The 57,671-nt window shown below is 59.7% G+C and carries 52 protein-coding genes; 3 read left to right on the plus strand and 49 right to left on the minus strand.

What is annotated here, in order from left to right; all coding sequences use genetic code 11:
- Window positions 1–133 precede the first annotated feature (133 nt).
- The 9 genes from D7D26_RS12750 to D7D26_RS03145 all read right to left on the minus strand — a co-directional run bounded on the left by D7D26_RS12750 (window position 134) and on the right by D7D26_RS03145 (window position 8,932).
- On the minus strand, window positions 134–268 hold the full coding sequence (locus D7D26_RS12750; protein ID WP_255415970.1) for a hypothetical protein: 135 nt from the start codon (window positions 266–268) through the stop codon (window positions 134–136).
- A 139-nt stretch (window positions 269–407) separates the two neighbouring features.
- Entirely contained in the window at window positions 408–752 is a 345-nt protein-coding gene (locus tag D7D26_RS03110) for a type II toxin-antitoxin system RelE/ParE family toxin (protein ID WP_078016990.1), read from the minus strand.
- The gene (locus D7D26_RS03115) at window positions 749–1,057 is read right to left on the minus strand and encodes a type II toxin-antitoxin system RelB/DinJ family antitoxin (protein WP_120371988.1); all 309 of its coding nucleotides are present in this window, start codon (window positions 1,055–1,057) and stop codon (window positions 749–751) included. Before D7D26_RS03115 ends, D7D26_RS03110 begins: the two co-directional genes overlap by 4 nt.
- 277 nt (window positions 1,058–1,334) lie before the next feature.
- A complete protein-coding gene (gene thrS, locus D7D26_RS03120; protein ID WP_199674670.1) occupies window positions 1,335–3,257 on the minus strand; it encodes a threonine--tRNA ligase in 1,923 nt (640 codons plus the stop codon).
- Window positions 3,258–3,335: 78 nt separating this feature from the next.
- The gene (dut, locus tag D7D26_RS03125) at window positions 3,336–3,773 is read right to left on the minus strand and encodes a dUTP diphosphatase (protein WP_120371989.1); all 438 of its coding nucleotides are present in this window, start codon (window positions 3,771–3,773) and stop codon (window positions 3,336–3,338) included.
- 2 nt (window positions 3,774–3,775) lie between these two features.
- On the minus strand, window positions 3,776–6,031 hold the full coding sequence (locus D7D26_RS03130; protein WP_120371990.1) for a polyribonucleotide nucleotidyltransferase: 2,256 nt from the start codon (window positions 6,029–6,031) through the stop codon (window positions 3,776–3,778).
- A gap of 197 nt (window positions 6,032–6,228) precedes the next feature.
- Window positions 6,229–6,495, minus strand: coding sequence for a 30S ribosomal protein S15 (rpsO, locus tag D7D26_RS03135; protein WP_078016986.1), 267 nt, complete (start codon window positions 6,493–6,495; stop codon window positions 6,229–6,231).
- Window positions 6,496–6,710: 215 nt separating this feature from the next.
- Entirely contained in the window at window positions 6,711–7,937 is a 1,227-nt protein-coding gene (locus D7D26_RS03140) for an aminotransferase class I/II-fold pyridoxal phosphate-dependent enzyme (RefSeq protein WP_078016798.1), read from the minus strand.
- A gap of 32 nt (window positions 7,938–7,969) precedes the next feature.
- Window positions 7,970–8,932: an L-threonine 3-dehydrogenase gene (locus D7D26_RS03145; protein ID WP_120371991.1), complete on the minus strand. Its 963-nt coding sequence runs from the start codon at window positions 8,930–8,932 to the stop codon at window positions 7,970–7,972.
- Window positions 8,933–9,133: 201 nt separating this feature from the next.
- Here D7D26_RS03145 and D7D26_RS03150 point away from each other — a divergent pair, with 201 nt between their 5' ends.
- Window positions 9,134–9,811, plus strand: coding sequence for a GntR family transcriptional regulator (locus D7D26_RS03150; protein ID WP_078016800.1), 678 nt, complete (start codon window positions 9,134–9,136; stop codon window positions 9,809–9,811).
- A gap of 52 nt (window positions 9,812–9,863) precedes the next feature.
- Here D7D26_RS03150 and D7D26_RS03155 read toward each other — a convergent pair whose 3' ends face one another.
- From D7D26_RS03155 to xseB, 6 genes are all read right to left on the minus strand, one after another.
- Complete coding sequence (locus tag D7D26_RS03155) at window positions 9,864–11,573, minus strand: AAA family ATPase (RefSeq protein WP_158606252.1); 1,710 nt, start codon at window positions 11,571–11,573, stop codon at window positions 9,864–9,866.
- Entirely contained in the window at window positions 11,566–12,441 is an 876-nt protein-coding gene (locus D7D26_RS03160) for an NAD(+)/NADH kinase (protein ID WP_078016802.1), read from the minus strand. The genes D7D26_RS03155 and D7D26_RS03160 overlap by 8 nt, the downstream gene beginning before the upstream one ends.
- 175 nt (window positions 12,442–12,616) lie before the next feature.
- Window positions 12,617–13,429, minus strand: coding sequence for a TlyA family RNA methyltransferase (locus tag D7D26_RS03165; RefSeq protein WP_120371993.1), 813 nt, complete (start codon window positions 13,427–13,429; stop codon window positions 12,617–12,619).
- Complete coding sequence (gene dxs, locus D7D26_RS03170) at window positions 13,410–15,248, minus strand: 1-deoxy-D-xylulose-5-phosphate synthase (RefSeq protein ID WP_120371994.1); 1,839 nt, start codon at window positions 15,246–15,248, stop codon at window positions 13,410–13,412. Before dxs ends, D7D26_RS03165 begins: the two co-directional genes overlap by 20 nt.
- Before the next feature lies 1 nt (window position 15,249).
- A complete protein-coding gene (locus D7D26_RS03175; RefSeq protein WP_120371995.1) occupies window positions 15,250–16,143 on the minus strand; it encodes a polyprenyl synthetase family protein in 894 nt (297 codons plus the stop codon).
- Window positions 16,133–16,357, minus strand: a complete 225-nt coding sequence (gene xseB / locus D7D26_RS03180) for an exodeoxyribonuclease VII small subunit (RefSeq protein ID WP_120372026.1) — start codon at window positions 16,355–16,357, stop codon at window positions 16,133–16,135. Before xseB ends, D7D26_RS03175 begins: the two co-directional genes overlap by 11 nt.
- 151 nt (window positions 16,358–16,508) lie before the next feature.
- On the opposite strand from xseB, the gene rpmB reads away from it, so the two are divergent.
- A complete protein-coding gene (gene rpmB, locus D7D26_RS03185; protein WP_040550057.1) occupies window positions 16,509–16,703 on the plus strand; it encodes a 50S ribosomal protein L28 in 195 nt (64 codons plus the stop codon).
- A gap of 176 nt (window positions 16,704–16,879) precedes the next feature.
- Here the strand turns inward: rpmB and D7D26_RS03190 are convergent, their stop codons facing one another.
- From D7D26_RS03190 to D7D26_RS12265, 25 genes are all read right to left on the minus strand, one after another.
- A complete protein-coding gene (locus tag D7D26_RS03190; RefSeq protein ID WP_120371996.1) occupies window positions 16,880–19,429 on the minus strand; it encodes a DNA translocase FtsK in 2,550 nt (849 codons plus the stop codon).
- 62 nt (window positions 19,430–19,491) lie between these two features.
- A complete protein-coding gene (locus D7D26_RS03195) occupies window positions 19,492–20,847 on the minus strand; it encodes a TldD/PmbA family protein (RefSeq protein ID WP_078016808.1) in 1,356 nt (451 codons plus the stop codon).
- A complete protein-coding gene (locus D7D26_RS03200) occupies window positions 20,847–21,980 on the minus strand; it encodes a GTPase (protein ID WP_120371997.1) in 1,134 nt (377 codons plus the stop codon). The genes D7D26_RS03195 and D7D26_RS03200 overlap by 1 nt, the downstream gene beginning before the upstream one ends.
- A 32-nt stretch (window positions 21,981–22,012) precedes the next feature.
- Window positions 22,013–23,005, minus strand: coding sequence for an endolytic transglycosylase MltG (gene mltG, locus D7D26_RS03205; RefSeq protein WP_120371998.1), 993 nt, complete (start codon window positions 23,003–23,005; stop codon window positions 22,013–22,015).
- Between the two features lie 14 nt (window positions 23,006–23,019).
- Window positions 23,020–24,069 carry a tRNA preQ1(34) S-adenosylmethionine ribosyltransferase-isomerase QueA gene (gene queA / locus D7D26_RS03210; protein ID WP_120371999.1) on the minus strand — a complete coding sequence of 350 codons (1,050 nt, stop codon included), beginning with the start codon at window positions 24,067–24,069 and terminating at the stop codon, window positions 23,020–23,022.
- 44 nt (window positions 24,070–24,113) lie between these two features.
- Window positions 24,114–25,583 carry a SpoIID/LytB domain-containing protein gene (locus D7D26_RS03215; protein ID WP_120372000.1) on the minus strand — a complete coding sequence of 490 codons (1,470 nt, stop codon included), beginning with the start codon at window positions 25,581–25,583 and terminating at the stop codon, window positions 24,114–24,116.
- Window positions 25,519–26,562, minus strand: a complete 1,044-nt coding sequence (gene ruvB / locus D7D26_RS03220; protein ID WP_120372001.1) for a Holliday junction branch migration DNA helicase RuvB — start codon at window positions 26,560–26,562, stop codon at window positions 25,519–25,521. The genes D7D26_RS03215 and ruvB overlap by 65 nt, the downstream gene beginning before the upstream one ends.
- 11 nt (window positions 26,563–26,573) lie before the next feature.
- Window positions 26,574–27,185, minus strand: coding sequence for a Holliday junction branch migration protein RuvA (ruvA, locus tag D7D26_RS03225; protein WP_078016814.1), 612 nt, complete (start codon window positions 27,183–27,185; stop codon window positions 26,574–26,576).
- A 6-nt stretch (window positions 27,186–27,191) separates the two neighbouring features.
- A complete protein-coding gene (gene ruvC, locus D7D26_RS03230) occupies window positions 27,192–27,710 on the minus strand; it encodes a crossover junction endodeoxyribonuclease RuvC (RefSeq protein ID WP_078016815.1) in 519 nt (172 codons plus the stop codon).
- On the minus strand, window positions 27,694–28,449 hold the full coding sequence (locus tag D7D26_RS03235; RefSeq protein ID WP_078016816.1) for a YebC/PmpR family DNA-binding transcriptional regulator: 756 nt from the start codon (window positions 28,447–28,449) through the stop codon (window positions 27,694–27,696). The genes ruvC and D7D26_RS03235 overlap by 17 nt, the downstream gene beginning before the upstream one ends.
- A gap of 60 nt (window positions 28,450–28,509) precedes the next feature.
- Entirely contained in the window at window positions 28,510–29,244 is a 735-nt protein-coding gene (gene nadE / locus D7D26_RS03240; protein ID WP_078016817.1) for an NAD(+) synthase, read from the minus strand.
- A gap of 126 nt (window positions 29,245–29,370) precedes the next feature.
- On the minus strand, window positions 29,371–30,414 hold the full coding sequence (gene ispG / locus D7D26_RS03245) for a (E)-4-hydroxy-3-methylbut-2-enyl-diphosphate synthase (protein ID WP_078016818.1): 1,044 nt from the start codon (window positions 30,412–30,414) through the stop codon (window positions 29,371–29,373).
- Between the two features lie 14 nt (window positions 30,415–30,428).
- Window positions 30,429–31,463 carry an RIP metalloprotease RseP gene (gene rseP / locus D7D26_RS03250; RefSeq protein WP_120372002.1) on the minus strand — a complete coding sequence of 345 codons (1,035 nt, stop codon included), beginning with the start codon at window positions 31,461–31,463 and terminating at the stop codon, window positions 30,429–30,431.
- Window positions 31,464–32,639 (minus strand): 1-deoxy-D-xylulose-5-phosphate reductoisomerase, encoded by a 1,176-nt coding sequence (locus D7D26_RS03255; RefSeq protein WP_120372003.1) that lies wholly within the window; start codon window positions 32,637–32,639, stop codon window positions 31,464–31,466.
- Window positions 32,640–32,649: 10 nt separating this feature from the next.
- Window positions 32,650–33,477 carry a phosphatidate cytidylyltransferase gene (locus D7D26_RS03260; protein WP_120372004.1) on the minus strand — a complete coding sequence of 276 codons (828 nt, stop codon included), beginning with the start codon at window positions 33,475–33,477 and terminating at the stop codon, window positions 32,650–32,652.
- Window positions 33,455–34,156 carry a polyprenyl diphosphate synthase gene (uppS, locus tag D7D26_RS03265; RefSeq protein ID WP_120372005.1) on the minus strand — a complete coding sequence of 234 codons (702 nt, stop codon included), beginning with the start codon at window positions 34,154–34,156 and terminating at the stop codon, window positions 33,455–33,457. The genes D7D26_RS03260 and uppS overlap by 23 nt, the downstream gene beginning before the upstream one ends.
- Before the next feature lie 3 nt (window positions 34,157–34,159).
- Window positions 34,160–34,777 (minus strand): uracil-DNA glycosylase, encoded by a 618-nt coding sequence (locus tag D7D26_RS03270; RefSeq protein ID WP_120372006.1) that lies wholly within the window; start codon window positions 34,775–34,777, stop codon window positions 34,160–34,162.
- Window positions 34,770–35,615 (minus strand): Asp23/Gls24 family envelope stress response protein, encoded by an 846-nt coding sequence (locus D7D26_RS03275; RefSeq protein ID WP_120372007.1) that lies wholly within the window; start codon window positions 35,613–35,615, stop codon window positions 34,770–34,772. The genes D7D26_RS03270 and D7D26_RS03275 overlap by 8 nt, the downstream gene beginning before the upstream one ends.
- Before the next feature lie 32 nt (window positions 35,616–35,647).
- Window positions 35,648–36,940 carry a UDP-N-acetylglucosamine 1-carboxyvinyltransferase gene (gene murA, locus D7D26_RS03280; protein WP_120372008.1) on the minus strand — a complete coding sequence of 431 codons (1,293 nt, stop codon included), beginning with the start codon at window positions 36,938–36,940 and terminating at the stop codon, window positions 35,648–35,650.
- 110 nt (window positions 36,941–37,050) lie between these two features.
- A complete protein-coding gene (locus tag D7D26_RS03285; protein ID WP_120372009.1) occupies window positions 37,051–37,917 on the minus strand; it encodes a glycosyltransferase family 4 protein in 867 nt (288 codons plus the stop codon).
- Window positions 37,917–39,014: a uracil phosphoribosyltransferase gene (upp, locus tag D7D26_RS03290; protein ID WP_120372010.1), complete on the minus strand. Its 1,098-nt coding sequence runs from the start codon at window positions 39,012–39,014 to the stop codon at window positions 37,917–37,919. The genes D7D26_RS03285 and upp overlap by 1 nt, the downstream gene beginning before the upstream one ends.
- A 140-nt stretch (window positions 39,015–39,154) precedes the next feature.
- Complete coding sequence (locus D7D26_RS03295; protein WP_120372011.1) at window positions 39,155–39,562, minus strand: biotin/lipoyl-containing protein; 408 nt, start codon at window positions 39,560–39,562, stop codon at window positions 39,155–39,157.
- A 78-nt stretch (window positions 39,563–39,640) separates the two neighbouring features.
- A complete protein-coding gene (locus D7D26_RS03300; RefSeq protein ID WP_233543445.1) occupies window positions 39,641–40,057 on the minus strand; it encodes an OadG family transporter subunit in 417 nt (138 codons plus the stop codon).
- 15 nt (window positions 40,058–40,072) lie between these two features.
- Window positions 40,073–41,632, minus strand: a complete 1,560-nt coding sequence (locus tag D7D26_RS03305; protein WP_120372012.1) for an acyl-CoA carboxylase subunit beta — start codon at window positions 41,630–41,632, stop codon at window positions 40,073–40,075.
- Window positions 41,633–41,941: 309 nt separating this feature from the next.
- On the minus strand, window positions 41,942–42,172 hold the full coding sequence (locus D7D26_RS12265) for a flagellar biosynthesis protein FliR (protein WP_154528395.1): 231 nt from the start codon (window positions 42,170–42,172) through the stop codon (window positions 41,942–41,944).
- A 577-nt stretch (window positions 42,173–42,749) separates the two neighbouring features.
- On the opposite strand from D7D26_RS12265, the gene D7D26_RS03315 reads away from it, so the two are divergent.
- The gene (locus tag D7D26_RS03315; RefSeq protein WP_158606253.1) at window positions 42,750–45,095 is read left to right on the plus strand and encodes an autotransporter family protein; all 2,346 of its coding nucleotides are present in this window, start codon (window positions 42,750–42,752) and stop codon (window positions 45,093–45,095) included.
- Between the two features lie 215 nt (window positions 45,096–45,310).
- Here D7D26_RS03315 and D7D26_RS03320 read toward each other — a convergent pair whose 3' ends face one another.
- From D7D26_RS03320 to tig, 9 genes are all read right to left on the minus strand, one after another.
- Window positions 45,311–46,258, minus strand: coding sequence for a Gfo/Idh/MocA family protein (locus tag D7D26_RS03320; protein ID WP_199674672.1), 948 nt, complete (start codon window positions 46,256–46,258; stop codon window positions 45,311–45,313).
- A 44-nt stretch (window positions 46,259–46,302) separates the two neighbouring features.
- The gene (locus D7D26_RS03325) at window positions 46,303–47,052 is read right to left on the minus strand and encodes a polyphenol oxidase family protein (RefSeq protein ID WP_120372015.1); all 750 of its coding nucleotides are present in this window, start codon (window positions 47,050–47,052) and stop codon (window positions 46,303–46,305) included.
- Complete coding sequence (locus D7D26_RS03330) at window positions 47,039–48,343, minus strand: bifunctional folylpolyglutamate synthase/dihydrofolate synthase (RefSeq protein WP_120372016.1); 1,305 nt, start codon at window positions 48,341–48,343, stop codon at window positions 47,039–47,041. The genes D7D26_RS03325 and D7D26_RS03330 overlap by 14 nt, the downstream gene beginning before the upstream one ends.
- Window positions 48,344–48,352: 9 nt before the next feature.
- On the minus strand, window positions 48,353–51,058 hold the full coding sequence (locus tag D7D26_RS03335; protein ID WP_120372017.1) for a valine--tRNA ligase: 2,706 nt from the start codon (window positions 51,056–51,058) through the stop codon (window positions 48,353–48,355).
- A gap of 31 nt (window positions 51,059–51,089) precedes the next feature.
- Window positions 51,090–51,686, minus strand: a complete 597-nt coding sequence (yihA, locus tag D7D26_RS03340) for a ribosome biogenesis GTP-binding protein YihA/YsxC (protein WP_199674674.1) — start codon at window positions 51,684–51,686, stop codon at window positions 51,090–51,092.
- Window positions 51,683–54,001: an endopeptidase La gene (gene lon / locus D7D26_RS03345; RefSeq protein ID WP_120372018.1), complete on the minus strand. Its 2,319-nt coding sequence runs from the start codon at window positions 53,999–54,001 to the stop codon at window positions 51,683–51,685. Before lon ends, yihA begins: the two co-directional genes overlap by 4 nt.
- A gap of 3 nt (window positions 54,002–54,004) precedes the next feature.
- Entirely contained in the window at window positions 54,005–55,303 is a 1,299-nt protein-coding gene (gene clpX / locus D7D26_RS03350; RefSeq protein ID WP_120372019.1) for an ATP-dependent Clp protease ATP-binding subunit ClpX, read from the minus strand.
- An 82-nt stretch (window positions 55,304–55,385) separates the two neighbouring features.
- Window positions 55,386–55,964 (minus strand): ATP-dependent Clp endopeptidase proteolytic subunit ClpP, encoded by a 579-nt coding sequence (clpP, locus tag D7D26_RS03355; protein ID WP_120372020.1) that lies wholly within the window; start codon window positions 55,962–55,964, stop codon window positions 55,386–55,388.
- Window positions 55,965–56,047: 83 nt separating this feature from the next.
- Window positions 56,048–57,400: a trigger factor gene (gene tig / locus D7D26_RS03360; RefSeq protein ID WP_120372021.1), complete on the minus strand. Its 1,353-nt coding sequence runs from the start codon at window positions 57,398–57,400 to the stop codon at window positions 56,048–56,050.
- Window positions 57,401–57,671: the final 271 nt, after the last annotated feature.

The raw sequence follows: 57,671 nt of genomic DNA on the forward strand, positions 1-57,671 counted from the left end.
GCCGTCGCCGCATACCAAACAGCGCTGGAAGGGGCGGCCTTCCAGCGCTGTCGTCTTTCGATATGAAGTGTGCCGCAGCGGGCGGCTGACGTTTTCTTTTCCATCCGCGCCGCTGCCGTTCTCCGTTTCCGCGTTACTGGCCGAGCCTGACGCGGAAGTTTTCCTTCTCGGGATTGTACTGTTCCGCCAAAACCTCCAGCGGGACGGAATGCTCCATCGTGCCGATCTGGATCGGCGATTCCTCCGGGCAGGTCTTTTTGTCCCTCAAGAGATCGTCTGGCGTTCGGTCTCTGCCGGAATGCCCGGCCTTCCTGTTTCGCTCTTTCCGAACATCACGGGAATCAGCGTAACGGTTAAAATAGTGAGCGCGTTCGATTTGAGCCGCACAGGGGATAAAGGATCCTTTATCATACCTCTGGCATATCATCTGTGAACTGTTCCAATTGTTTATCTATATCTCTGCCGCCATAGATCACACGAATGACAGTTGCCGTCATTTCTTCCGTGTCGGGGATATAGAAAACACAATAATCATCTACCGGCATTACCCTGAGATTCCTGCTTTTCCAAGGTTCTTTTGCATATTGCCTGTACTTTTCCGGAAACGTTTCAAGTTTCCCTATCGCACGTTCCAGCCGTGTAAGTTGAGAATTCGCATTCTCGGGAGCGAGCAGTTCAAAGGCGATATATTCGAATATTTCCCGCAGGTCCCGCTCTGCTTGGCAAGAAATAGCCGTCTCATATCTCGTCATAAGGCATAGCCTTTACGGATCGCTAAAAAGAACTCCTTCGCCGGCTTAGTTCTTCCAGCCTTCATGTCCGCATATCCTTTCTCAAGTTCCTCCGACAACTCCACTGCGCTCATTTCCGACAGATCAAGCGGTCTTCTGGCGGGAAGTACAACTTCAAACGGAAGCCCTCTGTGGATGATGATCTGTTTGTAAAACATATTGATGGCATTGGAAGCCGGCACGCCTAACGCAGACAAAATGCTTTCCGCCTGTTCTTTGACATCCGGTTCGATCCTTACATATAAATTAGCAGATTTCTGTGCCATGAAGATCCCTCCTTTTCGAGTCCATTGTACGCGATTGTACGTACAATCGCAAGTCATATTGCAGAAATCTTCGCTGTTTAATAAAGGAGATGTCCGTCGTCCAAACGCGGCGCGGACAAAAAAACGAAAGGCCGATCGGGGCGCGCCGTCGCCGCATACCAAACAGCGCTGGAAGGGGCGGCCTTCCAGCGCTGTCGTCTTTCGATATGAAGTGTGCCGCAGCGGGCGGCTGACGTCTTCTTTTCCATCCGCGCCGCTGCCGTTCTCCGTTTCCGCGTTACTGGCCGAGCCTGACGCGGAAGTTTTCCTTCTCCGGATCGTACTGTTCCGCCAAAAGCCCGGTGAAGGCGGCGAAATCCATGCTGCCGAGGTCGCCCTTGGCGCGGTCGCGGACGGCCACGGTGCGCGCTTCCACTTCCTTGTCGCCGATCACGAGCATATAGGGCACCTTTTCCATCTGCGCGTCGCGGATCTTGCGTCCCAGCTTTTCGTCGCGGCGGTCGATCTCGACGCGGACGTTCAGATCCTGGAGCTTCTCGGCCACCTCGCGGGCGTAGGACAGATGGTCGTCGCTCACCGCGAGCAGCTTGACCTGCACGGGGGCCAGCCAATAAGGGAACGCGCCGGCGTAGTTCTCGATGAGGATGCCCATGAAGCGCTCGATGCTGCCCAAAATCGTGCGGTGCAGCATGACGGGCCGATGTTCCTTGCCGTCGGCGCCGACGTAGGTCATATCGAACTTCTCGGGCATCGTGAAGTCGAGCTGGATGGTGCCGCACTGCCAGGTGCGGCCGATGCAGTCTTCGAGATGGAAGTCGATCTTGGGGCCGTAGAAGGCGCCGTCGCCGGGATTGAGCACGTAGGGCGTGCCGGTCTCCTCGAGCGTCTCGCGCAGGGCGTTCTCGGCGATCTCCCAGAGCTCGTCGCTGCCCATGGAGTTCTCTGGGCGGGTCGAGAGCTCGACGTGGTACTTGAAGCCGAAGACGTGCGTGTACACGTAATCTTCCAGCTTCATGATCAGCTTGACTTCGTCCTTGATCTGTTCGGGCGTGCAGAAGTGATGCGCGTCGTCCTGGGTGAAGCAGCGCACGCGCATGAGCCCGTGCAGCGCGCCGGAGAGCTCGTGCCGGTGCACGACGCCCAGCTCGCCCATGCGGATGGGCAGCTCGCGGTAACTGTGCTTGCTCGTCTTGTAGATGATGATGCCGCCGGGGCAGTTCATCGGCTTGATCGCGTGCGGGATGTCGTCGATGGTGGTGAAGTACATGTTCTCGCGGTAATGGTCCCAGTGGCCGGACTGGAGCCACAGATCGCGGTTGAGGATCTGCGGCGTGCGGGCCTCGCTGTAGCCGTTGAGGAAATGCAGACGGCGCCAGAAGGACATGAGTTTGTTCATGACGACCATGCCTTTGGGATGGAAGAACGGGAAACCGACGCCCTCGTTGTGCAGGCTGAACAGGTCGAGTTCCCTGCCCAGCTTGCGGTGGTCGCGGCGGCGCGCCTCTTCCATGCGGGCGATGTAGGCGTCGAGCTCTTCCTGCGTGTTGAAGGCGGTGCCGTAGATGCGGGTCAGCATGATGTTGTGCTCGTCGCCGCGCCAGTACGCCCCGGCCATCGACAGCAGCTTGAAGTGCTTCAGAAAGCGCGTGTTGGGCACGTGCGGGCCGCGGCACAGATCGACGTAATCGTCCTGCCAGTACAGGTTGACGGTCTCGTCGCCGACGCCCTCGAGGATTTCGACTTTGTAGGGATCGCTGCGTTCCTTGAACAGTTTGATGGCGTCGGCGACGCCGACCCGCTCGCGGCGCAGCGGGATGGAGCGCTTGGCGATGCGGCGCATTTCCTTTTCGAGGGCGGGCAGGATCTCCTCGGAAACGGTCTCGGGGAATTCGATGTCGTAGTAAAAGCCGTCTTTGATCGTCGGACCGATGGCCACCTTGGCGGCCGGGTACAGATTCATGACGGCCTCGGCCAGCAGGTGCGCCGTGGAATGGCGGACGATTTCCAGTCCTTCCTCCGTCTCCGGCGTGATCGGCTTGACTTCCGCGTCATGATCGACCACGACGTCGAGATCTTTTTCCTCTCCGTCGACGAAAGCGGCGACGGCCCCCTTGTCCAGCTTCCACCGGGAAAGGATGTCTCCGGCCTTGAGCGCGTCGCTTTCAAGCAATTGCCCTTCGGGGCCATGATATTTGAACATTTTGTTGCCTCCTTCTCAAAGCGCGATGCGCTGACTCTGCGCAGCGCGCTGCATTGTACGGTGTTGCCTCGACGGGTCCTAACGGGTCCCCGTGCTTCCGAAGCCGCCGCTCTGGCGGCCTGTCTCGTTGAGCGTTTCGCTGGGCTGCCAGCTGACCCGCGTGACGGGAGCCACCACCATCTGGGCGATACGGTCGCCCGCATGGATGGGAAAAGGCTCGCGGCCCAGATTCACCAAAATCACGCGGATCTCTCCGCGGTAATCGGCGTCGATCGTGCCCGGCGCGTTCGGCACCGAAATGCCGTGCTTCAAAGCCAGTCCGCTTCGGGGACGGATCTGCGCCTCGTACCCTGCGGGCAGTTCGATGTGAAGGCCGGTCCCGACGCCGGCGATTTGGCCGGGTTCGAGCACCAGATCTTCGCTGGCGCGAAGGTCCATCCCCGCCGCCTGGTCAGTCGCGTACTCGGGCAGCGGGATGTCGTCGTTCTCGCGCCGGATCCTGACGGTCAGCGTCATGGTCAACGGCGGTCGCGGCGGAACGGACCGCGGTCGCCCCGGCGCTCGCGGTCGCCGTCGCGGCGGGGAGTTCTGTCGCGCGAAGGGGCGGATGCGTCGGGCAAAGCGGCGATCATTTTGTCGCGCTCTTCCTCTGCGGGAAGGTACTGCGTCAGCCCGGCCGACTCGATCAGGGCGGGGTCGGCCAGCAGGCGGCGGCGCGACAGGTTGATGCGGTTCTGGTCGTCGATCTCCTTGACTTCGACGATGACGTGATCGCCGGGGGCGAAAACGTCTTCTACCTTGCCGATGTGTTTGGTGCTGATCTCGCTGATGTGAAGCAGGCCTTCCTTGCCGGGCAGCACTTCGACGAAAGCGCCGAAGGCCATCAGTCGGGTGACGGTGCCGTAGAACGCCTCTCCGGCTTCGACCTCGCGGACGATGTCGTGGATCATGCGGCGGGCTTTTTCGACGCTGTCGGGCGACACGGCGCAGATGTACACGCTGCCGTCGTCCTCGACGTTGATCTTGGCGCCGCTCTCCTGGACGATGTTGCGGATGATCTTGCCGCCCGGGCCGATCACGTCGCGGATCTTGTCCACGTCGATGTTCATCGTGAAGATGCGGGGGGCGTTGGGCGACAGCGGCGCGGGTTCGGGGATGCAGGCTTCCATCGCGTCGAGGATCTGCATGCGGGCCTGATGGGCCTGCATCAGCGCGCGAGACAGAACCTCGCGGGTGATGCCGCCGGCTTTGTTGTCCATCTGCAGCGCCGTGACGCCGTCGCGGGTGCCGGCGACTTTGAAGTCCATGTCGCCGTAGTGATCCTCAAGTCCCTGGATGTCGGTGAGGATGACCATGTCGTCGCCTTCCTTGATCAGCCCCATGGCGATGCCGGCCACGTGCTTTTTCATGGGCACGCCGGCGGCCATCATCGAAAGGCTGCCGCCGCAGATCGAAGCCTGCGAGCTGGAGCCGTTGGACTCGAGAATGTCGGAGACGACGCGGACGACGTAGGGAAATTCTTCTTCGCCGGGCACCAGCGGCGCCAGCGCGCGCTCGGCGAGAGCGCCGTGGCCGATCTCGCGCCGTCCGGGGCCGCGCATGGGCTTGATCTCGCCCACGGAATAGGGCGGGAAGTTGTAGTGCAGCAGGAATCTTTTGTTGGGCTCGTCGAGTTTCAGACCGTCGATGATCTGATCGTCTTCGCCCAGCATACCGAGCGTGGTGACTACCAGGGCCTGCGTCTCGCCGCGGGTGAACAGCGCCGAACCGTGGACTTTGGGCAGCACGTTCACTTCGCAGGAAATCGGGCGGATCTCGTCGGTGGCGCGGCCGTCGGCGCGGATCTTGTCGCGGGCCGTGATCGTGCGCATCGTGCTTTTGACCAGCGCTTCCACCGCGCCGGCGATGTAGCCTTCGGCGTCGGCGTAAAGATCAGCGAAATGGGCCGTCGCCTTCTCCACCAGCGCGGAGATCGCGGCGCCGCGCTCCTTTTTGCCGTGGATCATCACGGCCTTCGCGGTCTCTTCGCTCAGGTTGTCCTTCACCCAGCGGTCGATCTCTTCGATCGCCAGCGGCGCGGGCAGCTCCGTCTTGGGCTGGCCGATCTCCTCGCGGATCCGCAGCTGAAACGCGACGATCTTTTTGATCTCGTCCTGCGCCGTCTGCAGCGCATTGACGAGCAGTTCTTCGGGAACTTCCTTGGCGCCGGCTTCGACCATGGTGATGCCGCCGGCGTGTCCGGCCACCGTCAGGTCGAGCGTGCTCTCGGCCATCTGCTCCTCGGTGGGATTGACGACGAGTTCGCCGCCGATGCAGCCCATGCGCACGGCGCCGACCGGGCCGCCCCAGGGGATGTTGGAGATCGTCAGCGCCACGGAAGCGGCGTTGATGGCGAGGATGTTGGCGGGATTCTTCTGATCGACGGCCAGCACCGTGGCGACGACGTGCACGTCGTTGCGCATGGAATCGTCGAAGAGCGAACGGATCGAGCGGTCGACGACGCGGGCGCTGAGAATGGCGGTCTGGGAAGGACGGCCTTCCCTCTTGATGTAGCCGCCTGGGATCTTGCCGGCGGCGTAATAGCGTTCTTCAAAATCGACGAGCAGGGGAAAGAAATCCAATCCCACGCGGGGCTTGTCCGACATGCAGGCGGTGGTGAGAATGGTCGTTTCTCCATGAGACGCGACAACGGCCGCGTTGGCCTGCTTGGCGACTTTTCCGGTTTTGAAAACCAGATCCTGGCCGCCGACGTTCAGTGTGTAGGTCTTTTCCATATAAAAGACTCCTCCTCTTTCTTTTCGATCGCGATATATAATAGCGTAAGAATAACACAATTTCATATAAATGCGAGAGTCGAATTTCAAGATCGGCGCATAAATCCGAGGGAATCGCCCTTAGAATCCCTGAAAACTTTTTGTCAAAAAAGAAAGAGAGAGTTCCGAACGAACGGGACTCTCTCTTTCCGTTGGGCTTAATGGCGAAGGCCCAGGCTTTCGATCAGCTGCTTGTAGCGGTTGAAATCCTTTCCGCTCAGATAGCGCAGAAGCTTGCGGCGCTTGCCGACAAGGGTCAGAAGGCCCTTCTTGGAATGGTGGTCGTGGATGTGCACGCGCAGGTGATCGGTCAGATCGCGAATCCTCTGCGTGAGAACGGCGATCTGCACTTCGGGCGAGCCGGTATCGGTGGGATGCACGCGATACTTCTCGATGAGCTCGGTTTTGACTGACTTCTCCAACATAATGCTTCACCTCATGGGGCAATAATCCTGAAACAACGTAGCTCCTCTCCGACTTTGCGCTCCATGGAAGCAAAGCGGAACGGGAAGCTCCCGAGGGGGAGCAACGGAGTAACAGGTCGAAAAGCATTGTAGCATCGCTTCGCAGGAGTTGCAAGCTCTTTTTCGCGAGGGACGGGAAAAAGCGGGGCGCCGGACCGACGGCCGCCGGAAAAAATCTAACCCTTGAACGAGGCGATCGCCGACAGCACTTCGTCGATGTCGGCTTCGGTGTGGTCCGCGTTGATCTGGAAGCGGATCTCCTCGGCGCCCTTGGGCACCACGGGATAGGTCATGCCGGTGGCCAGCACGCCGTGCTCCGTCAGGTGCGCGACCAGCGCTTTGGTACGGGCCGTGTCGTGAAGCACGAGCGGCGTCACGGGGTGTTCGCCGGGGATCGTCTCGTAACCGAGCGCGACCAGGCCGTCCTCGAAACGCTTGGTCACGGCGCGCAGATGAGCGAGGATCGTGCGGCCTTCTTCGCTGTCGAGGATCTCCAGCGCCTTTATGGCGGCATAGGCTTCGCCGACGGTGATGGGATTGGAATAGATGTACATGGCGGCGTGCTCGCGCAGATACGTGATCAGCGCGCGCGAACCGACGACGTAGCCGCCGTTGACGCCGTACGCCTTGCCGAGCGTGCCCATCAGCACGTCGACGCGGGCGCCGGTGATCTCCTCCGTGCCGCGCCCCGTCCTGCCGAACGCGCCGACGCCGTGGGAATCGTCGACCACGACGAAGGCGTCCTCGGCGAAGCGATCGTCATAGCTGTGCACCAGCTCGACGATCTCCTTCAAAGGCGCGTGGTCGCCTCTCATGCTGAAGATGCCGTCGGTCACCACCAGAGCGCGCTTGGCCCCGCTCTTGACGGCTTCGTCCAGACAGCGCTTGAGGTCGTCGAGAGAGTTGTGCTTGGAGACGGCGCGCAGCCCCGACTTGCCCAGGCCGAGTTTGATGGCGTTGATGATGCTGTTGTGGTTCAGTTCGTCGCTGATGACGAAGGTTTCCTTGCTGATCAGCGAGGTCAGGACGCCGCCGACGGTCACGTAGGCGGCGCTGAAGATCATGGCGTCCTCGCGGCCGTGGAAGGCAGCCAGCTTGTGCTCCAGGTCGCGGTGCGCCTTGAAGGTGCCGCTGATGAAGCGGACCGCGCCGGGACCGACGCCGTACTTGCGCGTGCCCTCTTCCTCCGCGGCGATCATGTCCTCGCGCAGCGACAGGCCCAGATAGGAATTGGAATTCATGCGGATGAATTCCTTGCCGCCCTCCCCTTTCAGGAAATAACGGGGCCCCTTGGCGCCTTCGCCCTTTTTCACGTCGACGATGATCTGTTCTTTGCCCTTCAGACGGCCTTCCTGCTTCAACTTTTCAAGCTCCGCCGTCAGTACCGCTTCGAGTTTTTTCATCGTATGAATGCCTCCTGCCTTACGAGATTTTTTTAAAACTTCGCCTTGTCGCCGAGTTTGGCGCGCAGGTTCTTGAGCATGTCCACCGTCATGCTCTCCAGATCGTATTTGGGATCCCAGTCCCATTCCGCCCTGGCAGCCGAATCGTCGAGAGAGTTCGGCCAGCTGTCGGCGATGGCCTGGCGCACGGGATCGACGGCGTAATCCATCGCGAACGAAGGGATATGGGCGCGGATCGCCGCGGCGACCTGTTCCGGCTCGAAACTCATGCTGGTGATGTTGAAGCAGCAGCGGTGGACCAGCCGCGACGGATCGGCTTCCATCAGCTGGATCATGCCGTCGATCGCGTCGGGGATGTACATCATGTCCATGTAGGTGCCCCTGGCGATGTAGCTGGTGTACTTGCCCTGCTGCACGGCCTGATAGTAGATGTCGACGGCGTAATCGGTGGTGCCGCCGCCGGGCAGCGTCTTGTAGGAGATCAGGCCGGGGAAACGCACACCGCGGGTATCGACGCCCCATTTTTTATGGTAATATTCCGCCAGGAGTTCGCTGGCCACTTTCGTCACGCCGTAGATCGTATTGGGGCGCTGCAGCGTGTCCTGCGGCGTTTTGTCGCGAGGCGTATCGGGGCCGAAGGCGGCGATGGAACTGGGGAAAAAGACGGCGCTGTGATAGATCCGACCGCATTCGAGGGCGTTGTAGACCCCGTTGATGTTGATGTCCCAGGCGAGCTGAGGTTTCTTCTCGGCCGTCGCGGAAAGCAGTCCGGCCAAATGATAGATCGTGTCCGGCTTGAACTTTTCGACCTGCTCCGCGTACTTTTTGCCGTCGCGGGCGTCGAGAATCACAAAAGGCCCCTCGGGAAGGACATGGGCCGAGTCCTCGCGGATATCGGTCGCGAGAACGTTTTCCGCGCCGTAATCACGTCTCAGCTTGGTGACGAGCTCTGTGCCGATCTGGCCGAGACAGCCAGAAACCATGATCTTTTTCATCAAAACGCCTCCAGTTGACTTCTTATTTTTCTTAAGTATATGGAGGCGAAGTTTGTTTGTCAAATGAGTATAATTCGAAATGAGATTCTATATATAATAAAATAACATAAAAATAGGACATGGATTTTTATACTCCGAGAGAGTAGAATAATATAGTATCCAGGCAGAAATTTTGCTTTCGGGAAGGGAGAAATCTGAAACATGACATTGGAAGAGCTGATGCCTCGTATCAGCGGAGACAAGGCCGCCTCGTACTACATCGCCAACGTGCTGCGCGAGGCCATTTATCGGGGAATTCTTCAGGAAAACGAGCAGTTGCTGCAGAACCAGCTCGCGGCGCGGATGGGCGTCAGCCCGATCCCGCTGCGGGAAGCTTTGAAGCAGCTCGAGATCGAAGGGCTGGTCGAATTCCGCGGCCGTCGCGGCGCGATCGTTTCCGGGCTGAGCCTTGAAGACGCCCGCGAAATTTACGACATGATCACCTGGCTCGAAGTCGGCATCATGAAAGTCTCCTTCGACCTGATCTCGAACGCGCTGATCCAGGAAGAAGAGGTGCTGCTGGACAGGATGGAAAAAGAGGAAGATCCCGTCAAATGGCGCGACATGAACGTGCTCTTCCATTCCTCGCTGTACGAGCCGGCCGACCGACCGATGACGCTCGATATGCTCGCCAAACTGCGCCGTCAGGTCGACCGTTACATCCGCAACCATCTCAGTTCCATGCGCAAGGAATCGGAGGAGCAGCACCGCGAAATCCTTGCCGGCGTGAAGGCCCATGACCTCGACCGCACGCTCAAGGCTCTGGAAAGCCACCTTGTCAACACGTCCAAGGACCTTCAGGCTTATATGCGCCACGTCCAGAATCGCAATCACGAATAATTTGCCCGCCTCAAAAAAAAAGCAGTCCCTTTCGATCGTCCACACCCGGCGATCACAAGGGACTGCTTTTTCCGTCAAAAAAACGGTCCGGATCAAAAACGATTTCCTCGTCGGCGGCGTCTGCCCCAAGCAGCTTGCGCGCATGCGAAAGCGCCTCTTCTTCCTGGTCGTTTCCGGAGAGCATCCGCGCGATCTCCCGGATCCGCTCTTCCCCCTCGACGCGCGTCACGGTGGAGAGCGTGCCCCGGCGCGTCACGCGGTAATGTCGGTTTGCCAGCGCCGCGATGCTGGCTTCATGGGTGATCAGAATGACCTGGACGCGGTCGGCCAGCTCGCGCAGCTTCAGGCCGGTCAGATAGGCGGCCCGTCCGCCCAGCCCGGCTTCCACTTCGTCGAAAACGACCGTGGGCGGCATCAGTTCATCGGGAAGCGAGATCTGGATGGCCAAAAGGATACGGCTCAGCTCGCCGCCGGAAGCCGCTTTCGCTACCGGAATTTCCTGATCGCCGCGCCGCAGGACGAAATCCACCTTCTCGGCGCCGTTTGCTTTCAGTTTATTCGTTTCGGTGATGCGGATGCGGAACTGCGTGTTCTCCATCGCCACGCCGGCGAGATTCTCGCTGACTCGCTGCTGAAGCGCCAGCGCCGCCGCGGTGCGCTGCTCCAGCAGCGTACGGGCTTCCTTCGCGACGGCTTTCTTGGCGGCCGCGATTTTCTCGTTCAGGTCGGCCTGGATTTTTCCCGATCCGGCCAGCCAGCGCGATTCTTCCTCGCCTTTATGCCAGTATTCCAGCAGTTCCTCGACGGTGTTCACCTTGGCAAGGCGCTTGCTCTTGCGAATCTGACCGAGGGAAGCTTCAAGAGCTTCCAGTTCCGCTTCGAGATTCTCGAGCGCTTCCGAAGAGGCCAGCGCGCCGATCGCTCCCGCAAGGTCTTCGAGAACGGCGATCGCTTTTTGCGACATCTCGCCGAGCGCCTCGCGGTTCTCGCAGGGCACGAGCTCGGAAAGGCCGTTGAGGACGCCCGAAAGCTCGGAGACCAGTCCGCCGCTTTCCTGGTTCTGCAGCATGCGGAAGCGGCCGCGCAGCTCGCGCAGGCGTTTGAGTTCGCGCTCCGTTTCGGCGAAGTCCTCATTCAGCCGTTCTTCGCTGTCGGGCTGCAGACCGGCGCGTTCCAAAAAAGGCGCGATCTCGGCCAGCGCCCCGTACGCCGAGGTGATTTCCTGTTCGCGCTGTTTGTTGCGGCGCAGTTCCCGCTCGCAGTCCAAGACTTTGTAAAATTCCTTTTCGAGCCGGACCTTCGTCTCTTTCAGCCCTTCGCCGCCGCAGGCGTCGAGGATTTTGAGCTGACGGTCGGGGTCGAGCAGCTCGAGCTGGGCGAACTGGCTTTGGATCGTGAGCAGCCGGGGAGCCAGATCCAGGACGGCGTTCAACGGCACCGTCCGCCCCTGGACGGAACACCTGCCGCGCCCGGAGCGCGACAGTTCGCGCCGCAGCGCCAGCGAACAATCCTGAGGCTGCAGCTCCTCGCCGACGCCCTCCAGGCGGTCGGGCTGATAAAAGAACGCCTCCGCGACGGCGATCTCATCTCCGGCGCGAATCGTGCCACTGGAACTGCGCTTTCCACAGACCAGTTCAAGCCCGCGCACCAGACTGCTTTTTCCGGCCCCGCTCTCCCCCGTCACCGCCGTCAATCCGGCGCCGAAGCGCAGCGAAACCTGCCCGATGCCGCCCACGGAAACGAGTTTCAGCTCTTCAAGCACGGCGGGCGCTCCTTTCGGAAACTGGATTCCAGCCCCACAGGAGCTTTTCGTGGAGCAGATCGTAATAGTCGAACTGAGGCAGCGAGATGGTGTTGACGCCGTGATCCCTGGAGAGCCGCACATCGAGACGATCGCGGCTGGAAAGAGGGTAAACGTCGGCGCCGTCCACCGTCAAAAACAGCTCGGAATTTTCCGTCGGGCGCAGCGTCAGGCAGTCGTCCGGCCCCAGCAGCGTGGGGCGCGCATATAACGTGTGCGCGCAAATGGGGACCAGCAGCATGCAGTCCAGCGACGGCGGCACGATCGGCCCGCCCGCGGAAAGCGCATAAGCCGTAGATCCCGTCGGCGTCGAAATGATCACGCCGTCGGCGCGGTATTCGCATATCGGCTTCCCCTGCACCTGCACGTCGAGAGAGACCAGCCGCGCCTGGATCCCCTTGCTGAGCACGAGATCGTTGAGAGCGAAAACGCGCCGTTCTTTCTCCTCCGTCGCCAATACGCCTTCGAGACAACGCCGCCGTTCGATCTTAAAATCGCCCTTTTCGATCTGCTCGATCTGTTCGCGCACGCGCCGCGGATCGCCGACCGCCAGGAAGCCCAGGTGTCCCACGGAGACGCCGAACAGGTTGATGCCGCTGTGCTGCACCAGATGGGCGGCCTGCAGAAAAGTGCCGTCGCCGCCGATCACCAGCGCCGTCTCCACCTCCGCCAGCCAACGGTCGAGAGGGATCCCGCTCTGACGGAGCGCGGCCGCCTCATCGGCAAAGAGCAAAAAGGGATTGTCCCTCTTTCTTCCCCACGCGCACAGCTCCTCAGCCAGCTGGACCGCTTCGGGCTTCGACAAATTAACAATCAGGCCGAATTTCATCGACTGTCCTCCATCGGAAATACACCAGGGATTCCGTTTCACAAAAAGAATTCAATGCGATTATAGCAGATTTCACGAAGCCGACAATTCAAAGGCGGCGATTTCCGCAACAAAACAACAAAAAGGCGCCGAAGGAAACAAGACGCAGTTTCCTCCGACGCCTTAAAAGTTCAGCTCATTCGGCGAGGGCTTCGTGGCTCATGCGCACCAGCTCATGAAAATCCACTGCCGCCGAGGCGACGTTTTTTTTCAAATGAAACAGGAATTCGATGTTGCCTTTGGGGCCCTTGATCGCCGACCAGGCCGCCCCCGCGAGTCCCCACGGCGTCTCGCCGCTGATGAACGCCGACAGATCTTCCAGCACGCCGCAATGAACGTCCGCGGAACGGACCACGCCGCCCTCGCCGACTTCCTCGCGGCGGGCTTCGAACTGCGGCTTGACCAGCACCACGGCTTCGGCGTCCGCCGACGTCGACGCCGCCAGCGGATTCAACAGCAGGCGCAGCGATATGAACGAGGCGTCGCTGCAGGCAAAATCCGACGGCGGCGAAAACATCTCCCCCGTCAGGGAACGGGCGTTCCGGCGCTCCATCACCACCACGCGCGGATCGGTGCGCAGGCTCCAGTCCAGCAGTCCGTAGCCGACGTCGACGGCGTAGACTTTCGCCGCGCCATGTTTGAGCATCACCTGAGTGAAACCGCCGGTCGAAGCGCCGACGTCGAGGCACACGCGGCCGTCCAGCTTCAGATGGAAACGCTCGATCGCCGTCAGCAGTTTGTGGGCGCCGCGGCTGACCCAGCCGCCGGAACCGCTTTTCAGGCGCACGACGGCGGCGTCCTTCACCGGCTGTCCGGCGCTGGACGCCGGTTGACCGTCGATCAGGACCTCCCCGGCCATGATCAGCGCGCCGGCCGCCCGAACGGAATCGGCCAGCCCTTCGTCGACCAGGCGCAGGTCAAGTCGTTTTTTAACGCATCTGGCGCTCATAGAACTCCACGATCCTTTCGGGCGTCAGGCCAAGACGCTTGCGTTGCTGCTCCGGCGTGCCCGGCGCGACGAAGGCCGCCGGCAGCGCCGCCGCCCGCACGGCACACTGCAGACCGCGCTCTGCGCAGAACAAAGACAGGTGCTCGCCCAGCCCGCCGCGCTCATACGCTTCTTCGGCCGTGACGAGGAGTTTTTTTCCGTCCAGCCGCGCCAGCGCCTCTTCCGGCAGCGGAGAAACGCGGTTCAGATAAAGCAGGTCGGGCGCTTCGCCGCCGCGTTCGTCAACCAGTTCGGCCGCCCGGCGAGCGATCTGGCAGGCCGATCCGGCCGCAGCGACGCACCATGAGCTGTTTCGATTCACGAAGGCGAAATCTGCCGTCTCGAAAGCGTCGGCCGGCGTCAGCCGTTCCACGGCGCTGCCGCGCGGATAGCGGATCAGCGACGGACCTTCGCAGCGCGCCGCGCTCTCGAAGGCGGCTTTCAGCGAGCGACCGTCGTAAGGCGCCCAGACTTTCAGATTGGGGATGGCGCTGGCCCAGTTCATGTCGAACAGTCCCTGATGCGTCTCGCCGTCCTCGCCCACCAGTCCGGCGCGGTCCACGGCCAGGATCACCGGCAGACGCTGCAGACAGATGTCGTGCACCAGCTGGTCCATCGCCCGCTGCAAAAACGTCGAATAGATGCAGGCGATCGGCCTGAGGCCGCCGGCCGCCTGCCCCGCGGCGAACGTGAGCATATGTTCTTCGGCGATGCCCACGTCGAAAAAACGCCACGGGAAAACGGCGCGGAGACGATTCAGCGCGCATCCTTCCGTCATGGCCGGGGTCAGGATCGTGACGCGGGGGTCTTTTTCCGCCAGATCTTCGATGCACGCAGCCGCCGCCCTGCTCCAGCTCGCCGAACTCGCGGGAGCTTTCCGCGCGGCGGCGACGCCGTGATAGGCGACGGGATTTTCTTCGGCCGGCGCATAGCCTTTGCCTTTTTCCGTGAGCACGTGGATCAGCAGGGGACCGTCGTAATTTTTCGCCAAAGCGAAGACGCGCTCGAGTTCCTGTTCGTCGTGTCCGTCGAAAGGGCCCCAGTACGTCAACCCCATGTCGCTGAAAAGGTTGCCGCGGCTCAGCGCTTTTTTGACGGCGTTCTTCATCCGCTCCAAACGCCGATAGACCCGGTCGGTGCGGAACGCCTTTCGGCAAAAGCTCTTCACGACGTTTTTCGTGCCCTTGTACAGCGCGGAAGTGGACAGCCTCGCCAGATGCAGCGCCATGCCGCCCACGCGCGGGCTGATCGACATGGCGTTGTCGTTGAGGATGAAGATCACGGGATTGTCGAGGGAACCGGCGTGATTCAACGCTTCGAAGGACTCGCCGTTGATCAGCGCGCCGTCGCCGACGACGGCGACGACGTGATGCTTTTCGCCGCGCAGGTCGCGCGCGACCGCGTATCCCAGGGCCGCCGAGAGCGAGGTGCTGCTGTGTCCGACGCCGAAGTGGTCGTACGGGCTTTCGCTCATTTTCGGAAAGCCGCTGATACCGCCCTCCGTCCGCAACGTCTCGAAACGGGCGTTGCGCCCCGTCAGGATCTTCCACGCATAGGCCTGGTGCCCCACGTCGAACACGACGCGGTCGCGCCGCGGATCGAAGACCCGCAGCAGCGCCACGATCAACTCCACGGCTCCCAGAGAAGAAGCCAGATGGCCGCCGTTTTTCAGCGTGACGTCGACGATGCGGGAACGAACTTCGCCGATCAGTCCGGGAAGCTCCTTCTCGGGGAGCTTTTTTACGTCTTCCGGTCCCTTGATGTCGTCCAGCAGCGCCATGTCAATTCGACCTGTGCTCCAGATAGGCGGCCAGACTCCGCAGGAACGCGCCCTTTTCCCCGAACGGCTCCAGCTGCCTTTCGGCGTCCAGCGTCCTCTCATGAAGCAGCGCGCGGGCACCGTCGAGACCGTAGGCGCGCACGAACGTGCGTTTGCCCTGCGTTTCGTCTTTGCCGAGCGTCTTTCCCATCGCAGCCTGCGAACCGGTGCAGTCGAGGAGGTCGTCGGCGATCTGAAACGCCAGCCCGACGTTCTCTCCATACTTCATGAGCCGCTGCAAAAGCGCGCCGTCCGCCCCCGCCAAGATGGCGCCTGCGCACAACGAGGCGCGGATCAGCACCATCGTCTTCATCGAAGCGATGTCCATGACAAAACTCTGGTCGTTTGTCTGGCTGGCGCGATCCGTGTCGAGCACCTGGCCGCCGCAGATCCCTTCCGGGCCGAGCGCCTGCGCGAAAAGAGCGAGAGCCCGGACGCAGCGCTGCGGTTCGGCGCCGTTTTTCGACAGACCGTCGAGCGCGGTCTCGAACGCGTCAAGAAACAGCGCGTCACCGGCCAGCAGCGCCAGGGATTCGCCGTAAACGACATGGTTCGTCGGCTTGCCGCGGCGCAGCGTGTCGTTGTCCATGCAGGGCAGGTCGTCGTGAATCAAGGACGCGGTGTGCGCCATCTCGAACGCCGTCGCCATCGGCACAACGCTTTCGGCTTTTCCTCCCATGATCTCCGCTCCGGCCATGCACAAAACCGGGCGCAGGCGCTTGCCGCCCGCCAACAGAGAATAATTCATGGCCTCGCGCAGCCGCGCCGGAATGCGGCGGCGTTCCTCTCCGCAAAAAGTCCGCAGCGACCTTTCGAAAAAAGCCGAGCGGCGGCTCAGTTCTTCTTTAAAGTCCATTTTCGTCTTCTTCCTGCCGGTCAAAGTCGCTCAACGTCCCGTCGTCCTCCAGCTTCTTGACCTTCCCCTCCGCTTCGGCAAGGAACCGGCGGCACTCGGCCACGAGCTTCTGCCCTTCTTCATAGAGCGCCAGCGTTTGCTCAAGCGGCATCGCCGTATGCTCCATGTTTTTCAAGATTTCTTCAAGGCGTCCGATTTTCGCTGAATAGTCCATCTTCACGACTCCAATCAAAGCTCCCCGCAGAGAGAGAAAATGTTCTTCTTAAAAAAATATCCAGACCTCTGAAACCATTTGCCTTAATGGCCGTACCTGTGTTAAAATTCACTGGTTGTTACTGAACACTACACAAAGGAGGCTGCTTTAAATGTCCCAGGTATGTGACTGCTGTGGTCGCGGTCCTGCGACGGGAAATCAGCTGAGCCACTCTCATCGCAGAACTCGCAGACGCTGGCTGCTCAACCTTTTCTCCGTCCGCGTGGACCTTGGCGGCGGCGAAGCGAAGAGAATGCGCATCTGCTCCCGTTGCCTTCGTTCCGGAAAAGTCAAGAGAGCGCTCTAATCAAAACGGACAAGCCGCCGTTCCTTGTGCTGCCAATGATTTCAGCCGGAACTTTTCCGGTAGAACGGACACGCCGAGAGGCCCGAAAGGGGCCTCTTTTTTTATCCCCGGCTCCTGCCATGGCGGTGAAAAAGTCTGCGCCCGATGGACGCAAACTTTTTCACCGTCATTTTTTTCTATTCGCCGCGGAGCTGCTCGAGAATCTCCAAAGCTTCCGCCTCGTCCACCAGGATTTCCCGGGGCTTGCCGCCATGCTGCGGTCCGACGATGCCCATGGACTCCATCGTATCGACCATGCGGGCGGCGCGGGTAAAACCGACGCGCATCTGGCGCTGCAGACCGCTCGACGAAGCCACGCCGGTGCTGAGCACGATCTTGATGGCTTCCTCAAGGCGGCTGTCTTCAAGAAAGTCGGAAGAAGTCCCCCCCTTTTCGTCACTTGCCTCTTCCAGATCGACGTATTCGGGATCGCCGAAAGTGTTGCGCAGATATTCGACCACCCTGATGTTCGTCTGTTCGTCCAGGAACGGCGACTGGATCCGCAGCGGATGCGGCGTCTTGGTGCTGACAAAGAGCATGTCGCCCTTGCCCAGCAGATTCTGCGCGCCGGACTTGTCCAGAATGGTTTTCGAGTCGACCGCCGACGGCAGCGCGAAAGACACTCGCGCCGGGATGTTCGCCTTGATGGTTCCGGTCAGCACGTTGACGGAGGGGCGCTGCGTCGCCAGCATCAGATGGATTCCGGAGGCGCGCGCTTTCTGCGCCAGACTCATGATGCAGTCTTCCACTTCTTTCTGAGCCGTCATCATCAGATCGGCCAGCTCGTCCACGATGATCACGATATGAGGCAGACGATCCTTGGGAAGAACTTTACTGTTGTACGAAAAGATATCCTTGACCTTTGCCTGATAGCAGACGTCGTAGCGCCGCTCCATCTCGCGCACGGCCCAGGCCAGAGCGTGCACGGCCCCCGTCGCCGAGACGATGGGTTTGGCGAGGATATGCGGCAGCGACTCGTAGATGCCCATCTCGACCCGCTTCGGATCGACCATGATGAAGCGCAGCTCCGCGGGCGTGTTGTGATAGCACAGAGAGACGATGCAGTTATTGACGAAAATGCTCTTGCCCGACCCCGTCGTTCCGGCGATCAGCAGATGCGGCAGGTCTTCCAAACCGGAGATGAGGATGCGCCCGTCCACCGTCTGCCCCAGCGGCAGCGGCAGCTTGAGTTTCGTTTTCTGGAAAACTTCGCTTTCCAGAATCTGGCGCAGCGGCACGGAACGGCGATTGACGTTCGGCAGTTCGATGCCCACATACGAGGTGCCGATGATCGGCGCTTCCACTCGGATCGAGGAGACGCCCAGCGCCACGGCAATGTCGTTGCCGAGAGCCATCACCTTGCTGACCTTGATGCCCGGAGCCAACTGGATCTGATACTGCACGACCGTCGGGCCGATGATCGTGCGCTTCAGTTCCGCGGAAACGCCGAAATCGGCAAGAGACAAGATCACTTTCTGTCCGTTTTCCTGCGCCTGCTGATCGTCGATGACCTCTTTGATGTCCCGATGCGGTCCGAGCAGATCGAGCGGCGGCGGGAAACTTCCCGCGGGAATCGGGCGTCCCGCGCAGAACTGAACGTTCTCCGTCCCGACCAGATCTCCCGACGGTTCCACTTCCACGGAAGGTTTTTTGCTGATCGGCACGGAACCGGCCGCTGCAAAGGCGCTTTCCGCTTCGCCAGCGCTTCCGGATTCCACGGAAGTGACGGCGGCGGACGCTCTTTCGCCATTCGTATCGGAAAGTTCATCTTCCCGCGCCTCCGCCGCTTCATGGCCATAGCGGTCGGACTGGGGCGCGTTGGCAAAATAATCGCCGTAATCTTCGCTTTCGGCGTTCTCTCCCTGCTCGTCGGCGTATTGCTCGGCATACTCGTCGATGATCTCGCCGTTTTCGCGTTCCTTCCTGCCGTGACCGAACAGCGCCTTCACGGCAGCGCCCAGCGAGCCCCAGAAGCCTGTTTTTCCGGCGCCGCCGCTTCGGGGCGGGCTTTCCGTTTCAGAAACGGCGGCCTCGGCAGCCTCGGCTCCTTCGCTGGGCAACGCCTCTTCGGGGATACTTTCTTCCGGTCGCGCCGTTTCGGCCTCACCCTGCACCGCCGGCGCGGCTTCCCCCTCGGCCTGCGCAGAAGCGGGGGCCTGGGACGCTTTTTCGCGGCGCCAGCGCGGCATGTGAACGAACGACAAACGCTCGCGGAGCCAGGCAACACGAGCAGCGTTGAGATGTCCATAATTGAATGCCGCCAGTCCGACAAGACACAGCCCCGTCAGCATTGTCCCGATCACGCCGATAAAACGGGGCAGCACCTGAGAAGAGACGTTCCCCAGAATACCGGGACTGAGAAGTCCGATATTTTCGCCCGCTCCGATGCGCCGAAGCATTCCCAGGAACAGAGTGACGGCGCCGTAAAGACAGAACGTCCCCATCCACTGGCTGAAGACGGAATGAACCTGACGGTACAGCAAAGAACAAAAAAGGCCGTAGAAAAAATGCAACAGCAGCAGCACAAGACCGCCGCCCGCCAGCCGCAGCAGGCAGCTCGCCATGTCCTTACCCAGCACGCCGGCGCCTTTGGTGAACAACGAGGCCGTGACATACAGCAGGATCGCCGCCAGAAAAATCTGACACAGACGGAACAGCGCGCCGAATTCAAAACCGCGCTTGGCCATCCTGCCACGTGCAGACTGAGTTTTTGTGGCACGCCGACGCGATTTAAAGCGATTTTTCGAACTCATCTATCAGCGGCCGTCCCTCCGACGACAAGTCCATCGATCAGCAACGATGGCTGTCCGTCTGTGACAGGGAGGCTTTGTCCCTCCTTTTCGCACATTCCCGGCTCCATGTGGAGCCTTTTGCCGACGGCACGGATCCCCATCAGCGCGTCGATGCCGCGGCCGATCAGCGAAGCGCCCTTGACCGGGCGCGTTATTTTCCCGTCTTCGATCAGAGAGCCCTGCGTGACGTCGAAAACGAATTCCCCCGTCGTCGTGTTGACTTCGCCGCCGCCCATGCGGCAGACGAAGATCCCACGGGGAACGCTCTGGATCATCTCGCCCTGCTCGCGGGTCCCTTCGGCCACAAAGGTGTTGCTCATACGCGGCATCGGCAGGCCGGCATAGGACGAGCGCCGCCCGTTGCCGGTCAGGGGCAGGCCATACAAGCGCGCACATCGTTTGTCCGTCAGGTAGTTTTTCAGAATTCCCCGCTCGATAAGGACCGTCCGCCGGGAGGGCGTCCCTTCGTCGTCGCAGGCAAAAGAACCGTAGAGTCCGGGGATCGACGCGTCGTCAACGACCGTCACGTCCTCCGCCGCGACCTGTCTGCCGATTTTTCCCGCAAAGGACGACTGTTCCTCGAACGCGAGATCGGCTTCCATTCCATGCCCGCAGGCCTCATGGACAATGGTGCCGCCGGCTTCGTCGGATAAAAGCACCGGCATGGCGCCCGTCGGACACTCCACCGCTTCAAGGTTGAGCAAAGCCTCCCGAAGAGCTCTGCGAGCCACGTTGTTCGCGGAAAGCTCTCGAAAGAACTCACGGGCGTCTCCGGACAGGGAAAAAGCGTCATAGCCGCTTTCCAGACGTCCATTGCGTTCCACGATCACCTCGGCGGCAAAAGAACAATGTTCCACTTCCCCGGCACGGCTTCCTTCCGGTGAAACGACGACGTACCGGCGCGCGTTTGCGGAACAGGACAGCGTGATCTGCCTGATCCAGCCGCACTCTGCCCGCAGGCACCGGTCAGTTTCACCGAAAAAATCCACGTTCTCCGGAAAGAACGCCTGCACGCGGTCAATCGGAAAATTCATTGCGGGAACTTTCCCGCTTTTGACCGAAGCGATGCGGGCCGCCTCTGCAAGAGCCCGCGCCGCGCCGCCGCGTTCGACGCCGGAAACCACGGCAAAAGCCGAACTCCTGCCTTTCAGCAAACGGGCGGAACAGCCAGCGGACGAAGAGCTGGAAACCTCTTCGACTTTTCCGTCACTGTAGGACAAACTGCGCGACGCGGAGCGCTGAAAGTACAGATCGCCCCCATCGATACCGGGCAGAGCGCTCAAAAACTGCCTGCAGTCCTCCAAAGCGGCCATTAATATTTTTTCTTCCCCTGCAGCCGCCGCGCCGGCGAGGGAATGAGCCAGGGACGCCGAACTCCCTTCACGAACGCGGGGGCGCGCAGCTTCGCCGTACAAGCGCCGCTGTACAGCGCGACCCAGCCGATGCCGGGGACGACCAGATCTTCTTCGGGGCGGATCCGGAACTCTTCTTCACGCCAGCTCTGCGTCCGCAGTTTCGCCGCGCACTTGCGGCACGGCGGCACCAGCAATTCGCCGACATGATCCTTCATCAGGCCGTCGATGCGTTCTTCGCGGGTGCGATGGATCGTGACGCTGTCAGGAGCGAAAATCCCCAAGCGGACCCAGCCGCGCTCGCCCGCATCCGCAACTGTAAGCTGCGCCAGGCCGCCCCAAAAAACGGTTTGACCGGTTTTCAGCACCTCGATGCTGCTCTGAAAAACTTTTTTCGGCGAAAGAGCGGCGAGGCAATCAGGACAGAGCACGGGAACGAAGGGATCCTCCCCCTTCAAGCCGGGAGCGTCCACCAGAACGGGGCCGTCCGCCATCTGGTATTCCGTCAGTCCCACGGTCGTGCCGGGCAGACGGGACACCGTCGGCACTTCATTCTTCAAAAGAGCGCCGAGGAGCGTGCTCTTGCCGACATTGGCGGCGCCGGCAAAAAGGAGCCGGTCGTCGGCGTCGAACGTCTCCTCGATGTGCCGTCGCAGTTCGGCCATATCGCCGCGGTTCTGCGCCGAGACCAGGAGAATCTGTTCCTGACGGACGCCTGTGCGTTCCGACAGCCACTGCAGCACGTCTTTGCGGGTCGTCCACGGTTCGAGCAGGTCGATTTTGTTGGCGATAACAAAGACAGGCTTTTTCATGCTTTCCGCCCAGTCGAGATCGGGCAGGGAAATCTCCGGACGACTCACGTCAAGGACAAGAAACAGGGCGGCGGCGCCCAGCGCGCGGGCCCTGATATCCTTTTGGATCCCCGGGTCAGCGAGCAGCGCCTTGCGATAAACGCCGTAATGCTTCATTTGAAAGCAGCGTTTGCAAAGCACGCCTTCGTCGGGATTCTTGCCCGGCACAAGATAGCCGGGGAGATTCTCGTCAACGCTCTGAAAAACGGCTCCGCAGCCGGGACAACGTTTCTTTTCTTCCATCGGAAGCGTCTCCTTCTTCTGTTCCCACGAATTTATTTGCTTTTGCGATAGAGCAGCACGTTCTTCTGGTGTTCGGCTTCTGTTTTGGCAAAACGATGGCTTCCGTCGCCGCGGGCCACATAGTAGAGAAAATCGTTCTTCTCAGGTGCCAACGCGCCTTCCCAGGCTTGGGGCGAAGGAACGCAGACAGGAAGCGGCGGGAGCCCCGCGCTCTTATAGGTATTGTACGGCGAATCCACTTCGAGATGCTTGAACAGCACGCGCTTCAGCGTTTCGCCTTTCTGAAGATACCACGCGTAGACGACGCTGGCATCGATCTGCAGCAGCATGTTCTGAGCCAGCCGGTTCTCGATGACTCCGGCGATCACAGGGTATTCGCTGTCGATCTGCGCTTCGCGTTGCAGCAGAGAGGCGATCACCGCCGTCCGCAAAGCGTTGTCCTTATCGTTCAGAAGCGCGCCGAAACGGGCATACCACGCCGCCGACGCCTGTCTGACAAGCTCCGGCAGAGATGCCTCCGTCAGGGAATAGGTCTCGGGCAAAAGGAACGCGGCGCGTCCTTCGGCGGCGTCGGGCAAAATGCGGCGCATGGCCGCGGGGAAGTTGTCGAGGTCATTCAGGGCCGCTTTCTGCGCTTCGTCGCTCCCCAGCGAAAAAGGCCTTTGCGGCAGCGCGCCGGGAACGATGATCGCGCTGAAGTACGAAGGCTCGCTGCTGCTCAGCTGTTCAGCGACATACCAGGAAGGGCCGGAAGATATGAGATACCCCCCGGCGCGAAGCGAACGATCGGCGCCTTTCCTGCCGAGCCAGTACAGCAGATTGCGGCGGTCGGCAACGAGGTCCTCTTCGGCGATCCTTTGTGCGAAGTGGCGCAGAGATTCGCCCTCTTTCAGGAAGAGCTGAGCCGTCTTTTCGTTCTTATGGAACGGCATGACGAAGACGTCTTTCCACTGCGAAGGCTTCCAGCGATACGCGGCGGCGGCGCCGACAAAAGCGAGCGCAAGGACCGCAAGGATTTTTTTCATCGCGGCGCCTGCCTTTATACGATCATCATGGCGTCCCCGAACGAAAAGAAGCGATATCGTTCCTTCACCGCTTCGGCGTACGCTTTCATGGTCAGGTCATAGCCCGCAAAGGCCGCAACCAGCATCACCAACGTGCTCTTGGGAAGATGAAAATTCGTGATCAGTGCGTCCACGACCTTGTATTCGAACCCAGGATAGATGAACAGCTCCGTTTCCAGCACGCCCGGATGAAGCCCCCCAGAGGCGGCGGCCATGCCTTCGAGCGTCCTCACCACGGTCGTGCCGAGGGCGACGACGCGCCCGCCGTTCTTCTTGGCCATGACGATCTTGTCATAGGCATCCTGCGGGATCACGCAGTGTTCGACATGCATATGATGCCTTCGAATATCCTCCGTTTTGACGGGGCGGAACGTTCCCAGCCCGACTTCGAGCGTAATGTCGGCGATCGTCACGCCGCGCTCGGCGACTTTCCGAAGCAGCTCGCGAGTAAAATGGAGGCCGGCCGTCGGCGCCGCCGCAGAACGGGGATCCTTCGCATAAACGGTCTGATAATCCTCGGGGCGCGACGAGCGCTCATGAATATAAGGGGGCAGCGGCATCGAGCCGTTTGCCTCGGCCAGAGCGCGCACATCGCAGTCGGCGGGGAAAACGACGCGGCGCACGCCGTCTTCGCTTTTGACGGCGTCGATTGTGACCACGACGTCGCCGTCAAGGCGCACCCGCGATCCCTCGGGCAGCTTGCGGCCGGGGCGAACCAGAGCCTCCCAGCATTTTTCGCCGTCGTCCTCCGGACGCAGCAGAAGGACCTCCACCTGGGCACTGCCGTTGACCTTCACGCCTCCGACGCGCGCGGCCATAACGCGCGTGTCGTTGCGCACAAGGACATCGCCGGGGCGAAGCCATTGGAGAACATCGTGGAAATGCTGGTGAAACAGCTTCCCGTCCGCGCGGCGTACGGTCAGAAGGCGGCAACGGTCGCGGGGGTCCGCCGGTTTTTGCGCGATCAGCTCGGGCGGAAGTTCATAATCATAGGTATTGATGTCGAAAAAGTCCCTCTGCGTCATTGACAAAAAGTCACTCCTGTAAAGGTTTGCCGTACGTTATCTCTTCATCTCTTTTGGATTGCCGTGCCGGGATAATAAAACTCAAGTATTTTTTCCGCCGACCAGCCTCGATCCGCCATGGCCTTGGCTCCCCACTGCGAGAGGCCGACGCCGTGCCCCCAGCCGCGCCCATACAATGTGACGCTGCCGCCGGCGAGGCTGGCGGAAACTGCCGTCCGGGCCGGATTCGGAATGCGCTTCGCCGTCTCCGCCGGCTGTTCGAGCGGTTCTCGTTTCCGCTCCATTGCCGGCGCCTCGACGCCTAAAGCTTTATACAGGTAATTCCGGCGCCGCTCGGGATAGAGGATCATGTCCAGGCGTTCGTCGACGTTGAATTTCTTTTGCTCGATCAGCGCCTTGAGCTGCGCGTCTTCAGCCGTCGTCAGAGGCGTCGGGTCAAAGGCGATTTTTCTCGCGGTCCGGGGCGCTTCGCGGCGCTGAACGGGATCGGGCACGTCGGTCGCACGCGGGCCTTCGGGAGAAAACTCAAAGAACGTGCTGCGCACTTTTTTCGCGCCGATCAGGGTGCGAAAAGCCGCGCTGCTGAGCACGGAGCTTCCCGCAGAACCCGTAAATCTCAGCGCCGCCGCGCGCCCGGCAGCGTCCCGCCGCTCGATGGCGATCTGCGACACCGTTCCCACGCTTTTGCCTTTTTTGGCGAGAGCGTTCTGGATCTCGCCCGCCGACAGAGAGGCCTCCCAGCGAGCCTTGGGAGATCCGGAGGGAAAGGGTTCTTTGCGAACGACCAGATAGGGGACGCGTTTGCCCCACACGTCGCCGACATCAGCGGTGGCGCCGCCGCTGTCGGAACAGAAAAAGGTGTGCGCCAAATCGCCCCTGTACGTCAAAACTTGGCCGCGGGTCTGCGCGATCGCGCGGTCCGTCGAAGCGTGGAGCACGTTCGTGCCTCGATAGACCTGACAATGATCGGTCGTGCAGACGTCGTAACCGCTGGCTTCGTGACGCCCCATCTGCGCCAGCGCGTAGGTCCTGGAGATCACCGCCTGCGCCTTGAGGACTTCCATGGCCCATTGCGGATTGATCTCGTAGCCGAGGACGCCGCGAAGGTATTTTTCAACGTCAAGACGGTTGATCACCGTGACCTGCCCGCCGCGGGCCCGCAGCACCAGCTCGCCTTCATAGCTGACTTTGCCGCAGCGGATCTGATGCGGCGAGCTCACGATCACAGGCGAAGCATAACTTTTTCCCTGAATGACGACGTTCGATCCGCGCGCGTGAGCGCTGAAACTCGCCGGCAACGAAAAGCGGCGGCCGCCGCCATCCCTGCCGCTCAAGCTGCGTCCGGAAATCGGCGCGGAAGGCGCGGTCATGAGCCCCACGCGAATCCAGCGCGCCTGAGCCTCAGCCGAAAGGCACAGCGAGAAAAAAAACACGGCGAGAGCGATCTTTTTACAGCAGTTCCAGTTGATCCGGCGCCGCCTGAGGCGGCGTCTTGCCAAGATAACGGTACGCATTTTCCGTTGCTTTCCTCCCTCGAGGGGTGCGTTCGATCATGCCCTTTTGAATCAGATAGGGCTCGTAGATGTCTTCGATCGTCTGAGGTTCTTCGTTCAGCGCGGCGGCAAGGGTCGAAAGCCCCACGGGACCGCCGTCGAAAAGGCTGACGATGGCGTCGAGTATTTTGCGGTCGCCGTCGTCCAGCCCCAGTCCGTCAAGGCCGAGCGTATCCATCGCCCGCGCCGCCAGAGCGGCTTCGACGGTCGGCACGCCGGCCACCTCGGCGAAGTCGCGGACGCGGCGCAGCAGCCTCAGGGCGATCCGCGGCGTCCCGCGCGAACGGCTGGCGATCGCGCGGCAGGCGTCGGGCTCCACTTTCATGTTCATCACGCCCGCGCCGCGGTCGAGAATGACGCACAGTTCCTCCGCCGTATAGAGCCGCAGCTGCTCGACGATGCCAAACCGCGCGCGCAGCGGCGCGCTGAGCAGCCCCAGGCGGGTCGTGGCCCCCACCAGCGTGAAGTGCGGCAGGTTCAGGCAGATGCTGCGCGCCAGAGGCCCCTTGCCGACGATGATGTGCAGCGTGAAGTCCTCCATGGCGGAGTACAGCACTTCTTCGATCGTCGTGGACATGCGGTGGATCTCGTCGATGAACAGCACGTCGTGATCCTGAAGGTTCGAGAGGATCGCCGCGAGATCGCCGGGCTTCTCCAGCGCCGGCCCCGTCGTCACTCGCAGCTCGCTGTCCATTTCATGGGCGATGATGCCGGCCAGGGTCGTCTTTCCCAAGCCGGGAGGCCCGTAAAAGAGGACGTGGTCCAGCGCTTCTTCGCGCTTCTTCGCGGCCTGGATATAGACTTCCAGCTTGGATTTTATCTCCGTCTGGCCGTTGAAATCGGATAACTGGAGGGGGCGAAGGCCCCTCTCGTCTTCCCGCTCTTTGAGCTCTTCGAGCGGGGGCAGATCGAAACCGCGATGAATGTTTTCTTTGTCCAAAACGCATCACCTCACTTGCGGGGCTGAAGGATGCGAAGGCAGCTCATAATGGCCTCGCTTTCGCCAAGAGACTCTCCCTGTTCAGCCACAACCGACTTGTAGGCGCGCACGGCCGAGGCGCGGTCGAATCCCAGGGATTCAAGAGCGTCGAGCACGCCGGCGGCCGCCTGCCGATCGCCGGCAGGCGCACCGTGCAGTTCGCCCGTCAGCTGGATAAAGCCTTTTTTATGAATGCGGTCGGAAAGTTCGAAACAAATGCGTTCGGCCGTTTTTTTGCCGATTCCCGGCACCGAAGTAAGCAGCCTGATGTCGTTCTGCTCCACGGCCGCGACGATCTCCGCAGGGGAAAGATACTGAAGGATGGAAATGGCCGCCTTGCCGCCCACGCCCTTGGTCAGAATCATCAGTTTGAACGTCCGGCGTTCGGTATCGTCGGCAAAACCGTAAAGAGCCACGCCGGCGTCGCCGATCTGCAGCAGGGTGTAAAGAAATACCTGCGCTCCGAGTTCGCATCGTTCCGCCGCCTGGCGCGTCAAAAGGACCTCCACGCCAAAGCCGTTGCACTCGACGACGGCTGCAAATTCGGACCTTTCTACGACCTTTCCTCTGATGCTGGCAAGCATGGCCGGCTATCTCCTTCCATAGGCATACTGCGGACTGCGGACGATCGCCAGGCCGGCCAGAGCGATACCGAGCGCATCGGCCGTGTCGTCGGGGCGGGGGATTTCCGGCAGGTTCAGAAGCTGCTGGATCATGAGCTGTACCTGACGTTTTTCCGCCGTGCCATCGCCGCAGACCGTCAGCTTCACTTCCGACGGTTTGGGTTCGACAACCGGCAGATGATATTGCGCTCCCAGCAACAGTATGGCCCCCCGAACCTGCCACACCGCTTCGGCAGTCGTGCGGTTCTGTCCGAAATAGAGTCTCTCAACGGACATAAAATGAGGGGAGCAGTTTTCAATCTGCTCCCTCACACCGTCATACAACGCTTTAATTCTCACTGACGTATCCTGATGGGGAGGCGTCTCAAGACACCCGTAGGCCAGCGCCCGATAGGAGCTTCCCGATTGGCACACAAAGCCGTATCCGAGGCGGCCGATGCCCGGGTCGATCCCCAGACAGACAAGCCCCTTAGTCGTCGTTGGCAATGGCCTCGTTCACCTCGTCGGTAAATTCAAAGTTCGCGTAGACGTTCTGAACGTCGTCGTGGCTGTCGAGCAGATCGAAGAGCTTGAGCATCTTGCGGGCTTTTTCCACGTCGCCGATCGTCACGGTCGTCTTGGGGACGAAGACATTTTCGGCGTCGGTGACCTTATAGCCCTTCTTTTCAAGCGCTTCGCGAACCTCCATCATAGCTGAAGGATCGGTCGTCACCGTGGCGCCCTCCTCATTGACGGCCACGTCATCCGCGCCGGCGTCGATGGCATCTTCCATCAGCTGATCCTCGTCGACCGCCCCCTCGATGGCGATGCTGCCCTTGCGCTCGAAGTTCCAGGCCACGCTGCCGGCCGTCCCCATGGAACCGCCGTTGCGTTCGAGAATGGCGCGGATCTCGGGCGTGGTACGGTTGCGGTTGTCCGTCAACGACTCGCAGATGATGGCCACGCCGTCGATGCCGTAGCCCTCGTACGTCAGTTCCTCGTAGGAAACGCCCTCGAGCTCGCCGGTGCCGCGTTTGATGGCCCTGGTGATCGTGTCGTTGGGGACGCTGGCCGCCCGCGCGCGGTCGAGCGCCGCCTTGAGGCGCACGTTCATGCCGGGATCGCCGCCGCCCTCCTTGGCCGCGATGATGATCATCTTGATCAGCTTCTGGCGCTCGTTTCCTTTTTTGGAATCCTGCGCAGCCTTACGATGCTTGATATTTGCCCACTTCGAATGCCCTGACATACAAAATCACCTCATAAAAAGTTTAAGGAATCGCACTCTGCAAAACATGCTTGAAATCGCTCAAACTGCGTCGATGACGCAGATTGGCGGCATTTTCCTTTTATGCTCCGAAATACGTCTGCGCCGCTCGATTTCCCTGCGGCTCTTCTCATCGACCGGGCGTCCGGAAACATACGCGTCAAGTACGTCGTAGGACAGCCCCATTTCCTGCTCGTCGGTCTGCCCTTCCCAGAGTCCGGCCGACGGCGGCTTTTCGATGACCGGAGAGGGCACGCCCATTTCGCGCGCGATCGCGCGCACCTCGGCCTTGGTCAGATCGGCCAGAGGCATAAAGTCGCTGCCGCCGTCTCCGTATTTGGTAAAGTAGCCCACGGTCAGCTCGTCCTTGTTGCCCGTACCGCACACCAGGTACCCGAGCGTCTGCGCGATGGAATACGCCGTGATCATGCGCAGGCGGGGCTTGATGTTGGCCGCTGCCAGCGCGGAAGGTTCCATGATCCGGCCGATCGTGCGCCGGTAGACGTCAAAAGTCTCCGACAGATCGACCGTCAGCATTTTCACTCCCAGCGCGTCGGCGGTCAGGCGCGCGTGCTCTCCGTCAAGCGGAATGCTGTGGCACGGCATATACACCGTTATCACGCGTTCCGTCCCGAGCGCTTCTTTGAGCAGCGCCGCCGCCACGGCCGAGTCGATGCCGCCGCTCAGTCCGACCACGGCGCCGCCGGCTCCGGAAGCGGAAATAATCTGGCTCATCCATTTTTCGATGGCGTCGATCAATTTTCTGGCGTCTCTCACAGAAGCCCCTCCTCTTCCCTCATGCGACATGACGTTTTATTTTACCACACTCGCTGTATTTAGGGCAGAAAAAAGCCGCCACGGAAAAATGAAGGGGACATATCATTCTTCCGTGGCGGCTTTTTTTCAAGATTTTTTCGGCAGATGGCGCCGCAGCGCCTCGATCACGCAGCCGCTTTCGACGCGCTCGACGATCTTTCCGTCTTTGAAGATGACCGGGCCCGAAGGCGAACCGGCGACGCCGAGCTGGGCGCAGCGGGCTTCGCGCGGACCGTTCACCTCGCAGCCCATCACGGCCAGCGTGTAGCCGTCGGGCAGTTCTTCCAATATCGGGGCGAGCTGAGGAACGACGGCGGTCACTTCCAGCTGGCGCCGTCCGCAGGTCGGGCACGAGATCAGCCGCCCGCCGCGCTGGCGCAGATTCAGCGCCCGCAGGATGCTGTAGGCCGTCCGCACTTCGTCCGCGGGCGGCTGGGACAAACTGACGCGCATCGTGTCGCCGATGCCCAGCGCCAAAAGCCGCGACAGGCCGCAGGCGCTTTTGACGACGCCGTCCAATCCGCTGCCCGATTCGGTGATCCCCACGTGGAACGGGAAGTCGCCGTAGCGGCGCTGGAGAAGGACATTGGCGCGCAGGGACTCTTCCAGATCGGTCGATTTGGCGGAAACGACAATGTCGTAAAATTTCAGCGACAGCAGCATTTCCATCTGCTCTCCGACTGCCAGCGCCAGAGCGGCGCCGCGGTCGCCGCCGGCGCGCCGAAGCTGCGCGTCATTGACCGAACCGCTGTTGGCGCCGATCCGGATGACGACCCGGCGCTCCCGCGCCAGGTCGACGACGGCCGCCAGGCGCCCGGGGCTGCCCATGTTGCCGGGATTGATGCGGATGGAAGGGCAGCCGGCCTCCATGGCCGCGACGGCAAGCGCCGGATCGAAGTGGATGTCCGCCATCAGCGGCAGCGGCGAGGAATCGTTCAGGGCGCGCAGCCGGTCTTTCAGCTCCGGCTTGGGAAACGCGACGCGCACCAGTTCGCAGCCTTCGGCCCGAAGTTCGGTCAGCTGTTTCAGACACGCGGCCGTGTCGTCGAGGCGCGTTTTCAGCATCGACTCGACCCGCACCGGCGCGCCCGCGCCCAGAGTCAGGGAACCAATCCGCACGGTTCTTTTCATGATCGGCCTCCGCGCTAAAAGAGCTTCAAAATATCCTGCCAGGTCACGACGACGATCAGAGCGAACAGGATCATAAAGCCGATGAAATGGATCTTCCCTTCCAGTTCGAGGGACATGTTTCTGCCCGTGATCATCTCGGCCAGCACAAAGAGGATGTGTCCCCCGTCGAGAGCGGGAAAAGGCAGCAAGTTGATGATCCCCAGATTGAGGCTGATCACGGCGAGGAACGACAGCAGCGAGAAAAATCCGGCGCTGGCCGCCTGCCCGGCCATGGCGGCGATGCCCACGGGCCCGGAGACGTCGACTTTCGCCGGGTGAACGAGCATTTCTTTCAGCCCTTGGAGCATCACCAGCGACATGTGGAAGGTCCACGCGATCGAGCCGCGCAGAGCCCGGCTCAGCGGCAGCTTCCTGATTGCGGGCTGAATGCCGATCAGCGGCGGCTCGCCCGCTTTTTCAGCTTTGGTTCCCATCGTCAACGTCAGCTGCTGGGAACCGCGCCGGACCGTCAGCTCGAGTTTCTCCTGATCGGCGGCCTGAGAGCGGATCGCACGGGTCATCTCTTCCCAGTCACGAACGTCGACACCACCGACCCGCTCGATCACGTCGCCGCGCCGCAGCCCCGCCTCCGCCGCCGGAAAGCCGGACATCAGCGCGCCGACTTCGCTGACGGAAAGGTCCATCACGCCGCGCGACATCAGCAGCACCGTCGCCAGCACCACGACCAGCAGGATATTGTTGAAGGCGCCGGCCGCCAAGACGATCAAGCGCTTCCAGGCAGGCTTTTCCTGAAAGCTCTCCCCAGGAAGGAGCGATTCGCCCTCGTTCTCCTCGCCTATGCCGGCCAGACGGACAAAACCGCCCACGGGGAAAGCGCGCACCGACCACTTATTTTTGCGCCCCTGACGCTGCCACAGCACAGGCCCCATGCCGAAAGAAAATTCGTGCACCTTGACGCCGCACCAGAGCGCGGTCAGATAATGGCCGAATTCGTGCACGATCACGCAGATCAGGATGATAAAAAGAAACGATATAACGCTCAGAATCATTTAAACCCAAACCTTCTTCCTGCTCCAGGCCCTTTCGTTTACCAATTCGAGAGCGTGAACCCGGCAGCGTTCGTAAAGCGCGATGCGCGAAGAAACGTCTTCCGCGGGACCGCCGTTATAGCCGTCCACAAGGGCGGCCACAACTTTTGCAATGTCGGCGAAGCCGATCTTTCTTTCGAGAAACATCTGCACGGCCGCTTCGTCGGCGGCGATCAGAATGACGGGATAGGGCTCGCCCCTGCGGCTCGCCTCAATCGCCGTATAAAGTCCGGGGAAACGCGCCTCCTGCGGCCTTTCGAAATGAAGATCCAGGCCGTCCAGTTCGACCGGTTCGATCTTCTTCATCCGCAATGGCAAGCGCATCGGCCACGAGAGGGCCGTCAGCGCCGCAAGCCGCATATCGGGAGGGCTCAGGAGCATTTTCGTCGCGCCGTCGATAAAAGAAACCAGCGCGTGGACCTTCGAGCCGGGATGGATCACGGGCAGGATTTTCTCGCTTGAAATCCCGAAAAGATCGTGCGCCTCGAGGAGCTCGATGCCTTTATTGATCATCGTGGCGCTGTCGACGCTGATCTTGCGCCCCATGGGCCAGACGGGATGCGACGCCGCCTGCTCGGGCGTGACCGCGTCGAGATGCTCCAGCGGCGTGCGCAGGAAGGGGCCGCCCGAAGCCGTCAGAACCAGCCGTTCCACGTGATCGTAATGCTCGCCGGCAAGACACTGCCAGAGCGCGTTATGTTCGCTGTCGAGCGGACGGATCTGGCCGGCGCGCACGGCGGAGGTCAGACGCTTGCCCATGATCAGCGCCGATTCCTTGTTGGCCAGGCTGATTTCCTTGCCCAGTTCCATCGCGCGCGCCAGCGCCTTCACCGCGGCAACACCGGACGAGGCGAAGACAATATGTTCCACTTCGTCGGACTCGACCAAACGAAGCAGCGCCTCGTCTCCCTGCCAGAGTGCCACTTCTTTGGGCAAATCACAGCGCGGCTTCCGCAAGACGACAATTTTAGGTCCGAACTCCCGACAAAGCGACGGCAGCGCCTCTCTTCCCGTCTCCGCTGCCAGCGCCGTCACCTGAAAGAACTCGGGATAGGAGCGGCACACGTCAAGCGCCGAAGAGCCCACGCTGCCGGTGCAGCCGATCACGGCCACCTTTTTTCTCGTATTTTTCAACATCCTTCAGCTCTCAAAGCAGAAAAGCCCACCAGATCATCCACGCGCACAACGTGTTGACGAGAACGCTGTCAAAGCGATCGAGAAATCCGCCATGACCGGGAAAAATATGTCCGCTGTCCTTGACGTCGTTCTCGCGCTTGATCAGAGATTCCACCAGATCTCCCAGCTGGCCGGCGCTGCCGCAGGCCGCGCCGACGAGGACGAACGCCATCGGGCTGAACTTAAAAAACAGCGCGCACAGCGCACCGCAAAGCGTGCTGGCGACAAAACCGCCGATAAAACCTTCAAGGCTCTTGTGAGGGCTGATATGAGGACAAACGCGCACCGTCCCCCAACGCGAGCCGACAAGATAAGCCATGACGTCGCAGGACCAGGTGCAGAGAAAGATGGAAAGCACCGCCGCCCATCCTACGGGATCGGGCAGAGCCCGAAAACGAATCATGCAGTACCACGGAATGACCGCGTACACCAAGCCGGTGATCACGGGACCGACGCTGGCGATGGAATGACTGCCGGCGGTCAGCTGGCGCCGCGCCAGTTCCATGAAATAGACGGCGAAGCAGCACAAGCCGAAAATCGCCATCAACCCCGTCTGCGACACGTGTTCGGAGGAAAAAAGCACCACCGTCGCAGCCATCAGGCCGACGAAGCGATCCGCTTTCGGCAGACTGGGCGACATGCGATAAAACTCCCAGAGCGACCCCAAAGCCACAAACGCGGCATAGACATGCCACCACCAGCCGCCGAGATAAAGCAATCCCAACATCACCGCGACCAATGCCGTGCCGGTAGCAGTGCGAACAACCAGCGTATGCTTAAAACTCTTCGACTCGTCCATAGCGGCGTTCCCTTCCGGCATAGGACTGCAATGCCTTTTTCAGTTCCGCGGTGCCGAAATCGGGCCAGAGCGTGTCCGTAAAATAGTATTCGCTGTACGATCCCTGCCACAGCCAGAAATTGCTGATCCGAAGTTCCCCGCTGGTGCGGATGATCAAATCGGGATCGGGGATGTCGGGAAGATAAAGATGTTTCCTCAGGTCTTCTTCGCCGGCAATCGTTTCACCCTTGGACTGGGCGTCGGCAATGGCGTCCAAGATCTCCTGCCGGCCACCGTAGTTGAAACAGACGATCAGCGTCATGCGGCCGCATCGAGCCGTCTCCGCTTCGCTCCAGTCGATGATTCGGAGCACCTCGTCGGGCACGCCCCGACGCGCCCCGCAAAAACGGACTCTGACGCCGTTTTTCACAAGGTCGGGAACTTTCTTACGCGCGTAGTGCCGAAGCAGCTCCATCAACCCCGCCACTTCGAGCCGAGGACGATTCCAATTCTCCGTTGAAAAAGCGTAGACCGACAGCCAGCCAATGCCCATCTCGCCGGCCGCACGCACCGTCCGCTCCAGAGCAGCAATCCCGGCACGGTGCCCCAGCAGGCGGGGCAGGCCGCGCTTTTTAGCCCAGCGGCCGTTGCCGTCCATGATCAGGGCAACGTGTTTCGGTAAGTTCGCGCAACTTTCCATGCTTTATCCTCTCAAGCTTTCATAGCGCTGACGTATCTCCTGAATATCGCGCCACGTCAAGTCCTTGGGGCCGCCGCGCTCACGGCTCTGGTTCCGCAGCAGATAACTGGGATGGAACATCGGCATCAGCGCCGCGCCGCGCCACGTGAACCAGCGCCCACGCATTTTAGTGATCCCCTCCGTGCCGTGCAGAAACCACTTCAGAGGCGTGTTCCCCAGACAGACGATGATCTGCGGCTGAAGGAGGGCGATCTGAGCCTCCAGCCAGCGCTGGCAGCTTAAGACCTCTTCGATTTCGGGAACGCGGTTGTTGGGCGGCCGGCACTTGACGATGTTGGTGATGTACACATCGTCGCGGCTGAATTTGGCCGCCTCGAGGATGCGGGTCAACAGCTGCCCGGCCGGACCGACGAAGGGACGTCCCGAATTGTCCTCAACCTCGCCGGGGCCTTCGCCGACGAACATGATGCGCGAGGTCAGGCTGCCTTCGCCGACCACGACGTTCTTTCTGGAGCGGCAGAGCCCGCACTGTTCGCATCGGTTTGCCGCGTCCCGCAGCAGCTGGTAGAGCGCCGTGCGCTCTTGCGGAGAGCGTTGCGCTTGATAGAGCATTTCAGTCATTGAAGGTTACCTCTGCTATGGTCACGTCGACTCTCGCGACTTCCATTCCCGTCAGCTGTTCGACGGCAACCCGGACGCGCAGCGCCGCCTGACCGGTCAGTTCCTTGAAGCTGAGCGCGCCGGTTCTCACCGTCAGGAAAAGAGAAATGACCAGCCGGTCGTTCTCTTCTTTCACTTTGGGCTCTTTGACGGAGACCACCTGTACGGTGCCGCGAGCCACGTGCTCAGCGATCTGTTCGACGACGGCGGATTCGATCTTGAGCGCCCCGTAGTAGCTGAACGGAGGACGCACAATGGTCTTTTCCGCCTCGTCCCGACTCGAGAAAAGATTTTTCAGACGGCCCACCAGTCGTCCCGTATAGTTCTTTTGGATCTGCGTCTGAGCGACGGGAATGACGTGACGCTTGTTCTGTTTCCGCTCGTAAAGCGCCTTTTCGATCTCGTCGTCGGAGGCGACCTGATCAATGCGCACGTATTCCGAAGGCAGCGGCAGTCCCAGTACCTCGCAGATCTCGTCGCTCATGCCCCGCGATGTGGCGAGAATCATGATGCGACATCCAGGATGGCGCGCCAGGCAGCGCCGCACCTCGTCGCGGTGTTCGGGAAAATGGAACATGGCGCGCCGAATGGCCCGTACCATGTTGGGTTCCGTTTTGGCGCTTTTCCCGGCCAGAATTCGCCCGCGGGAGATCAGCAGCCCGTCGTCGATGATGATATCGACGCTGCGTTTCGACGCGACCATCTGCGAGCGCATGCTTTTTCCCGTTCCCGCCGGCCCGTAAAAGGCCAGGACTTCATATTTCCCCGGAAGGAGGTCAGAAACCGTCTTCGTCTTCACGACCGCTCCCCCCTTCTGGAAGGATAAACGCTCTAAAGCAAGCCTTCGTCGTCTTCCGCGATAGAAACTTTGGCACCCAGTCCCTGCAGGGCGCGATCGAAATTTTCGTACCCTCTCAGGATATGGTCAAGGCCGTAAACGCGAGTCTCGCCCTCGGCCGCCAGCCCCGCCAGCACCAAGGCGGCGCCGGCGCGAAGATCGGTTCCCTGCACGCTGGCGCCGTACAGAGCGGGTACGCCGTTGATGACCGCCGTGTTGCCCTGGATCTCGATCGCCGCGCCCATTTTGCGAAGTTCCGCCACGTGCTGAAAACGGGATTCGAAGATGCTTTCCTTGATCACGCTCGTGCCCTTGGCGAGGCACAGCGCGGCCATCAGCTGCGGCTGCACGTCGGTGGGGAAGCCGGGATAAGGCATGGTCTTGACCGACAGCTTCTTGAGCCTGTCGCGCGAGGGATAAACGGTGACGCTGCTTTCCTGCCGTTCATAAGACACGTCGGCCTCTTCCAGTTTGGCCAGAAGAGAATCGAAATGCTGAGGCGTCACGTCGGTCACGGTCACTTCGCCGTTCGTGATCACGCCGGCCAAGAGGTACGTGCATGAAGCGATGCGGTCGGGGATGATCTGGACGCGGCCGGAAACCAATCCGGCCCGACCGTTGACCTGGATCACGCCGGCGTTGTCCTTTTTATAACAGACCTCGGCCCCCATCGCCTGAAGCGCCTGAACCAAATTCGTGATCTCCGGCTCGCGGGCGGCGTTTTCGATCGTCGTCTCGCCGTCCGCCAGCACCGCCGCCATGACAAGGTTCTCCGTCGCGCCCACCGAAGGGAAATCCAGATATATTCTGCAGCCGCGCAGTTTCTTGGCGCTGGCATAGACGGCCCCGTGGCTGAGTTCGATCGAAGCGCCCATTTTCGCCAGCCCCTTGAGATGCAGATCGATCGGCCGGGCGCCGATCGCACAGCCTCCCGGCAAAGGCATGACCGCCCTTCCCGTCTGGGCAAGCAGTGGTCCCAAAAGGATCGAAGAAGCGCGCATCTTTTGCACCAGCGAGGCGGGCATTTCGCAGACCAGGTCGCCCCGACGGGTCACCGTGGCCGTGCCATCCTCGAACTGCACGCCCATCCCCAGCGCGCACAAAAGAGCGACCAGCGTCTCGGTATCGCGCAGAAGCGGCACATTGGTACATGTCAGTTTTTCGCCGTCGCCGAGCAGAAGAGCCGCCGCCATCACCGGCAGCGCGGCGTTCTTGGATCCCTGGGTACGAACCTTCCCCTTGAGAGCCGCTCCGCCGGAAATCTTTAAAAACTGAGCATTACTCATAACTCCCACTCCTAAGGCACGTTTTTATGATAGCCAAGATACAAATACTTTTACATTATACAACAACTACAAGAAAGCCGTCACCCTCGATCAGGGCGACGGCTTTTCCCCTATAAACGCAAAAGCAGATAGGCGCAGGACAGACTGATGATCTGCAGGAAGCTCAAGACCGCCAGGACCCCGAACGGCGACAGCCCTTTATCCAGCAGACGATGATGAATATGGCTCCGATCGGGATAAAAAGGCGATTTCCCCGCGGCAGCGCGACGGATGATCGCCGCCAGAGTGTCGATCACAGGCACGCCGCCAATGAAAAGCAGCAGCGCGCAGAACTTGTAAATGCCGAGATTCATCGGCAGCAGCCAAAGCATCGTGACGGCCGCGGTAAAGTAGCCCAGCAGGTAGACGCCGCCGTCCCCCAGGAAAGTTCTCGCCCTGGGGAAATTCCAGAAAAAGATCCCTGCGATCATGGCAATGACCGGCATTACCATAGTCGAAGCGCTCATCCAGCCGATAAAGCTCAGACTGAGGAAGGCCATGGAAAGAGCCAAGCCGTTGATGCCGTCGATAAAGTTGTAAGCGTTCGTCACGCCGGCGACCCAGAACAACAGAACGCCCATATGCAGCGCATCCTGCCGTCCCACCATGAGCAACGAGACGGCGGCGGCAAGGAAATGCACGACCAGGCGTCCGAGCGGGGACAGAGAAAGCATGTCGTCCACATAGCCGGCAAAAAAAACGATCGTCGCGCCGGTCACGATGATCCTCAGTTCGAACGAAACCCGGGCAAAAAGCAGCGCCCACATCAGCAGGCCGCTCCACAAAACAAGCCCGGCGCCGCGCGGCACCGGGTCATGGTGGATCTTGCGCTGATCCGGGTAATCCATCATGCCGTAACGCTCCGCCAGCATGATGGCAATGGGAGTCATCCCGCCGCCCCACAACAGAAAGATCACAAAAAGCCAGAACGGCTTCATCAACGGGTTCCGAAAATACGGTCTCCTGCGTCGCCAAGGCCGGGAACGATATAACCGTGCTCGTTCAGATGACTGTCAAGAGACGCGACAAAGATGTTCACGTCGGGATGCTGCTCGTGCACGACCGAAACGCCCTCGGGCGCGGCGATCAGACAGACCAGAGAGATCTTTTTGCCGCCGCGCTTTTTGATCAGGCTGATGGCTTCCGCCGAGGAACCTCCGGTCGCCAGCATCGGATCGAGCAGAAAAATATCGCGTTCCTCGATATCGCCCGGAAGCTTGCAGTAGTACTCCACCGGCTGAAGCGTCTCCGGATTGCGGTAAAGGCCGATATGCCCGACCTTCGCGTTGGGGATCAGATTCAACACGCCCTCCATCATGCCCAGCCCGGCGCGCAGGATCGGCACGATGGCCAGTTTCTTGCCCGCCAGCGCATAGGCCTTGGTGCGCGTGATCGGAGTTTCCACGTCGATCATCTTCAGGGGCAGATCGCGGGTGATTTCGTAGACCATCAGCGAAGCGATCTCCGCCACCGTCTCGCGGAACGTCTTCACCGGGGTGTTCTTGTCGCGGATAATGCTCAGCTTGTGCTGCACGAGCGGATGATCGAAAACCACCACCTGACCGGCATCGTTCATAAAGGCTCGATTCGTGCTGCGTTCGTAGGCGCAGATCTTCTGCGTGCGGCGCACATGGCGCCCGCCGTCGAATTCGGTCGCCAGCCAGGTATCGACGATTTCCATCGCCGTCGGCTCATCGATGACGCGCGCTCCCAGGGTCAGAACGTTGGCGTTGTTATGACGGCGACTCAGGGCCGCAACCTCTTTATTCCAGCAGTCCGCCGCGTAAACTCCCGAGACCTTGTTGGCGGCGATCTCCATGCCCAGTCCCGTACCGCAGACCAGAATGCCGCAGTCGGCGTCGCCGTGAGCCACGCTGCGCCCCACCTGCAGAGCGATATCGGTATAATCGCAGGAAACCTCCGCCGTGTCGGTGCCAAAATCCTGCACATCCAAGCCCTCACGCCCCGTCAAATGAGCGATGACCTTCTGCTTCAGCTCATACCCCGCGTGATCGGAACCAATAAGAATTTTCACGATGAAATTTCCCCCTCAAAAGAAGTTGATTCGCCGACCTCCAGTCATTTATACGGAACAAAGCTATTTTGCCACAGTTGCATAAAAAAAGCGAGGTCATCCACAAAAAGTGGATGCCTCGCCTTCGGGACCGGCAGTTTTCAGCCAATAACCACGAGAACGTCGCCGCTGTTCACGGCCGAGCCTTCGTTCACGCGGACCTCCAGCACCTTGCCGTCGCGGCCGGCGGGAATTTCGTTTTCCATCTTCATGGCCTCGAGGATCAGAAGATTGTCATTGGCCGTCACGGTGTCGCCCACCTTGGCAAGGACTCGCAGGACTTTGCCGGGCATAGGCGCCGTCACTTCCGTGCTGCCCGCCGGAGCGGCAGCGGCCGGCGCCGCCACCGGAGCGGGCGCCGCCTTGGGCGCGGTAACTGCAACAGGAGCAGCAGCGGGCGCCGCCGCAACGGGAACCGCCTGAGGCGCCGCGACAGGAGCGGCGCCAGCAAGAGGCTCGACGTTCACGTCATAGGACTTGCCATTCACGGTAATCTTATACATCGACATTATGAGTATCCTCCTCAGTTGTTTTTCAATTAAGATATTTTTTCGGATTTCAGGCGCACTGACCCGAACCGTCAGTCGCTAATTCCAGCGGTCAGAGAGAGCTCCCTGCAGCGCCTCAATGCGTCCGCAGGCGATCCATGGCGTTTCGTCGCTGCCGATCAGGTGCACGCCGGCCGGAACGATCGATCTGATGGACATCGCAGTCCCCGTCTGCGCCGCGATCGCCGCCGCGATAACAGCCACAAGTTCGTCGTCCGAGGCCGCTCCGACGTGAGCGGGAGCAGCGCCTGCAGCAACTTGCGCAGGGGCGGAAACAGCCGCTGGGGTTTTTCCATTGCCGGCGACTTTGGAAACAACGCGCATGGCAAAGATAACCAACGTCAGTCCCGCCAAAACGAGGAAAACGACGCTGAAGGCAATCAGGGAAAGAGCCGTAGCACCGCCCATTCCTCCAAAGGACGCTGCTAATGTTTTTACTGCTTCGGTAGCGGGCATCGCTCTTCCTCCTCACTAGTTGGGCATGACGCCGTGCTTCTTGCGGGGCAGGGCTTGACGTTTTGTGCGATGAGCCTTCAACGCCTGAATGACTTCGTACCGGGTTTCTTCGGGGAGGATGACCTTGTCGACATAGCCGCGGCTGGCCGCCTGGTACGGCGTCGCAAAGGCGTCTTCATACTCGCTGATGAGCTCGGCGCGCTCAGCCTGAGGATCCTTGGCCGCTTCGATCTCCTTGCGGAAGATGATATTGGCCGCGCCGGCCGCTCCCATGACGGCGATCTGCGACTGAGGCCAGGCAAGGACAGAATCGGCTCCCAGAGCCTTGGAACACATGCCGATGTAAGCGCCGCCGTAAGCTTTGCGCATCACCACCGTGATCAGGGGCACCGTAGCCTCGCTGTAAGCGTACAGCATCTTGGCACCGTGACGGATGATGCCGCCCCACTCCTGCGCCTTGCCGGGCAGGTAGCCGGGGACGTCGACGAACGTCACGATCGGAAGGTTGAAGGCGTCGCAGTGACGGATAAAACGGCTCGCCTTATCAGAGCAGTCGATATCGAGACATCCCGCCATCACGCTGGCCTGATTGGCGACAATGCCAACCGGCATGCCGTCAAAACTGGCATAGCCGATCACGATGTTCTTGGCCCACATCGCCTGAACCTCGACGAACTTGCCGTCGTCAACCACGGCCTTGATCACGTTGTGCACATCGTATCCCTTGTTGGCGTCGGTAGGCACCATGGTGCGCAGGGCCATCTCCGTGCGGGAGACGGGGTCGCTCGTCGCCACGCGGGGCGCGTCGCCCATGTTGTTGCTGGGCAAGTAGCTCAGCACGTCACGAACCTGCCGGAAGCATTCCTGCTCCGAAGCGGCAAAGAAATGCGCGTTGCCGGAGCGGCTGTTATGAGTTTTGGCGCCGCCCAGTTCCTCGCTGGAAATCTCTTCGCCGGTCACCGTCTTGATGACGGCGGGGCCCGTAATATGCATGATGCTGATCTTGTCAACCATGAAGATGTAGTCCGTCAGAGCGGGGCTGTACACCGCGCCGCCAGCCGTCGGACCGACGATGACCGACATCTGCGGGATGATGCCGCTGGAAATGGTATTGCGGTAGAAGATTCCGCCGTAGCCGTCCAAAGCGTCAACGGCTTCCTGAATACGAGCTCCGCCGCTGTCGTTGATGCCGACGATCGGACAGCCGTTGCGAAGGGCGAGGTCCATAACTTTGCAGATCTTGGCGGCGTGCATCTGTCCCAGAGAACCGCCGAGAACCGTAAAGTCCTGGCTGAAAACGTAAACGATGCGTCCGCCGACCGTGCCGTAGCCCGTGACGACGCCGTCGCCTAAATATTTTTTGTTCTCCATGCCGAAATTCGTGCAGCGATGTTCCACAAATTCGTCGAGCTCGACGAACGATCCCTCGTCCATGAGGAGATCGATCCTTTCACGAGCCGTGAGACTGCCCTTGGCCTTGTGCTTGGCAACGGCCTTCTCGCCGCCGCCGGCCGCCGCCTTGGCGCGCTTGTCGAGAAGCACATTGCAAAGCTCATCGATGGTTTTTACCGCCATACTGGTACCTCCTTGAAAAATATGAACTGCCGTTAACGCCGTTTATCTTTAACGCTCATCAGACGTCAATCCGTGAGGCGCTTGACAAGAATGGGACTCGCCCTTTCCTTCGCCGAAAAAAACAATAATCATACTCTATCAGTAATTCGGGCAAAGTCAATCACGAATTGCTCCTTGTTTTCCCGTGCGCACGAAGGCTACGGAGGAAGGCGAAAACCGCCTACAAATAATAACAGAGAATAACGAAAAAAGCTCTTATTCTTCTTGCTGAATTCTTAAAAAAATGCGAGAAACACGTCCGACAGAATTTTAAACATATCGAAAACCAAGGAGCGCTCCGAAAAACATCATCAGACCGCCGACAAGACAGAGCCACAAGACCGAGCGAAGATAAATCAACATCGCGCCGCCCCCGGGGTAACGGCCCGTCTGAACGCCGCGGATCAGCTTTACAAGGAAGAACGTCGCCGCAAAGAGAACGAGGCCCAACAGGGCCTGAAAATTGAGGGCCGGAAGCCCCATGATGATCTTTTTTTCCACGTTGTCCCTCCTGGGTGCGAAATATACGACGATAATATCACAATCCAATATTCCTATGGCAGTGAGTTCAATGATTGCGGCAATAATACTCCTTCACCAATCAAAAAGCCGGACGCAAGGGTGCCCCGAGGAAGATTCGCAAAGCGAGCCCTGATTTTCAATTGAAAGGCAGTATCGGAAATGCCGCGTTTCGAAAGGAGACTGTTTTTCAGCCATAGAACTATTTAAAGACAACATCGCTCCGCTCCATGTATAAGCAGCGTTTCAGCGCTGGACAAAATTTAGCGAAGAATAACAACGAGGGTGACTCAACTGGCTCTCGAGACGGGTTCGGGCACAGAAGAACCCGGCGGCGCTCCGAATGCTAAATAAATCATAAATAAATACGATAATTTGACAGCATAATCCGATATATTACTGCTTACTATACACATATATATTTATTATAATAAACTTCAATCCTCATTTCGTTTGGAATTGCATGAACTTCTTCCATCACCCCGCGCCGGCACGCCGAAGCGACGCGGCGAAAAGGAAGTTCGGCGAAGCACGTCACACATTAATTCAGGAGGTATGTATGGTCACACAGTGGAAGCGAAACATCGCAGAAAGTTTTTGGATCCTGTCGCTGGCGGGCGTTTTGTCGCTCGGCAGCCCGTGGAAAATTCAGGCCGCCGATTACAGCAACACGGACTCGTTCCCTGCGGCCCAGCTGACGCCGGACGGCGTCGTCAACGGGCTGAAGGTTTACAGAGTCCTGGACGCGGGCGGGCAGCCCTTCGATAACATCTCTTTGAGCAGCGGCCACGCCAACGCGTTCCTCTGGGAAGGAGCTTTTCCCACGCCGGCACCGGTGGAGGACAACACGCTGGTCATCGTCGAAGGCAAAACGTTCAAACTCGACTACACCGAGACGACCGGCCTCGTGCTGACCGCGAACGAGCAGAAGCATCATAAAATCCTTTCCATCGGCACGGAAGACGCGCCGATGGACGCCATTACCATCGGCGGCGCCGTCCGTTTATGGCAACAGGAAGCGTTGATCGCGCCGCGAAGAACCGCGCACGGTATTTCGCTGATCGGCAGGAACATCAACCTTTTCGTCAACGAGGCTCACTATCCGGGGCTCGAGAGCATGCAGACGCACCGCACTGTCATGACAGACGGCGCCTTTGCGAACGGAAGCTGGATCGAAGTGCAGGCCCAGGAGAAACTGACGATCTCCGGCGACATCGGCGTCGGCACCGTGCGTGGGTGGACGGGCTCAGCCGTCACGGATCCCGATTCGTTCGGACTGACGGGCAGCCGCGACGGACGCATCGAGATCAACACCGACGGGGCTCTCGGCGGGGGGACCGTGCAGATCGACGGCAACCTCGGCGCGGCGCAATACGGGGACGGCACCGATACGCTGCGCGGGAACCAGCTGCTCGTCCGTTTCCCTACGGCCGATTCCTGGCTGCGCGGCCGAACGGTGGATTACTGCGTCAGACTGGAACGGGACAGCGCCCTCGACGAGGGCGTGCGCCTTCGGTTCGAGCGCGGCGCGCGGTGGATGATGACCGCGACAAGTTCGCTCAGCGATCTGCATCTTGACGAAACGAGCGCTGTCGACGTGACCTACGCCGACGCCGGGTTCCCCAAGGCGGGAATGCGCGCTCTCAACGTGTATCGCCGCATGAGCGGCAACGGCGCCGTGAAAATGGATATCGACCCGGAGAACAAAAAGAGCGACCGGCTGTACGTCTACGGCACGCACGAAGGATCGCACCGCATCGACCTGGTCAACGTGGGCGCGGGCACCGAGGGCGCGGAAGGAACGGTGCTGGCTTTCGTCAAAAACGAACAGGGCGAGTTCCGCGCCGGCGACACCGAGGGCGCGCTCTACTGGAACGCCTACGAGCTGGGACGCGCCGACCGCGCCGCCGGCGACGAAATGGAGTACGACATGTTCGACACGCAGTGGTATCTGAAGAAGGTCACGATCGTCCCCGATCCCGTTGAGCCGGACAAGCCCAAGCCGACGACCACCGTGCGCATCGACGCGGCGGCGAACGCCGTGAACTACCACGCCTGGCGCACGGCCAACGACCAGCTGCATTCGCGCCTGGGCGAGCTGCGTCTGGACGGCGGCGCCAAGGGCGCGTGGTTCAGGGTCAGTCAGAGCAAATTCGAGCGCGCCGGACAGTACGGCCTGGAGAACAAGTACAGCGCCTACGAGCTGGGGTACGATTTCCTCAAGCTGCTGCCCGACGGCACGAGACGACACTACGGCGCTTCGTTCAGCTATCTCGACGGCGAAAGCGACTACCGCAGGGGCACTGGAGACAACGACGGCAAGACCGTCAGCCTGTACTGCACCGACATCCGCCCGACGGGGGACTACATCGATGTGGTGCTGCGCGCCGGCAGCCTGAAAAACGACTACACCGTCTACGACAGCCACGACAGGACGATCGAGGGCGAATTCCGCAACTTTGCTCTCTCGCTCAGCGGCGAGTACGGCAAGAAGTTCGCGTTCGAAAGCGGCTGGTACGTCGAACCGCAAGCGCAGCTGACGTTCGGCTGGCTGCGCGGCGACGACTACGCGACGAACACCGGCGTCAGCGTGGAACAGGAAAACTTTTCGAGTCTTGTCGGACGAGTCGGCGTACAGGCGGGACGCAGCTTTGCCAAGGGAGTGCTGTACGCGCGGCTGAATCTGATGCGCGAGTTCCTCGGCGATTACGACGTGACCATGAGCAAGGGAGCCGCCGCGGTCAAGACCAGCGACGATTTCCGCGACACATGGTTCGAGTATGGTATCGGCGGCTCGTTGCGCGTCGGACCGGCCGCTTACGGTTACTTCGACGTGATGCGCAGCGCCGGCAGCGACTTCAAAGAAAAATGGAAATGGAACGCCGGTCTGCGTTTTGAGCTGTAAAAAACAAAGCATATCCAAATTTTTTCTTCGAAATAGTACAGCATCGGAAATCTGTTCCGCAATATCCGTACCAATATGAAAAAGGCGCTTTCTCCTGTCGTTGGAGAAAGCGCCTTTTTAATTAAAAGATAGTATTGTATCGATCAGCGGTTCCTTAATACGTTCCGTCAAGAAACAGCATGAAAAGGCACGAAGCCTTTTTAACGAAATTGGCATCAATCCTGAAAATGAATCTGTTTCAATATGTCCACAGCCACCTGGAGCGCCCGCTTGCCGTCCGAAATCCCGACCAGAGGCTGGCGCCCCTCGCGCACGCAGGTCATGAAGTGCTGAAGCTCCTGCTTGAGCGGCTCCCCTTTCGGCAGCAGAGGATGCTCGATCACTTCGATCAAACTCCCGGCGGCCGACGTCTGCGGCGCGTGATGAACCATTACGTCCTGGGTTTCAAAGTTCACGGAATAGTACTTGTCGCGGCACATCACATCCATCTGGCGCAGGCGGCGCTCCGCCACCCGGCTTACCTGAATGTCGGCGACCGCTCCCGACTCGAAAGCGATCTGAGCGACGGCAAGATCTTCGTGATTCGTGCGGATCTTGCGGCCCATCGCGTTGATCGCCGCAATTTCGGACTTCACAAGCGAAAGCACAATATCGATGTCGTGAATCATCAGATCGAGCACGACCCCCACGTCGCCGATCCGCGACGAAAAGGGGCCCTGGCGGCGTGACTGTATGCAGAGCGGATCGTTTCTGATCTCGCCGTCAAGATAACGAATCGCGCTGTTAAACCGTTCCACGTGCCCGACCTGGAGAACGATGCCGTTGTCCCGGGCGATATCCAAAAGCGCCGAGGCCTGCTCCACAGTGCTCGTTACCGGTTTCTCGATCAGCAGGTGAATCCCCTGTCGGGCCAGACGGCTGGCCACGTCAAAATGAGCAACGGTCGGCACGACAACGCTGATCGCTTCGGGGCTCTGTTCGCCAACGAAACGGTCCACGTCGGTATAGGCCGGCACGCCATACTGCGCTCCAATCTCCTCTGCGGCTGAGAGAGAACTGTCAACGACGCCAACCAGCTTTGCTCCCATCAGTTCTTTATATATGCGCGCGTGGATACGGCCAAGATGTCCTACTCCGATGACGCCAACTCGGATGCTCCCCACATGATTCACCCCGTTTTATATGTTACACTGCTCTTTTTATCTTATCACGTACACTCCGATTTTTGTGGCCTTTCAGTCTGTATTGTAAGAAGCATTCGCGGGTCGTTTTCTCGAGTGGAGCGTCTGTGGGAGTAGAACAGATCGGTTTGGCAGCATGTGCACTGGGATTCGAGGAAAATGCGTTCGGCAGGAACGCCCTGTTCCCGCAGCTGGCTGGCGATCTGTTTTTTCAGGTCGATCAGCGCGTATTCGGCCGAAACGCGGACGGCCTCCGGATCAAAGATTTTCAGAGCTTCGGCCGTAGAAGGATCGTCCATGCGGCGGCTGTAGCACGTTCCGGAAATACACGGCCCCACCCACGCATAAAGGTCCTGCGGAGCGGCGCTGCCAAATTTTTCGCGGGCCAGCGCCATTCCCGAAGCGCAGATATTTTTCAAAGTTCCCCTGAAGCCGGAATGCAGCGCCAGAATCCACGGCTTCATCCCCAAGGACAGGATCAGCACCGGCGCGCAGTCTCCGAAGCGCAGTCCGCAGGCTGCGTCTCCGGGCGCGATCAGCAGACCGTCGGCCCGATCTTTCCCGGGATAGCGGAGCGCCCGGTCTGCGGAGAGAACGCGCGTGCCGTGAACCTGGCTGAGCAGGACAAACGGGGCACGCGCCGCCAGGCGCTCGATCTCGTCCTGCGCGCGGACGCCTTTCAAGGAGATCCGCACATGAAAGGGAGCCCGCGGCGGCAGCGGATAATCGTAAAAACCGCAATGCGGCGCGATCGTAAAAGATTTACAGCCATCCATCGTCCTTTATCCGCCTCCTGACCGTGCCGATGAAGTACAGACTTCCGCAAAGAATCACGGGATTGCCCAGCGCCATGGCGGTTTGCAGAGCCGTCAGCGGATCTTTCACCGCCAGCGGCTCGCCCCCCCACGGGAAAGCGGCCGCCGTCCGCGCCAGAATCTCGGCGCTTTCGCAGCGCTGCGCACCTTCAAGCTCCACGCAGAACAGCCGCGCCTGCGGAAACGCCCGGGCATACAGCGCCAACGAGGCGGCGTAATCCTTGTCGGCCATGGACGTGTAGACAAAGCTGAGCGGACGGTCGCCGTAAAGCGCTTTCAGCGACCGGATCAGCGCGGCCGTGCCGTGGGGATTGTGAGCGCCGTCCAGAATCACGTCGGGATTACGGTGCATGACCTCCATGCGTCCCGGCCAGGAAACTTCCGCCAGCCCCTTTTCCATCGCCCCGGCGCCGACCGGCAGCCGGTCGGAAATCATTTCCAGGGCCCGCAGCGCCAGCGAAGCGTTTTCAGGCTGATGCAGCCCCGCGAGCCGGACGAAGCAGCGCCGCGTTCCCTGCGGCCCCGCATAGGTAAAGCAGTTCCCGTCCAAAGAGGTTTGCACGCCGGCAACTCGACAGCGCTCGGAAAAGATCTCGCCGGCCGCGTCCACCTCCGCACAGCGAGAGCGGAACTGTTCGTTCAGCGCCGTCTCGCCGCCGCAGTACAGAACTTTTCCGCCCGGCTTGACGATGCCGAACTTCTCCGCGGCGATCTCGCTCAGGCTGTTGCCGAGCAAATGCATGTGATCCATTCCCAGCGGAGTGATAACGCTCAGCAGAGGCCGGCGCAGGATGTTCGTGGCATCGAGCCGTCCGCCCAGCCCCGTTTCGATCACCGCGGCATCGACCTTCTCCTGCTCGATCAGCCAGAAAGCAGCCGCCGTCAGCGCCTGAAAATATCCCAGACGGACCTCCGGCAGCTTTTTCAAAACCGCACCGACCCGCTCCAGAGCGTCCAGCCACTTCTCGCAGCTCAGCATCTGCCCGTCGACCAGGAGCCGCTCGCCCAAACACGTCAGATGCGGGCTCGTGTACAGGGCCGTCCTGTATCCTGCGGCGCGCAGCATGGAATCGAGACAGGCGGCCGTAGAACCTTTGCCGTTCGTTCCGGCGATATGAACGGCAGGAAATCTCGACGGATCTCCCAGTTCCTCAAAAACTTTCTCTACAAAAACAAGCCCCGAAATCGACTCGGGGCTTGTCAGAGAGTTCAGGCGCTTTTCGACAGCATCCCAACACTCGAAACGATCCATTTTAATTGATTATTCCTCCGACAAGCTGGCAATGTTTTCGAGAATGCGAACGCGGCGGCTCTTCGACTCGTCGGCGCGCTGACGTTCCGTCTCGACGACATCCTCCGGTGCTTTGGCCACAAAACTCTCGCTCGAGAGTTTCTTCTCGCTGCGGGCCAGATTGGCCTCGACCTGCTTCAATTCTTTCTGCAGACGTTCGACCTCCGCTTTCGGATCGAGCAGGTCGCCCACGGGCAGGAACACCTGGCCGGCCTCGACGATCGAACTCAGCGCCAGGCGTGGTTTGGGCGCGTCGGCCGCGACGACTTCGACGGCGTCGACCTTGGCGGAGAGTTTGATCAGGTCGAGATTGGCCTCGAGCACCGGCTCGAACGCCTGATCGGGACCGCGCAGCACGATGCGCTGCACGTTCCGGCTGGGCGGCAGCCCCGCTTCGGCGCGCAGATTGCGGATGGAACGGATAAATTCCTGAAGCTCGTCCATCTCCGCGACCGACGCCTGGTCAACGGCGTAAGCGGCAGCGTCAGGCCAGGACTCAAGTTCCATCGGCTTCTCGCCAAAGGCAAAAGCGTGCCAGAGTTCCTCTGTCACAAAAGGAATGAAAGGGTGCAGCAGACGCAGAGCATCCTTGAAGACGCACAGCAGCACGCGTTTCGTCGTCTCCTGGCGCTCGGGGCCTTCGTCGCCGTACAGCGCCGGCTTGGAAAGCTCGATGTACCAGTCGCAGAAATCGCCCCACATGAACTCGTAAAGCTCGCGCGCGGCTTCGCCGATGAAGTATCCGTCGATATCCTGCGTCACGACGTCGTCAAGGCGGCGCAGCCGTTCGAGGATCCAGCGGTCATGGAGGCGCATATGCTGGGGATTGGGCTGCCCTTCATGATCCTCGTCGCCGAGGTTCATCAGCGCGAAACGGCTGGCGTTCCAGATCTTGTTGATAAAGCGTTTGTAGTTTTCGATCTTCGCAGGGCCAAGCAGGATGTCGCGCCCCTGAACCGTCAGGGCCGCGACTGTAAAGCGCAGCGCGTCGGCGCCGTACAGCGTGATCATGTCGATGGGGTCGATGCCGTTCCCCAAAGACTTGCTCATCTTGCGTCCCCTTTCGTCGCGCACCAGGGCATGGATGAAGATGTCACGGAAAGGCACCTCATCCATAAACTCCAGCCCCATCATGATCATCCGCGACACCCAGAAGAAAATAATGTCGAATCCCGTGACCATGACCGACGTCGGATAGAAATATTTCAGTTCCTCGGTCTTTTCGGGCCAGCCCATCGTGGAAAACGGCCACAGCGCGCTGCTGAACCACGTGTCCAGAACGTCCTCGTCCTGTTTCAGCCTTTTGGAGCCGCACTTGGGGCAGCACTCGGGATCGTGTTCGGCAACTACGATATGACCGCAGTCCCCGCAGGTCCAGGCGGGAATGCGATGCCCCCACCACAGCTGACGGGAAATGCACCAGTCGCGCACGCCGTCCATCCACTGATAATACGTCTTATCCCACTGCGGAGGGATCCAGCGCATGTGCCCGGCCTTCGATTCCGCGACGCCGCGTTCGGCCAGCGGGGCCACCTTGACGAACCATTGCTCCGACAGGTAGGGTTCCACGGTGGTGCCGCAGCGGTAGCAATGGCCGACCTGATGAGGCAGCTCTTCGATCTTTTCGAGCACGCCTTCGTCCTGCATGATCTCCACGCTCTTGACGCGCGCCTCGGCCACGGGCATGCCTTCCATCTCTCTGGCGGCCTCGGTCATGTTGATCATGTGCCCATCCTCGTTGATCACCTGAATCGGCTCGAGGCCATGCGTACGTCCGACCTGAAAGTCGTTGGGATCGTGAGCCGGAGTGATCTTCACGAAGCCGGTCCCGAAAGCGGGATCGACCATGCGGTCGACGATGACGGGGACCGCCCGTCCGCCGCTCATTTTGCCGTCGACAAGACGGCCGCCCGTCATCGGCACGATCACCTCGCGGCCAATCGCATAGGCGTGCGCTTCGTCGCCGGGATGCACCGCCACCGCCACGTCGGCGATGATCGTTTCCGGGCGCGTCGTGGCGATCATAATGTACTCGTCGCTGTCCTTGAAATAATAACGAACATAGTACATGTGCCCCATCGCTTCGGAATGTTCCACTTCGATGTCGGAGAGCGCCGTATGGCAGCGCGGGCACCAGTTGACAATGTACTTTCCCTTGTAGATCAGGCCTTTTTCATAGAGACGGCAAAACACCGTACGAACGGCTTGGGAAAGCCCTTCGTCCATCGTGAAACGCTCGCGCTTCCAGTCGCAGGAATCGCCCAAGCTCTTCATCTGATCGACGATGCGGTTGCGGTACTCCTCTTTCCACTCCCAGGTTCTTCTCACAAAGGCCTCGCGCCCCAAATCGCGGCGCGACGTGCCCTCTTTGGCGAGGCGACGCTCCACCACGTTCTGCGTGGCAATGCCGGCATGATCCGTCCCGGGCAGCCAGAGCACGCTGTATCCGCGCGCTCTCTTGTAACGCGCCAGAATGTCTTGAAACGTGTGGTCGTAAGCGTGGCCCATGTGCAGCGCTCCGGTGACGTTCGGCGGCGGAAGCACGATTGAGAAAGCTTTCTTCTCCGGATCAATCTTTGCGTCAAAAAGATTATGATCCAGCCACCACTGATACCATTTTCCCTCGAGAGGCGCGGGGGCGTATGTTTTCGACAGCTCTGTGTTGCGCGAAGCCATTTGTTTTTCCTCCCTAGTCTCAAAGTCGAACTTATTTCAGCGCAGAGGTCAGATAAAGATCGATTTGCGCTTTCAGAGTTTCAATCGTCTCGGGCTCGTCGACTGAACAGGCCAAAGGCAGGCTCCACGAAGAAAGGCCCATTTCGACATATTTCATGACAACGCTCTTGCGTTTCGTTTTTGCGATCTTGTCGGCTTTGGTGAAAACGACCTGCATCGGCACGCCCAAAGCTTTGAGCCATTCCTGAAGTTCACGGTCCTTCTCCAGCAGGCCGTGCCTGATATCCACCAAATGAACCACCAGGGCCAGAGTTTCGCGGCGTTTGATATAGCCATCGATCAGCGCGGCCCAGCCCCTGCGTTCGTCCTTGCTGCGGGATGCGTAGCCAAATCCCGGCAGATCGACGAGCGTGAAGGGATGAGGCGCCTGGACGTCAAAGAAGTTGACGCTGCGGGTCATTCCCGGCTCCGAACTGACGTGAGCCAGTTTCTGTCCGGCCAGTTTGTTCAGCAGCGAAGATTTGCCGACGTTGGACCGTCCCGCCAGAGCGACTTCGGGCAGATTCCCTGCGGGAAACTGCTGGATTTTATAGGCGGTACAGCGCAGCGACGCCTTCCACGTGATCATCGTCCGCCCTCCAACGCTTCTTCGAAGACTTGCGCGGCCTGAGAGACGAAAACATAATGAACGCCCTGTTTAATCCAAGGTTCCATGTCTTCCACGTCTGCCCGGTTCGCTTCCGGTATAAACAGATTATAAATGCCGTAGCGTTTGGCCGCCAGCGTTTTTTCGCGCAGTCCCCCAATCGGCAGCACGTCGCCGCGCAAGGAAATTTCGCCGGTCATGGCGTAGCCGGGACGATATTTCGCGCCGCTCAAAGCGGAGAAGAGCGAGATCGCCATGGTGATGCCGGCTGAAGGTCCGTCCTTGGGGATGGCGCCCTCGGGAACGTGGAGATGCAGTCCTACGCCGCCCCATTTCGGTTCAGCCTGATTCGTCAGCTCACGCCAATGGGATTTGATGAATCCCAGAGCGGTCATCGCCGATTCCTGCATGACCTTGCCAAGATTGCCGGTCAGCTGCAGTTCTCCCTTGCCGGGCATCTTCACGGCTTCGATGATCAGGACGTCGCCGCCGGCAGCCGTCCAGGCCAGCCCGACGGAAAGGCCTGTCTGCGGTTCTCTGGGAATTCTTACGTCCGGACGGTGAGGCGCGCCCAGATACCCCGCCAGATCTTTGACCCCAATGCTGACTTTGCGCGGCGCTTCGCCCCGTTCTTCCCGTTCCAAGGCTACGCGGGCGATCTTGCGGAACAGCGTGGACAGGCGCCGATCGAGCTCGCGCACGCCGGACTCGTGAGAGTAATCGGCAATGACGGCTTTCAACGCCGCCGACGAAAGGACAGCGTCTTTCTTCGTCAGGCCGCTTTCCTTGTAGATGCGGGGCAGCAGATGGTCTTTGGCGATGTGATACTTTTCTTCGGGCAGATAACTGGAAAGTTCGATCACATCCATACGGTCCAGCAGCGGCGCCGGAATCGTATGGGACACGTTGGCCGTCGTGATGAAAAGCACGTCGCTCAAATCCACGGGCACTTCAAGATAATGATCGGTAAAATGAGAATTCTGTTCCGGATCGAGAACTTCAAGCAAAGCGCTGGCAGGATCTCCGCGAAAATCCGAGCCGATTTTGTCCACTTCGTCGAGCAGCATGACGGGATTGTTGCAGCCGGCTTCTTTCAATTTCTGCACGATGCGCCCGGGCAAAGCGCCGATGTAGGTGCGGCGGTGGCCGCGAATCTCGGCCTCGTCGCGCATTCCGCCCAGAGAAAAGTTGACGAAACGGCGCCCCAGCGCTTGGGCAACCGACTTTCCCAGCGACGTTTTGCCGACGCCGGGCGGTCCGACGAGACACAGAATCTGCGCCCGCGATGACTTACCGGCCAACTTCCGTACGGCCAGATATTCGAGCAGCCGGTCTTTAACTCGTTTCAAACCGTAATGATTGGCGTCGAGGACTTTTTTCGCGGCGTCGATATCAAGCCGCTCTTCCGACTTTTTCAACCAGGGCACGTCAAGCAGCCATTCCACGTAGTTTCGAATGACGGTCGATTCCGGCGACATGGACGGCGTTTTCGCCATGCGTTTGAGCTCGCTCTCGACCTTCGAACGGACGTAATCGGGCAGTTCGCTCTTCGCGGCCCGGTCGCGCAGGTCCTGAGCTTCCGGGGAGTCGTCGATCTTCAGCTCTTCCTGAATGGCTTTCAGCTGTTCGCGCAGAAAATACTCCCGCTGATTCTGGTCGATCTCCTTTTGGACCTTGGAGTGGATTTCCCGTCCCAGCTTCAGCATTTCCGTCTCCGAAATCAAATATTTCAGAAGGAGTTCGAGACGGCTGTCCACGCGAAAACATTCAAGCAGCGACTGCTTGCGCTGAACGTCAAGGGTCATGTGCGCCGCGATCATGTCGGCCGCCAGACCGGGATCCTTGATGGCGCTGACCGGTTGAATCAGCTCAGCCGGCAGGCGGGGGTGATAGGTCACGTAGCTCTCAAACTCGCGGAGCACTTCCTGACGCAGAGCTTCCAGGCGGTCGTTATCCACGTAGCCGCTCGGCACGGAGACAAGATCAGCCGTCAGCATGGAGTCCTGCAGCACATACGCGCGGCAGCGCTTGCGCTCTTTGCCTTCGAGCAGCAGCTTCATCGTACCGTCGGGCATGCGGATCATCTGCAGCATCTCGCACACGGTGCCGACATCGTATACATCCGCGGGGCCCGGATTCTCTTCCTCAGGATTTTTTTGAGCTGCCACAAAGATGCGACGTTTCTCCGCGGTAGCCGCAATTTCTATGGCCTTCAAGGTCGAAGGGCGTCCGACGAAAATCGGCACAAGAACTCCGGGAAAAATGACGGTATCACGGGCAGGCAGCACATACAACATCGGTCAAAACCCCTTCGCTTCCACGTTTTTGATGTATTCAGGCTGCCCCGTTCCCGCTACGTATTCCGGAGTAATAACGATTTTCTTGATTTGTCCTTTGATGTTGGATGAGGGAACTTCATACATCAGATCGAGCATCAGGTTTTCCATGATCGCGCGCAGTCCGCGAGCACCGGTCCCCTTGCTGGCCGCCTTTTCGGCGATTGCGCGAATGGCTTCCGCCCGATAATCCAGTTCGACGTTCTCCATTTCGAAGTTTTTCTGATATTGCCTCACCAGGGAATTTTTCGGTTCGGTCAAAACGCACACCAGAGCGTCGGCGTCAAGGCTCTGGAGAGGAACGAGCAGCGGTAGGCGGCCGACCAGTTCGGGAATAAAACCAAACGAAACGAGATCTTCGGGTTCCACCTGCCTCAGCAGGTCGTAGCGATCCGCAGCGGTGCCGTTGCGAATGTCGCTGTCGAAGCCGATGACCTTCTTATTGACGCGGCGGCCGACGATGTTTTCAAGTCCGTCAAAAGCGCCGCCGCAAATGAAGAGGATGTTGGCCGTGTTGACCTGAATGAATTCCTGCTGAGGATGTTTACGCCCTCCTTTGGGAGGAATGTTGGAGACCGTCCCTTCAAGAATCTTCAAAAGCGCCTGCTGTACCCCTTCGCCGGAAACGTCGCGGGTGATGGACGTAGATTCCGATTTGCGGGCGATCTTGTCGATCTCGTCGATGTAAACGATGCCGCGTTCAGCGGCGGCGACGTCATAATCAGCCGCTTGAACCAGCCGCACCAGCACGTTCTCGACGTCTTCGCCCACATATCCGGCTTCCGTCAACGTCGTGGCGTCCGAAATTGCGAAGGGAACGTTGAGTTTTTTCGCCAAACTCTGGGCAAGGAGCGTCTTGCCGCTCCCCGTCGGCCCCAGCAGGAGCAGATTGCTCTTTTGCAGCTCCACTTCGCCGCCGCTGAAACCGGTGACAATCCGTTTGTAGTGATTGTAAACGGCGACAGAAATCGCCTTTTTGGCGTAATCCTGACCGATCACATATTCATCGAGGTATTCTTTGATCTCTTTCGGGCGCGGGGGATTCTTCAGCGCCGACATCACCTTGTCATCGTGCTGCCCGACATCGTTAAAAGCCTCGTCAAGATCCGCCGTATTTCTCAGATAGGAATTGCAGATTTTTATGCATTCGCTGCAGATGTTGATTCCTTCCGGACCGGAGATCAGAGTGATTCCGTCTTCGGCGCTTCTGCCACAGAATGAACAGCGCGGATTCTTGCGATTTTTGTCGTCAGTGCGTGCCATGGCAGTCATCCCTTCCGATACCAGCCTGTTTTATCATAAACAACAAGAGAGAGAGGATCAAGAATTTCAACGTCATCCCGTTCTATCGCTTGTCGATCACTTTGTCCACAATGCCATAGGCAAGAGCTTCCTGCGCCGTCATGTAAAAATCTCGATCCGTGTCGCCCTTGACTTTTCTCATGCTTTGTCCCGTATGTTTCACAAGAATATTGTTCAGCGTTTCCTTGGTTTTGATGATCTCTCGGGCCTGGATTTCAATGTCGCTGGCCTGTCCTTGCGCGCCGCCGAGAGGCTGGTGAATCATGATGCGGGAATTCGGAAGAGCGATGCGCTTGCCGACAGCCCCCGCCGAAAGCAGCACTGCGGCCATGCTGGCCGCCATGCCGACGACAATGGTGGACACGTCGCATTTCACGAACTGCATGGTATCGTAAATCGCCAGCCCCGCCGAAACCGAACCTCCGGGGGAATTGATATAGATGCTGATGTCGCGCTCCGGGCTTTCGCTTTCCAGAAACAACAGCTGAGCCACCACAGCGTTGGCCACGTCGTCGTTGATCTCGTCGCCAAGAAAAACGATGCGGTCCTTCAACAGCCGCGAATAAATGTCGTAAGAGCGCTCTCCTCGGCCGGTCTGTTCTATTACAAAAGGAATATACATGTTGAAATCGAGGCTCCTTTCTGCTTCTCTTTCAAAAAAAATTGCCGCGGCATCGTATCTGCCGCAGCAACGAGGGAAAAACCTTAATTCTGAGCGGCAGGCGCTTCAGCGTCAACACCCTTCTTCACTTCGTTGACTTTAACTTTTTCCATAATCGCCTGCAGCGTCTTGCGGTAACGCGCCTGAGAGATCATGTTCTCGAAGTTCTCCGGACGCTTCTTCAGCATATCTTTGATGCTGTCGCTGGAGATGCCGTAATTGGCGGCCATCTGGGAGATCTCCCCGTCCAGATCCTCTTTTCGTACGGAGACGCCGAATTTTTTGGCACAGGCATCAACCACGAGATACCCCATCACGTCGCGGCGAGCGTCTTTCTCGAGATTCTCTTCGAGTTCCTTAAGATCGTGCCCTTCGGATTTGTAATATTCCTCAAGGCTCATCTTCGTCCGCTGTTTGACGTTCTCCTCGAAACGCTTGCGAAGATGTTCCTGCTGGCGCCGCACCATCGAGTCGGGCAGTTCCACCTGGGAAGCCTCGGTAATCTTCGCGACCGCTTCGTTCTCGGCCGCGGTACGGGCGTCGGCCTTCAGGCGCTTGTCGAGGTTCTCGCGGATCGTGGCGCGCAGTTCCGCCTCGCTGTGTACGTCCTCCGAGGTGACTTTCCTGAAGAACTCGTCGTTCATCTCTGGAGCGACCGGCTCTTGAACCTCGATGACGTCGAACTCGTAGTGAGCCGTTTTGCCGGCGACCGCCTTGTCACGATAATCGTCGGCGACGTTGATGTCGGCGGACTTTTTGGTTCCAGCCTCAGTCCCCGTCAAAGCCTCGACGATCTCGGGGCGCATGGAAAGATTGTCCAGTTCGAACGTGTCGATCTGGGGTTCGTGAGACACGATGTCTTTGCCGTCGTCGTCTTTCACGACCAGGCTGTAGGCGGCGCGGACTTTATCGCCATGCTGAGCGGGCCGATCGACGGGCCGGTAGGTGGCCAATCTCTTTTTCATGTTTTCGAGCGCTTCGTCGACCATGCTTTCGCTGACGGCGAACACCGGCAGATCAACGGTGATATCCGAGAGCTCGGGAAGAGTCACCTCGGGCTCGACCTCGTACTTCACGGTAAAAGTGACGTCCTCGCCCTCCTTGATGTCGAGATCGTCGACGACAGGTGAAGCGATCGGCTCAAGATCGTACTCGGCGCAGACTTCGTCAAGAACTTTGGGAAGCATGTCTTCGAGCGCCTGACTCATGATCGAGTCTTTGCCAAGGCGCATTTCCAGCACCGCTTTGGGAGCCTTCCCTTTACGGAAGCCGGGGATGTTGACCCGTTTGGCGATCTCGGCATAGGTCTTCTTCAGCTGAGCCGCATAACCGGCCTGATCCACGGTTACCTTGATGGTTACGATATTTTTTTCTTGTGACAGCAGTTCCGATTTCACAAGAAGCACTCCTTTCAAAACCTGGACTCAATGGTGATAAAAAAACGACTCGGATAAGTATATCACAGGAAAGCCAAAGAATCTTCATTTTTCGCGCCCAAAGTTTATCGAAACGCAAAAATATCCTTTACGACGAAAAAATTATTTTCCCGTCTCTTTTCCTCGCGCTTCCTATATTGACATGGCAGCCGCCATATCGTACCATAATAGTGAATTTAAATTCAATTTATGAGGTGACCCGCCGTGCCCCAAGTCTTGAAAGAAGAGATCC

It is taken from the genome of Pyramidobacter sp. CG50-2 (assembly GCF_003612005.1).
GTDB lineage: Bacteria > Synergistota > Synergistia > Synergistales > Dethiosulfovibrionaceae > Pyramidobacter.

What these genes read in the sequence shown, in the direction of transcription:
- D7D26_RS03110 (WP_078016990.1), bottom strand. Translation starts at nt 752, where the DNA reads ATGACGAGATATGAGACGGCTATTTCTTGCCAAGCAGAGCGGGACCTG.
- D7D26_RS03115 (WP_120371988.1), bottom strand. Translation starts at nt 1,057, where the DNA reads ATGGCACAGAAATCTGCTAATTTATATGTAAGGATCGAACCGGATGTC.
- thrS (WP_199674670.1), bottom strand. Translation starts at nt 3,257, where the DNA reads ATGTTCAAATATCATGGCCCCGAAGGGCAATTGCTTGAAAGCGACGCG.
- dut (WP_120371989.1), bottom strand. Translation starts at nt 3,773, where the DNA reads ATGACGCTGACCGTCAGGATCCGGCGCGAGAACGACGACATCCCGCTG.
- D7D26_RS03130 (WP_120371990.1), bottom strand. Translation starts at nt 6,031, where the DNA reads ATGGAAAAGACCTACACACTGAACGTCGGCGGCCAGGATCTGGTTTTC.
- rpsO (WP_078016986.1), bottom strand. Translation starts at nt 6,495, where the DNA reads ATGTTGGAGAAGTCAGTCAAAACCGAGCTCATCGAGAAGTATCGCGTG.
- D7D26_RS03140 (WP_078016798.1), bottom strand. Translation starts at nt 7,937, where the DNA reads ATGAAAAAACTCGAAGCGGTACTGACGGCGGAGCTTGAAAAGTTGAAG.
- D7D26_RS03145 (WP_120371991.1), bottom strand. Translation starts at nt 8,932, where the DNA reads ATGAAAAAGATCATGGTTTCTGGCTGTCTCGGCCAGATCGGCACAGAG.
- D7D26_RS03150 (WP_078016800.1), top strand. Translation starts at nt 9,134, where the DNA reads ATGACATTGGAAGAGCTGATGCCTCGTATCAGCGGAGACAAGGCCGCC.
- D7D26_RS03160 (WP_078016802.1), bottom strand. Translation starts at nt 12,441, where the DNA reads ATGAAATTCGGCCTGATTGTTAATTTGTCGAAGCCCGAAGCGGTCCAG.
- D7D26_RS03165 (WP_120371993.1), bottom strand. Translation starts at nt 13,429, where the DNA reads ATGAGCGCCAGATGCGTTAAAAAACGACTTGACCTGCGCCTGGTCGAC.
- dxs (WP_120371994.1), bottom strand. Translation starts at nt 15,248, where the DNA reads ATGGCGCTGCTGGACGACATCAAGGGACCGGAAGACGTAAAAAAGCTC.
- D7D26_RS03175 (WP_120371995.1), bottom strand. Translation starts at nt 16,143, where the DNA reads ATGGACTTTAAAGAAGAACTGAGCCGCCGCTCGGCTTTTTTCGAAAGG.
- xseB (WP_120372026.1), bottom strand. Translation starts at nt 16,357, where the DNA reads ATGGACTATTCAGCGAAAATCGGACGCCTTGAAGAAATCTTGAAAAAC.
- rpmB (WP_040550057.1), top strand. Translation starts at nt 16,509, where the DNA reads ATGTCCCAGGTATGTGACTGCTGTGGTCGCGGTCCTGCGACGGGAAAT.
- D7D26_RS03190 (WP_120371996.1), bottom strand. Translation starts at nt 19,429, where the DNA reads ATGGCCAAGCGCGGTTTTGAATTCGGCGCGCTGTTCCGTCTGTGTCAG.
- D7D26_RS03195 (WP_078016808.1), bottom strand. Translation starts at nt 20,847, where the DNA reads ATGGCCGCTTTGGAGGACTGCAGGCAGTTTTTGAGCGCTCTGCCCGGT.
- D7D26_RS03200 (WP_120371997.1), bottom strand. Translation starts at nt 21,980, where the DNA reads ATGGAAGAAAAGAAACGTTGTCCCGGCTGCGGAGCCGTTTTTCAGAGC.
- mltG (WP_120371998.1), bottom strand. Translation starts at nt 23,005, where the DNA reads ATGAAAAAAATCCTTGCGGTCCTTGCGCTCGCTTTTGTCGGCGCCGCC.
- queA (WP_120371999.1), bottom strand. Translation starts at nt 24,069, where the DNA reads ATGACGCAGAGGGACTTTTTCGACATCAATACCTATGATTATGAACTT.
- D7D26_RS03215 (WP_120372000.1), bottom strand. Translation starts at nt 25,583, where the DNA reads ATGCGTACCGTTATCTTGGCAAGACGCCGCCTCAGGCGGCGCCGGATC.
- ruvA (WP_078016814.1), bottom strand. Translation starts at nt 27,185, where the DNA reads ATGCTTGCCAGCATCAGAGGAAAGGTCGTAGAAAGGTCCGAATTTGCA.
- D7D26_RS03235 (WP_078016816.1), bottom strand. Translation starts at nt 28,449, where the DNA reads ATGTCAGGGCATTCGAAGTGGGCAAATATCAAGCATCGTAAGGCTGCG.
- ispG (WP_078016818.1), bottom strand. Translation starts at nt 30,414, where the DNA reads ATGAAAAGAACCGTGCGGATTGGTTCCCTGACTCTGGGCGCGGGCGCG.
- rseP (WP_120372002.1), bottom strand. Translation starts at nt 31,463, where the DNA reads ATGATTCTGAGCGTTATATCGTTTCTTTTTATCATCCTGATCTGCGTG.
- D7D26_RS03255 (WP_120372003.1), bottom strand. Translation starts at nt 32,639, where the DNA reads ATGTTGAAAAATACGAGAAAAAAGGTGGCCGTGATCGGCTGCACCGGC.
- D7D26_RS03260 (WP_120372004.1), bottom strand. Translation starts at nt 33,477, where the DNA reads ATGGACGAGTCGAAGAGTTTTAAGCATACGCTGGTTGTTCGCACTGCT.
- uppS (WP_120372005.1), bottom strand. Translation starts at nt 34,156, where the DNA reads ATGGAAAGTTGCGCGAACTTACCGAAACACGTTGCCCTGATCATGGAC.
- D7D26_RS03270 (WP_120372006.1), bottom strand. Translation starts at nt 34,777, where the DNA reads ATGACTGAAATGCTCTATCAAGCGCAACGCTCTCCGCAAGAGCGCACG.
- murA (WP_120372008.1), bottom strand. Translation starts at nt 36,940, where the DNA reads ATGAGTAATGCTCAGTTTTTAAAGATTTCCGGCGGAGCGGCTCTCAAG.
- D7D26_RS03285 (WP_120372009.1), bottom strand. Translation starts at nt 37,917, where the DNA reads ATGAAGCCGTTCTGGCTTTTTGTGATCTTTCTGTTGTGGGGCGGCGGG.
- D7D26_RS03295 (WP_120372011.1), bottom strand. Translation starts at nt 39,562, where the DNA reads ATGTCGATGTATAAGATTACCGTGAATGGCAAGTCCTATGACGTGAAC.
- D7D26_RS03300 (WP_233543445.1), bottom strand. Translation starts at nt 40,057, where the DNA reads ATGCCCGCTACCGAAGCAGTAAAAACATTAGCAGCGTCCTTTGGAGGA.
- D7D26_RS03305 (WP_120372012.1), bottom strand. Translation starts at nt 41,632, where the DNA reads ATGGCGGTAAAAACCATCGATGAGCTTTGCAATGTGCTTCTCGACAAG.
- D7D26_RS03315 (WP_158606253.1), top strand. Translation starts at nt 42,750, where the DNA reads ATGGTCACACAGTGGAAGCGAAACATCGCAGAAAGTTTTTGGATCCTG.
- D7D26_RS03325 (WP_120372015.1), bottom strand. Translation starts at nt 47,052, where the DNA reads ATGGATGGCTGTAAATCTTTTACGATCGCGCCGCATTGCGGTTTTTAC.
- D7D26_RS03330 (WP_120372016.1), bottom strand. Translation starts at nt 48,343, where the DNA reads ATGGATCGTTTCGAGTGTTGGGATGCTGTCGAAAAGCGCCTGAACTCT.
- D7D26_RS03335 (WP_120372017.1), bottom strand. Translation starts at nt 51,058, where the DNA reads ATGGCTTCGCGCAACACAGAGCTGTCGAAAACATACGCCCCCGCGCCT.
- yihA (WP_199674674.1), bottom strand. Translation starts at nt 51,686, where the DNA reads ATGATCACGTGGAAGGCGTCGCTGCGCTGTACCGCCTATAAAATCCAG.
- lon (WP_120372018.1), bottom strand. Translation starts at nt 54,001, where the DNA reads ATGTTGTATGTGCTGCCTGCCCGTGATACCGTCATTTTTCCCGGAGTT.
- clpX (WP_120372019.1), bottom strand. Translation starts at nt 55,303, where the DNA reads ATGGCACGCACTGACGACAAAAATCGCAAGAATCCGCGCTGTTCATTC.
- clpP (WP_120372020.1), bottom strand. Translation starts at nt 55,964, where the DNA reads ATGTATATTCCTTTTGTAATAGAACAGACCGGCCGAGGAGAGCGCTCT.